The following is a 57671-nucleotide window of genomic DNA, read 5'->3' on the forward strand; positions in this document are numbered from 1 at the left end:
CAACCCGCCATGGGTCAGCCGCGGCGCTCCCACGCCCTCCAGGGCTCCTAGGGGGAGCGGAACGCACCATCTCCCACAGGCTGCACCCTGTCTGCTGGCCGCTGCCCGGCAGCAGCTGAAAACCCGGAAAAGGCGAGCCGGAAGCCGGCAGCGCTCCCGCTGCCGTGTGGAGCACATGCAGACTGCTCGGCTGCAGGTGCCGTTGCCGGGCGGGCTGCGGCTGAACCGATCCGCCACGTCGTTCGCCTGGCCGCCGGCGCTGCTGGCTGCGGTGTGCTTGCGGCTGTGGCTGTGTCTCGCGGCTGTGGCTGCGCTGTGTCGCGGCTTGTGGCCTGTGCCTGTCGGGAAGGCCGCCCTTGACTGGCTCCCCCTTTCCGCAAGCGCCCCGCCTCACGTCCATCCTGCTGCCCATCGGTCGACGCCCTTCGCCTCCCCCGCCCGGCGTCTACCGGCGGTACTGCAACCCGTCGCCTGCACCTGCAACCGAACCGAGCGCCAAGTGCCTTGCGGCTCCGCGCGCGAGCCTCGCGGCTCGATCGCTCGGCCGCCTGCTGGTCACGACAATCGGCCGCCCATGGTCCCAGCGCGCGGCAGTTTGCCGATCGCGCGTAGGCATGCGCTCGACCGCCGCCTGCGGATTGTTGGGATCGTCGTTTGTTGTTTGATCTGGTGATCCATAGGGTGACGTGACCGCACGGACATGTCTATGCGCTGGACCGTTAGGGCGTCATCTAGACTTTCGCGTGCGCGAGGGAAACCACCGACTGCTGGTTCGCGCGCCGACGCTGGTACCGAGACACTGGCGCCCGGTCGAGCCGACCCAGCGCCCAGCTCCGGTGCGTACACCGTTCGCGCCACACGCTTGCCGGGCACCCACCCCCAGGCCCCTCTGTGGATCCCCCCGCTGCCCGTAAGTGGAATGGCCAAACCCATTTCTCGTCACCGACCCCAGGTCCAGCCCCAGGGGGGCGACCCCCATCTTCAACCGTTTCCGATAATGCTCCCAATCGGCGGCAACCGCCTGCGAACCAGACCGCACCGGTACTCGGGGCTTTCGTGCCAGCGCCCTTGGCGTCAAGGGTCGGCAGCTCAGTCATTTCCAGGAGACACGTAGCGACCGTACGCTGCACTGGGCATCCCCTTCTCGCGCCCGGCACTCCGACCAGGACAACGCGTCCTCACAGGCCTGACACCTGTAGCGGATGCCGCCATCGTTTCCATAGTTGGGTACGCTGGCCGTCTCGCAGGTCGATCGCGCCGTCGCCGCCTGCGAATCGCCAGCTGCCGCCATGAACGGTGGCCACTGTGGAGGCAGGCTCGGCATCAAAACGGTAGCTGGCCCAGCCTCCGCAAAGGCTGAAAGCTGCATCGCGACTAAGGTGAGTTCGTAATTCACGTCCCGCTCCGGGATTCGGAGGCGAAGGATCACGCGACCGGTTAGCAGTGCACTCCCAGCGAACGCGCTGATCATCGACCTTACAAACTCCAGTCTGCCGAATCAACGCACCGAGGTCGCCCAGCTGGACTTCGCTGCGTGCCTCGGCGCGGTCGACAGAATATTCTCCACTTTAATCGGCCAGGTTGATGCAGGCATTGTCCGATTCTGCCACTGTCCGTCACGACTGCAGGTGACAGAGCCCGACAACCAAGCGATACGCCCAACACGGCCTGTCGGGCGCCGCAGCCGGCGCCGCCAACAGCAGCGCGAGTAGCAGCATGGAGGCAAGACGACGCACGGCGCATGGGCCGGAAGTCGCCGGTTGCACGACGGGCAAGCGACAAAACCATGGCTGCCGGTCCCTCGAAAAGCGCTGCGTGGCTAAGGCGAATGGGCACGGAGGTATCTTACGCGCGATCAGGTGCTTGGTTGGACCGTGGAACAGTTTGTACCCGATTCCTGGCGCTTGCTCGCGTGGTGACATTCTCGTCTGCACGCGCGCCGACCTTCCGCGCTCGCTTCGGCGCCCCGGCCTACTGCAGTTGAGCGGCGTGTTTCCACCGCACGTCGCCGTCCGCACCTTACCGAGCCCTAGCAGAGCGTTGCACTCATCGCACCGAAAGACTAGCTAGCGGATGTACAACTAGAGAAGTTAGTGGCCATGTCTATCTCCGCCCCGCAGATCTTCAAGCTGGCACTCCCCTGCCGTACCGGCTTCCGAATCTTTCCATGTTCGATGTGGACGAGGTTGGAGATCCTCCGCCGCGGCGACGAGGTCATCCTGCGCAAGCACGTCAGAACCTGTCGAGGCTTTCGATCTGCTGGCCAGCATGCCGGACGACTTCTTCGCCGAGGGCCGCGACGACGCGCCGCCGCAGGATCGGGAGCCCCTGGCATGACCGCCCGTTATCTGCTGCATACGGACATCTGTATTTACACGGCTAAAGCCCGGCCCCCGGAAGTCGCCCAACGCTTGCGGAACCTGACACCCGGCTCGGTGGCCATGTCGGTCGTGACCCTGGGCGAGTTGGTGTTCGGGGCCGAGCGCAGTCAGGCACGTGCGCAGGCCATTGGAAATTTGGCGCGACTGGTCGAGCTGATACCGGTCCTGGACCTGCCCGAATCGGCGGGCCGTCAATATGGACGCATACGTGCCGCCCTGACCGCGGCAGGGACGTCCCTCGGCAACAACGACCTGTGGATCGCTGCCCATGCCGCGGCCGACGCCCTGATCCTGGTCAGCACCAACAGTCGCGAGTTCGAGCGCGTGCAGGGGCTTCAGGTCGAGAACTGGGTCCGTGAGTTGTGAGCAGGAAACCGTGATCCGTCCCCGGTTTCAGTCGTCCCCGGTTTCACTCCCCGATCTGATTAGAGAACAGCCAAAAAATGCAATTCCGAAATAATATCAATGCTCTGCGGGCGGTTGCGGTGCTGGCGGTAGTCTTGTTCCACTTCAAGATTGATGGTTTCCAGGGCGGATTTACGGGAGTAGATATATTCTTCGTTATCTCCGGGTTTCTGATGACTGGCATCATCTTCAGCGGCTTACAGGAAAACCGCTTTTCACTGCTCGGTTTTTATGCGTCCAGAGCAAACAGAATCATCCCGGCGCTGTTCGTTTTGTGCATGGCACTGATGATCTTCGGATTCATCTACTTGCCCATTCAAGATTACCGAAGCCTGCTGAGAACTGTAAAAAGCAGCATGTTGTTCAGTTCCAACTTCTTGTTCGCTGGCGAAGGGAGCTACTTCGACTCCCCCGTGCATGAGAATTGGCTGCTGCACACATGGTCCCTTTCGCTGGAATGGCATTCTACATCCTTTACCCCGTCCTGCTGATGGCTATATTCAGAGCATTCGGAGAACAAAGGGTCAGAGGCACGCTGGTGCTGCTGGCGATAGCCTCGCTGGCGGCCTCGATATATTTCACAAAGACACATTCGGTGTTTTGCTTCTATATGCTTCCCACACGCGCATGGGAGTTGATTGCCGGCGGCCTGGCATACCTCTTCCCCCTGAGACCAACAAAACGCGCAGGATATGCACTCGAGTTTTTGGGTATGGCAGTGATCATGGCCAGCTTGTCTTTTTTTTCCGAGAAAAAACCATTGGCCGGGTTATCTGGCAACCTTGCCCGTTCTTGGTACTCTCCTTTTTATCTACGGAAACACCAACTCCGTTTTCAGCCGCAACAGCTTCCTTCAGTTCGTTGGCAAAACTTCATATTCTACATACCTCTGGCACTGGCCGATCGTTGTCCTCCTTACTTCTGTGGGCTCCTCGAAAATTGGGCATACGTAGCCCCCTCAATTCTTCTCGCTTTCGCCTTGGGAGCACTTTCTTTCCACCTCGTGGAGAAGCGCAGGAAGAAACCTCGCGAGACCACAAAAGTTGTCTTGCGGTACGCTGCTCTGACTGCCGCTACCGTATCAGCAGCTGCCATTACTGCAGCAGTAGCCAAGGATCACCCCGGCATCCGGTTTGCTTCCCTTGAGGAGGGTCAGCCCGAATACACCAGCACACTCTATACGCAAGACTGTTATCCGAACGATTTTGGCGCAGCCGATTGCAAGCTCGATTATGGCGAGATCTCTGTCATTCTGTTCGGCGATAGTCACGCACAGTCTACGGCAGCTGCCGTCCAGCTGGAAAACCGGAATGCCGCATTAGGCTGGGCTCTTGCCGGCTGCCCAACCCTGAGAAACTTTGCAATGGACGATAAAAAGCAGGAAAAGAAATGCCACGGCTTCATCAAGGAAAAACTGGATATATTGAAAAATCAATACCCTGGAGTACCAGTCATTCTATTTAGTCGTTCAGGAATCTATTTGGACCCCAGCAGGGGAATCGCTTTCGTGTCTACTTCAATGGAAAAACCAATGAAGATGGACAGTCCTTGGAAAGCGAGTTCTCAAGAGAGTACGTCAACACAGTTTGTGAAATATCTGAAAACCATCCGGTCTACATCGTCAGACCCATTCCGGAAATGCCTTTTAGCATATACAAGGGCCTAAGCCTGAAAGCTAGACTGTTTCAAGGCACTTCAGATATATCCAGCCCTCTCGAACACCATGAAAAACGCACCAAGGTCGCCAATCTTGCCATTGATGCCGCGGCCGAAAAGTGTAAGGCACAGATTATTGATCCGATACCCTACCTCTGTCCAAACGGTCAATGCATGGGCTCAAAAGACGGCGAATCGCTGTATTACGATGACAACCATTTGGTTGACCATGGTAACGTGCAGCTAAAAGGTTTGTTTAAAGGCATCCTTCGCCCCTTGTAAATCGGAAGTCTGGCACTGCTCAACAAGGCCCACCGTCACTCCGCCAACAAGCCGCTCGCACGCAGCACCTGTCTTTGCGCCGCTTCTTCCAGCAGCCGCACTGTTCCCGGCATGGCCACGGTGAGGAAAGCGCGCGCGCGAGTGATGCCGGTGTACAGCAACTCGCGGGTCAGGATCGGACTCAGCGTTGCGGGCAGGAGCAGCGCGGCGTGGGTGAATTCCGAGCCCTGCGCCTTGTGAACGGTGAGCGCGTACGCTGTTTCCACGGCCTGCAGTCGGCTCGGCAGGACCCATTTGATGCTCTGGCTGACATCTCCGGCAGGAAAGGCGACGCGCAGAATCCACTCATCATCGCTCGCGCCGGGCAGCGCCAGGGTGATGCCGATGTCGCCGTTCATCAGTCCCAGGCCGTAGTCGTTACGCGTGATCAGCACCGGGCGACCAGGGTACCAGCCGTCGCTGGCTGGAATCAGGCCGGCCGCACGCAATACGCGCGCGATGCGCTGGTTGAGCCCGGCGACGCCCCATGGTCCGCGCCGCAGCGCGCACAGCACCTGGAAGCGGCCGTGTGCGCGCAACACTGCGCGCGCCCAGTCGTCGAAGGCTTCCTGGCTGGCGGACGACGCGGGCTGCTGCCCGCGCAGGGTCTCGAGGTAGTGGCGATAGCCATTGCGCTGCGGCGGCGAGGCCACGACGGAGGGGGCGCAGCCAGCGTCGACGGCGTTTGTTGTTGCTGCACTCGCCAGGCCGCCATCGACGATCAAGGCGCCGAAGCCAGCCTCGTCGTCATCGTCGCCGCCAAGCGACAACAGGGCGAGATCGGCATGGGCCTGCTGCCAGAGCCGGCCGACCCTGGCGGTATTGCCGGCATTGACTGCCTCGGCCAGTTGTCCGATTCCGCTGCGCGCAGAAAAGCGGTGGCTGTGGCGCAGCATCACCACCGCCTGATTAAGGGCACTGCCCGCGGCATCGACCAGCTCCGGGCCGACCTGTTCGCCGGATGCCTGCTCCAGCCAGTCGCAAGTGGCCGGCGTGTAGTGGCCGTCGCACGCACGCTGGCACAGCTCGCCGAGCACCGCCCCGGCCTCGACCGAGGCCAGTTGGTCCTTGTCGCCGAGCAGGATCAAGCGCGCCGAAGGTGGCAGGGCGGCGAGTACGGCGGCCATCATTTCCAGATCGACCATCGACGCTTCGTCGATCACCAGCACGTCGAGCGCCAGCGGATTGCCGGCATGGTGGCGAAAGCGGCGGCTATCGGGCCGGCTGCCGAGCAGGCGATGCAGGGTGCTCACGCTCACCGGGATCGCCGCGCGCACCGCTTCTCCGTGCGCCAGCGCGGCCAGCGGCAGGCGGGCAACGGCGTTGGCGATCGACTCGTTGAGGCGGGCGGCAGCCTTGCCGGTCGGCGCCGCCAGGCGGATGCGCAAGGGTCGCGGCGGCTTCTCGGGTGATGGCGTGCCCGGTGCCGGTTTCAGCGCCACCGCCTGCAGCAGCGCCAGCAAGCTGACCACAGTCGTGGTCTTTCCGGTACCCGGGCCACCGGTGATGATGCTGAAGCCACTGCGCGCGGCGAGCGCGCAGGCGATCTTCTGCCAGTCAGTAGCGCCACCCGCAGCGACAGTCGCAGCTGCAGCCACACCCGCAGCCGGCGCGAAGAGCAGGTCGAGCGTCTGGCGCAGCGCGGCAATCGGCAGCGCTGCCTGCAGACTGCTTGCCATCGCCAGGCGACGCTCGAGCGCGCCGCGCACGTCCTGCTCGTATTGCCAGTAGCGGCGCAGATAGAGGCGCCCGCCGACACGCAGCAGCGGCGTATTGCCGGCGCCGGCACCGACCAGCAGCGGCTGTGCAAGCGCTTGCTGCCACTGGCTGAGGCTCAATCCGGCGAAGACTTCGCGAGGCAGCGGTGGCGGCTCGAGTGTGTCGCCCGGGCTGCTTCCTGCGCTTTCCCCTTCGGGTGGCAGCGACAAGGCGAATGCCGGCGCTTGCAGCGTCGCTTCGAGATCGAGGCAGGCATGGCCACGCCCAAGCTGGTGGCTGGCCAGGGCAGCGGCGAGGATCAGGAACGGCGGCGCGTCGGGAACTTCACGCCACAGGAAATCGGCAAAGGCGGTATCGAGCGGGCGCAGCCATTGCCGCGCTGCCCAGCTCGCCAACAGCGCCTGCATTGGCTCGCGGGCGTCGAAGCTGCGTGCATTCATGGCCGCTCTCCGGCCATTCTTGTCCTCGCGCCGCGACGCGCAAACAAGGCATCGAGCGCTTCGATCAATGCCCGCGGCGGTCGCTCGACGTGCAGCCCCTGACTGGGCGCGTACACCCCGCGCAGGAAGATGTAGACCGCCCCGCCGACGTGGCGGTCGTAGTCGTAATCGGGCAGGCGCGACTTGAGCAGGCGATGCAGGGCGAGCAGGTAGAGGACGTACTGCAACTCGTAGCGCGCGTGCAGAATCGCGGCGCGCATCGCCACCGGCGTGTAGGCGGCATCGTCGGGCCCCAGCCAGTTCGACTTGTAGTCGGCAACGAAATAGCGGCCCTGATGTTCGAAAACGAGGTCCATGAAGCCCTTGAGCATGCCGTTCAACTGCGCCGGCAGCAATGCCGGGCGTGCCGCGCCAGCGAGCGTGTGCGCGCAGACCAGGGCGTCGATGCGGGTGGTGGGAACGCTGTGCACCGCCAGCCAGAACTCCATCTCGGCCATGGCCGCCTTCAGTTCGGACAGGCGGATCGACGTTTCCGGCGCGCCAGGCATGGCGCTCAACTTCATCGGCGTGTTCAGGAAGTACTGTAACCAGGCCGTCAGCGGCTCGATCCAGTGCACCCAGCCGCGGGCCTGGCAGCGGCGCGCGATCATGTCGCGCTGCAGCGCCTGATCGCCGGCGCCAGTAGCGAAGCCCTGCCTGGCCACTGCTTCAAGCAGATCGTGCAGAAAAGTGCCCGCCTCGGCGCCGCGCGGGAAGCCGTGCAGCGAGCCGAGGCCGCTGGCTACCGCCAGCGCAGGAAGCGCCGTCCCGGCACCAGGCAGCGGCGACAGCCCGGATTCCGGCATGCCCGCCTGCGTCGCCAGAGCCACCAGAGGCGGCTGTGCCACCTGTGCCAGCTGTGCCAGCTGTGCCACCATGGCCTCCTGGAAAACCGCTTCGCTGGCTGTCTCGGCCGCGGGCGCAGGAGCGGGCGCGGCTGGCGCAGCGCCGCTCTCGCCCTCGCTTTTCAGCGCCGAATAACTGGCGATCCACCAGTGCTCACCAGCAACGCGCCGCGATGGTCTTGCCGCGCCCACAGTCGGTGTCACCCCGCGCAGCTCGAAGCGTTGCTTGCCGGCTTCCGGCGCCGGTTCGACGAGGATATCCGGACAGCCATCGCCCCAGTCCTGCAGCGCCTGCGGCAAGGCGCCAGCGGCGATCGCCTGCCCGCCGCCAAGCAGATAGGCCAGGGCGCTGCGCTCCAGATCCTGCAAAGGCGCGACTCCGACCCAGGTCGCGTAACGGGCGCGCGTCAGCGCCACATAGAGCTTGCGCAGATCTTCGCCCAGGCGCTCGCCGTCCGCGCGCTCGACGACGCCCGCAGCAGCGGCCAGCGAGAGACGCAGGCCGCCGTCTTCGTCGTGCCATTTCAGCGGCAGATCGCTGCCTTTGGTGAGCCGATAGTTGCTGGCAAAGGGCAGGAAAACGAGCGGATACTCCAGTCCCTTGGACTTGTGCACAGTCACCACCTGCACCAGGTCGGCATCACTTTCCAGGCGCAGCTGCCGGGCATCGCCGCCAGTGCTCGCGGCGTCCTGCTGTTGCTCGGCCAGATAGCGGATCAGCGCGTGCTCGCCGTCGAGCAACGTGCTCGCCTGTTGCAGCAATTCGGCGAGATGCAGCACATTGGTCAGGATGCGCTCGCCGTTGTTGGCGTTGATGGCCTTATTGGCCTCGCTCGCCCTGCCCTGGCCCAGCAGCCGCGCCGGCAGATGGAAATCGTTGAGCAGCCGGCGCAGCATCGGCAGCACGCCCTGGCGGCGCCAGCAGTCGCGGTAGGCGCGAAACTGCAGGACGCGCGCCTCCCAGGCGAGCTCGTCATGGTTCAGGCAATCGAGTTCCTGCCAGCTCAGGTCGAGCGTCGCCGTGGCCAGCGCGGCACGTAAGAGACGCACATCGTCGGGCTCGGCGCAGGCGGCGAGCCAGTGCAGCAACTCGACCGCTTCGGCGCTTTCGAAAACCGAATCCTTGTCCGACAGATAGACGCTGCGCACGCCACGCTGCGCCAGCGCGCCACGCATGGCATCGGCTTCGCTGCGGTTGTTGACCAACACCGCCATGTCCGCCGGGCGCAGCCATTGCGCCCCCAGTTCGCTGACAAAACCGGCCCGCCCGGCCTGGCCGAGATTGAGCAGGGTCACCATCTCGCTGGCGCAGGCGGCCGCCATTTGCTCGAGATAGTCGGTCTTGCTCAAGGGCTTGCCGTCCGCCTTCGCCGGCAAGCACCAGGCGATCAGCGCCGGCAGCGGCTGGCCGGCCAGCTGCCATTCATCCTGGCGGCCCTTGGCCGCGGCGGCGACGAAGGGCACCGGATTGTCGTCGTCGCGGCGGAAGAGGAAAGCCCCGCTTCCTGCCGCGCCGGCTTCAGCGACCGCAAAGCAGTGATTGGTCGCGGCCAGCAGGGCCTCGGTCGAGCGGTAGTTCTTCTGCAGCGTGTGCAGCCGGTCGGCACAGGCGCGTCGGGCGGCCAGATAGGTGTGGATGTCGGCGCCGCGGAAGGCATAGATCGCCTGCTTGGGATCGCCGATCAGGACCAGCACGGTGTCCGGGGCGTTCTGCGCGACACGATAGACGGCGTCGAAAATTCGGTACTGCACCGGGTCGGTGTCCTGGAACTCGTCGATCAGCGCGGCCGGGAACTGGCGACGAATGATCTCCGCGAGGCGCGCAGCATTGGCCCCGTGCAAAGCGGCGTCGAGGCGGGTCAGGAGGTCGTTGAAGCCCATCTGCGCGCGCCGCGCCTGCTCGACCGCAAAACGTTTGGCCACCCAACGCGCGGCATGGCAGAGCAGCTCTTCGCGCGCACTGGGGAGTGCTGACAACTCGGCAGCGAGCACCGCGATGGCCTCGAGAGCCGGGTGTTGCGGCGCCTCGCCAAGCTTCCAGGCTTCGCCCAGGCCAGCCGGAGTCAGGCGATTCCATCCGCTCTTCAGATCGGGCCGTACCATCGCCGGGTCGTCGCGCCAATCGCCCAGCGTCTGCAGCCACGGCTGGTAGTAGCGCGCCTGCAGTTTGCGCCCATCCACCTGCTTGCTGGCAACCGCCTTGTCGAGCAGCGTCTGCAAGTCCTCGACCCATTGCCCCCAGGGCGCCTTGAGCTCGGCCAGGCGCTGTCGCTTCTCGCCGAGGGCCTTCGCGACGGTAGCGGCGGGCGTCAGCGGCGGTTCGGCGAGCAAATCCGCGTAGTCGATTAGGCCGCGAAGACTGGCCCGCAACGCTTCCGGGCCAGACCACCATTGCCGAACTTCGGCAACCGCCTCGGCATCGAGAGCGACCATGAAGCTGCGCCAATAGTCACGCACGACTTCGGCGAGCAACTCGCGCTGGTCGGTCTCGAGGGTCTGGGTGAACAGGCTGTCGCTGTCGAAAGCGTGTTCGCGCAGCATGCGATTACACCAGCTGTGGATGGTCGACACCGCCGCTTCATCCATCGCTTCGGCGGCCAGTTGCAGTTTGCGGGCGCAGGCTGGCCATTGTTCCGGCGGATACTCGGCACGCAGCTCGTGCAGCAGATCCTGGCCCGCGGAGGGGCTGCCGATGCTGTCCGGCGCGACACGAAAACACGCGGCCGCTTCGGCCAGACGATGGCGAATACGGTCGCGCAGTTCCTGCGTCGCCGCCTCGGTGAAAGTAACGACGAGTATTTCGCCGGGCGTCAGCGCCCGTTCGAAGGCGTTCTCGCCGCCATGGCCCAACACCAGGCGAACATAGAGCGCGGCGATGGTGAAGGTCTTTCCGGTGCCGGCACTGGCCTCGATCAGGCGACTGCCGCGCAGCGGAAAACGCAGCGTGTCCAGTGCTGTGACCGCGTTGGTGGTCGTGGCCTGGCCATTGCCAGGAGCTGTGGCGGTGGCGGCGGCGCCCGTACACGCGGTCTGACTCATGCCGCTGCTCCCGCCGTCTTGTCGGCTTTGGCAGCCCGTTCACTATGCGCAGCCTCGCTTTTGGCCTTGGCGGGAATCGCCTCGAGCAGGGGCCGCAAGAGAAGCTCGGCGAGGACAAAAAACTCGCCGCTTGCAGTCAGCGCCGCATAGTCTCGATAGGCACGCCGCAGATAAACGTCGGTCTTGCCCTCGCCCGCTTGCCGGAAAGCGCCTTCGTAGGTCTTGCCGGCGGCATCGCCACCGCCCTTGAGGAAATCGAAAGCAGTGCGTGCCGCCAGCGGCAAGGGCTCACGCATGCCGCGGTGCCACGCCGCCAGCAGGACGCTCAGATGCGCCGCGGCCTGGGCACTTTCGAGAGCGGCCAACTCGACATCGCCGACCTTGCTCAGGACCAGCGTCGTCAGCGGCCCGCCGGCAAGCTGCAGCGCCAGGTGCCGCACCCAGTGGCGGATCAGCCGCTCGCTCCGGTAGTGACCGTCCTCGACCAGCACGCTGCTCTCCAGCACCACCCGGCCGCGCTGCCCGGCGCCGTCGCTACGAATGCCGCCCAGCCAATCTGCGAGTTCCAGCTCCTGCCCTTCGACGCGCGCCTGGAAGCGAATTTCCTCCTCGCCTTCAAGCACCAGCGGCCAGCGCGCCAGCGCCGCCCGATAACGCGTGAAGAGCTCGTCCATCGGCGCCAGCAGATCGTCGGCCAGGGCCTCGCCGAAGCCTCCTCCGGGCAAATCGCCGCGGCGCTGGATGCTTGCCAGTCGCGCCTCGCGGGCGACGACCAGGTCCTCGCCCTGCGCCAGCGCCGCCGCCTGCGCGCGGATCAACTCGTCCTGCAACTGCCAACGGCCGATGCCGTCGAGATCGAAAGGTTCCTGATCTTCGCTGAGCGGATCGTCGCGCTCGAAAGAGACTTTCAGGCGCTGGCGAAAAAAAGCGCGCACCGGTTGCTTCAGGAAGTCGCCGAGATCCTGCAGGCTGAGCGGCTCCTCGCGCAGCAGCGGCGAAAGCAAAGCATCGCTCGCAGGCAAGCGCTCGCTGGCGCGCGCGTCGGCAGCCGCATCCGGCCGCCACTCCCGCGCATAGGTGAACAGTGTCGAAACCTCTGGCTGCGGCGGGAAATAGTCCGCGCTGAAAGGCTGCAGCCGATGCTCGACGGTCAGCGCATCGAGCAGGGTCTCTTCTGCCGCCCCTGCGGCCAGCCTCCAGCCAGCGGCAAGATGATCGCGCAACTGCCCGACCAGCACCGACGGCGGTCGCTCGCTGTTGTCGTTGATGCTGCGGCCGACCCAGGAAATGTGCAGGCTTTCGCGCGCCGACAAGAGCGCTTCCAGGAACAGGTAGCGATCGTCCTCGCGCCGCGAACGGTCGCCCGGACGGTAGTCGTGCACCATCAGATCGAAATCCATCGGAATGCGGCTGCGCGGGTAGTCGCCGTCGTTCATGCCGAGCAGGCAGACGCGGCGGAAAGGGATGGCGCGCATCGGCATCAGCGTGGCGAAAGTGACGACACCGCCGAAGAAGCGCTGCGACAAGCTCCCCTCGTCGAGCCGGCTCAACCAGTATTCACCGACCACCGCCAGGGGCAGGGTTTCAACCAGCGCCGCCTCGTCGCAGGCTTCCTGCCAGCGCTCCAGGGCCATGTCGAGTTGCAGCAGCGTGTAGGCGTCGCCGCTATCGCCGCTTTTGCCACCGCTGTTGCCAACAATACCCCCCTCGTCGGTGGCGAAGAAATCCGCCATCAGCTGGCGCAGGCGCAGGCACCAGTCACTCACCGTCGCCGGCTCGCGCAGCACCCGCCAGCTCGCATCCAGCGCGTCGAACAATTGCAGCAGCGGGCCGAGCAAGACCGCATCGATACCGCCAATCTCGTCGTAAGGCTCGATCTCCTGCCAGGCCGCCGCATCGGCGCCGACCGCGTAGCCGAGCAGCATTCGCCGCAAGCCGAACAGCCAGGTATTCGCCGCCGCCGCATCCGCCTGCCTGGGCAGGTCGAGACTGGCGCGCTGCTCGGCGTGCAGGCCCCAGCGAATATTGGCGCCGTGAATCCAGCGCTGCAATTGCGGCAGATCGTCTTCGGCAATGGCGAAACGCTGGCGCAAGGCCGGTACGTCGAGGAGGTCGAGCAGATCGCTGACCGCCAGCCGCGACTGCGGCAGGTCAAGCAGCTTTTCCAGCGCGTTCACCAGCGGGTCGAAATGGCGCTGCCCCTGGTCTGCGACGCTGAACGGCAGGTAGCGCGGATCGCTGGCCTCGAGCAGACCGAACACCGCCTGGATGTGCGGCGCGTAGGTATCGATGTCCGGGACCATGACGATGATGTCGCGCGGGCGCAGGCTGGCGTCGGCGTTGCAGGCGGCGAGCAACTGATCGTGGAGGATCTCGACCTCGCGCTGCGCACTGTGCGCGACATGGAAGCGGATCGACGCATCGCGCCCCGGATCGACGGCCGGCCAGCGGTCGATCGTTTCGTGCACGGGGCGCAACTCGAGAATGTCGTCCTGCAGTTGCTGCAACAGCGTCTCGCCGCCAAAAGCCTTGAACAGGTCGATGCGCTGCTCGATGGCCAGGAACTGCGAGCGCGCACGCGCGCGCGCCTGCTCGTCATCATGCTCGTCGAGCAGGCCGATGAAATCCCGCCCCTGCTTCCCCCAGGCAGCAAGCAGCGGCTGCGCGTGCAGGTGCAGCAGTTCCTCGGAGATTTCCATCGGCGCGCCCTGCCGCCGCTGCTGGCGTGCCTGTACGCGACGCAGCAGATCCCGGTCGGCGACGATGTCGGCCCAGTAGTGCTCGCAGGGGTTGTGCACGCACATCAGCACCTGCGTCCACCGCCCGAGCACCGCCAGCACTTCCAGCGATTGGCGTGGCAGGCTGGAAATGCCGAAGACCATCACTCGGCGCGGCAGACCCGCCGGCGCCTCGCCCGGCGGCCAGTTTCCGGCGCGCGCGAGAAAAGCTTCATGTACGGCTGCCCGGCCGGCGTTGGAGCGCTCGTTCCGACCCTCACCCTGCCCGCCCGCGCCGCGGTCTAGGTGCGCCTCGACGTCGGCCAGCAGCGCCCGCCACAGCGCTGCCTGCCAGCGCTGCTCGTCGGCGAGCGGCGTCTGCTGCCCACGCGCGTCGATCAACACATCGTCTCCGGCCGCCCAGGCCGCCAGCCAGTCGGCGCGGTACACCTGATACTGATCGAAGAGATCGGCCAGGCGTTCGGCGAGCTGAAAACGCTTGCGGCGATCGCTGTCCGCGGCCAGAAAACCCCGCAGCGGCGCGTATTCGAGTGCGTCCATCACCTGCGGCAGCAGACGCATCAGCCGCCACAGCAGCCGCCCCTTGTCGAACGGCGAATTCTCCGGCACCGCCTGCCGCCCGAGCACGGCGCGATAGACCTGCCACAGGAAACGCGCCGGCAGAGATATTTCCAGCGCGGCGGCGATGCCGCAGCCGCCATGCTCGGCCGGCTCATCGTCATCCTCATTGCCTTCCCCGTCGCCGTCCTTCGCGTCGGCCGCCAGGGCCAGCTTCAGCCACTGCGCGATGCCATTGCTCTGCACGAGAATGATCTCGTTCTCCAGCGGCGCCAGCGGATAGCGCCGCATCCATTCAACCACCAGATCACGCAGCATCTCGGGTTGATTGCCGTGAACGAGCATCAGGCCAGGGGTCAGGGCGGGCAGGGTCAAATCGGGCTCCGGGAACGCGGATCAAGGAAGTTCAGGCAAGGCTCGAAAGATACCCTGGAACGGGAGTGGAGGCCATGCCGAGCTGACCTTCCCACGGTCGCTTGACCTGCACCAGCGCCCCCACCGTCACTGCGGAGGGAACGCGGCAATCCAGCGACGAGCTCTGCTTATGGCCGGCCACTTCCGTTAATGTGCTGCCAGCGCGCAGGCGCACAAGCGCAAAGCCTGAAGCCAAAGCAAGACAAGCGACGAACTGCGACTGCCTGTTAGGAGAGGACTCGTGCCTGTGGTCATTCGCCCAACCGGACCGGCCAGGCGAATGACTAGAGGCACTGAGCGGGGCGGGTTCGGATGACTCTCCAGGGCCCCCGAGGCCAACTTCGACATTGACAGCGCTTGATGGGCGCTCATCTACAGTGAGCGCCACCGTTGAATTTCCCATCCTTGATCCGTCGATCTCGGCAGCGATCACCTGTCGGCCGAGCTGTGGCGGGCACTCGGCAGTTTGCTATCGGTCACCCCTGCCTTCCGCGTTATCACGCGTTTGGCTATGGCGCCTCTATCCCGAATCACCTGCGGAACTCGCGATTCCCCCGCGCAGGAGGATGTTCCGCAATGCGCTTGAATAGAGGCTCGACGGCAGCATCGCGCGGGCGGAGAGTAAACAATTTCGCCGCCCCCTTCGGGACTGATTCAACTCGAACCATGAGGTTGATTCGCTCAGTATGTTTACGCTCTCTCGCAAGGTCCGATTCCTCTTGCGGTGAAATATCAAATATGGTTTTTAGAAGGCCTTCGTTACACACCAAGCTGGCAAACTCCTCACGGCGTGTCGCGTTCAGTTGACGAAACGCTTCTCCCAGCTTGTAGCTCCCGTCACAGACCACGGAACCATCGAATTTCAGCGATTCCGGCTGATAGTGGCTAGCTAGTGCCGTCCGGATCTTATCTTCAGCCTCTTCCGTATAAAGCCCGAATACAAAGTACACTTCATCGAAGCGTAACAGACCGGTCCTGAAATCCTTAAAGCTATCCGCAGCCACCAGATGGTACCGGTTCTCAGCAGCCCAATCTTCATCCATTCCGTCAAAGTCGTCTGCCAGGTAGTAGGATTTGAAGGCTCTTGCGATCTGGCTCCCGCTGATTCCTACATCGTGAAGAACGATCAGCCGTGGCTTGGCGCCCTCCTGCGCGGACCGCTTACCGAGATTGGCGATTTTCGGCACTGGGCGTGCCACCTCAAGCCTTCTCACTAAGTCGGGTGCCCTAGCGAGGATACGGTGAATACCGCCTAAGTCAGCGGGTTCCTTAATGGTAAACACCACGTCCCCGTCACGATAGATTTCATCGACTTTAGCGAGGAGGTACTGGACGTTCTGCTCCTTCACGCAATAATGAGCCGCAATTACTTCGAGAAGAAGAAATCGATCGGGAGGATCGAAGAGCAGCAGCCAGCGAATCAACTTTTTGGTGGCACCTCGCGAATCATTTAACCCGAGGTTTGCCATCACGACCTGCCGTGCGCGAGCGAAGAATGACGAACGCTCAATTTCCATCCAAGAAGAGTCTTCCGTAGCGATCAACTCGGCACTTAGCGTACCCTTGTCCCACAGCTGGTGGCGTTTTTCTACGGCCTGCCACGCGGCGAGGACCGGTCTGCTGGCAAGGGCTATCAAGACGAGTCCGGAAGCCCTGCCTAAGAATGTTCTTCCTTCTGCGTTCCCCAGTTCGGCAAAGTCGAAATCAGTCACGCAGGCAAATAAAGGCTCTTCGCGACTAACTCGAGCTACCCACACCTCGCCGCCAAGCTCTCGAACATCCTGTCCGTCAACCATCAACGTGCCCGTATCGACGTCAACCGCTATGGTGCACTTCTTGAAGTCAGCGGCTGTCAGCCCAGGGTACGTCTTCAGGTTAGAAGGGAGCGTACGGACGGCAGCCTCCACTGCGTACAAGCGGCCATGGAGTTCTTGGGAGATTTGGAAGTCACTCTGTGTGTTGGAGACCTGCGATTCAAACCTCTCGATACTCTCGGCGACTGAAATGTATAGGTCTCGCAGAGTGGCGCAACGCGGTTTTCTTTGAGGATCGAATAGGACGCGATCCTCGAATCTGCTGCGATCCCGCAGACTGAGATAGACTTCCAGAAACCGATCGCAACGAAGCGCGAGGCTGGGGCGACCATCTAAGCCCGCGGTCTCAGGATTTCCAAGAGCTGAAAAGAGCGTGGCGCACTTCACCAGCTCCATCTGTTCGGGGCGCCCTGGGTCGACGCCACCTCGCGGAACCCGCGACACCAGATCGCGTAGTGCTTCTAATCTGGTGCTAACCTTTTTGAACGGGACAAGCGACGTTTCCATGTCCTTCGATATCACCTCTACCGCGTGCTCTCGGTTGAGCAACCCTAGCCCAGAGTCTGCGACCCACCGCCAGATGTTCGCATCGAAGGATTCCGCAGTATTCGGTGCCGACTCGGTGCCGTTGAACACGAAAAAGTCGGCCAGTCCTGAGAAAGGTGTTTGCGGTGCCAAAGTGTCGCGTTGGAGTCGAGTTTCGGCACCAAATACATTGACGAACCGCTCGCAGTGCAGGAAATGCTCCGATGAAAAAGTCCGCACGCGGCTGCGCACTTCTAACGCCTGCCGTGCGAACTCGATTAAATCTTCTGACGGATCAAGGATCTTAGTGTGCAAGTCATCGAAATCGCCCCTCGCGATGTTGTAAAAAGCACAAATATAGTCACTGCCGATCCCGTCGGACTCGATGCGAAGAGCTGGCAAGTGGGCGAAGGTCACTTTAGGCCAAGCCTCGGGGAACCGGACCATAAGCTCGGGGCCACGATTGAGAATCATTAGATCGTTTCTGACGACGTTTTCCACGCACTCCTCCGTATTCGGCCAGAGGATCGTGTCCGCCCCGTTTGAAAGTATCCATTTTATAAACTGAGAGCTATCGCCGGCCTGCTTCAGCGCATCGTCGATTTGCTGTGGTTGCCAATCTTCTGGCAGTTGTGAACGCTGCCTCATCACGCAAATGACAAGCAGCTCGTAATAATTCCGGAAGATGCGCTCGTGGTCCGCGCGGCCGCCGAGCATATCTTGCCGAATCCCTCCGAGGATGAGGCTATTGACGCTCCCAAGGCTCGTCAGCTTGCTAGCTCTCCGTAGCCACAGTGCGTGCCAGCTCGGCCGTTCGTCGAGCGCGCGCCAAGATTCGATGGCGTTTGTCCAGAGAGTAGTGAGTTGTTCCCACCTCCACGGAGCAGTACCACCAACCAGGGGAGCGAAGCAGATTAATTGATGATGCATTTCTCGTAACTCGAACGTCTCGGCACTCCCAGGCCCCCGCTGGAATATATCGTGGCGGTACTCGGCGATCTTGCTGCCGATCGCGCTCAGATTGCGGTTAATGAAGAGGCGGCAGATGGCGACGTCCAGGTCCGCACCACATTCGCTGGTGAAAATCAATTCGTACGCTAGGCGTACGTGGTCGCTGAATTCTACATCTGCGAGATAGTTGAGCATTCGATCATTCCAAGCGGTGGGAACCTTCTTGGGTAAACTGGCCGAGATGGCCGAGATGCTATCCTCCCTTGTCGCCTCTTCGAGAAAGCATGCCTGCGCCACTCGGGGGTCGACCATCATGATGGAGAGAAGCAGCTGCCGTTCGAGTGAACTATTTCCAGTGGACGTGTACGCCACGAGTACAGGGTGTAGTTGCTCTACGGAATGCTCCGTGAGGCGTCTGGTTACGGCAGCGGCAAGTATGGCGTTGAGGAGCGCCTCCCTGCCAAGCCCTGTGAGCGATGAAAGCTCGTTTGGCAAAACCTTTGAATCGTCAGTGATGAGCCGGTCGATCATTTTGTTGAACAAGCGAGCAAAAACCGAGCCTCGTCCCACGGAAGTTGTCAGGAGCAGCCCTTCAAGCCGCTGCTGTAGTGCTGCAATCGCCGTGTTTTCCGTGAGGTGGCTATAGAAGAACGACAGTTCATCGATTTTCGGCGTGGTCGTCCCGTCTATTCCGACGAGGTCGAGCAGCCTCTTGGCGGCCGTTTCGATCGTCTCCCTCGGCGCCGAACGATAGCGACGGGAGGCTTGGTCGATTGTGTACTTTTCCTCTTGACGATAGACCTTGAAGGGCGCTCGGAAGTCGCTGACCTTCCCGAGAAAACCTTTGGCCAAATTGAGGTCGAGCGCCAGAGTTCTGAGGTAGGAATCGATCCGTGCTTTGGCCGAAACGGGCGCATCCATAGGTTCTGGCTCGAAGATCAAGACCATATCGTCTACGAAGCGCGAGTAGTGCACGCACCCCTTGTCGAAGAACTCGGCCGCTAGCGAATCGAGTTCCAGGAGGAACACTTCAGCTAGGTAGCGGGCAAATGCTGGGCCTTGGGGCAAGCCGCGGTCCCCACTGCCTAGTTGTCTGGCAGCATTGATGAGGTGTCGAACGGCGGCACGGTGGAGGGATGCTTCATCTGCGGAGAGCGCCGCAAGCTTTCGTCGTAGGTTCGCGGTCGCGCCATCAATCAGGACCGCCTGCAGGCGATGCAAGTCAACGCTATCGTAATAGCCCTTGATATCGAGCTTCACGACGATGTAGTCGTCGTAGGCATGATCGTCGACATAATCTGCAATCTCGGCGACAAATGCTTGCCATTGACGGAACCATGGCCGGAAGAGGTTATGGCCGCCACAACCAGGCTGGAGGCGATAGCCGAACGTCCGGTCTGAGAACTCGCTGTGGTAGAGATGATTAAGGCACAGCGTATGGGCTGCCGTCCAGATCTTGTCCTTTGCAGACAACGCAAAGAGCACCCTCGTCGCCCCCGCGCCCTCACTGCGCTTGAATTGCTGGAAACGGACATCGGAACGTGGCGGAGCCTCATCGATGCGAGTCCAGTTGGCCAATTCGGCTGAAGTAAGATTCTCGAGAGCATTGATTGTTGAATGGACGGGGATCTCGTCGTTATCAAGGCTGTAGCGCACCTGCGCTGCCTTGAGGTTGTCTGCTTCCCAAGGCAGTAGCGCGAAGACAGGCAGTGGTTTAATGGAGCAGTCACAAGATGAGAGGTGGAGTATGGGGGACGGGGGGAATACAGGCGTGCCGGCGCATTGACATTGAAAGCCGGGGTGCCGTCGCTGCAAATGAGCGCACGTGGGTGGCGGCAGCCGAAGACGGCTAAGCTTTTCGCGCGTGATGTCGACGTTGTAGCCAGGCAAAGTAGCAAAGTACTCGAGGAGGAGTTCTTGCCCATAGTGCTCGCCATGCGGCCCCTCAATTCGATTGAGCAAGCCAGCGACCGTGACTCGGTCGTCTTCCGTTGCGAGCTGGCTCTCCGTAATACGGGCGAACAGGCTGTCAACCACTGCGCACCGTCTAAGGGCCGAGATCACTTGGGAAAGGTCCGGCAAATCTGTACGATAAGTGACCCGACAGCGCAAGAATTGGTCAGCAGGCGTCTCCGCTGGACCGGGAGCCTCTGTCGGTAGGTTCAAGCTCGCGAGAAGGACGGCGGCCGAGATCGAGCTGTGCTGGTCGAGGATCGCCGCCTGACTACGCAACAATTCGTCGGACAGGCAACTGTGAAGTATCGGTATGCCGAGGTGCGCGCGGTCGACGACAGTCATTAGGTACGCAAAATGCTGAGACTTTTGGTGCCGGGCGAGCGGGAGTTTTACGGCCTTGCCGTACCGGGAAATGCTTTCGGCGTCCGGAGGGAAACGATCAATGTGAATGGCACCAAGATCGTGCGAAAGGCTTGCTCCGTCAACAAGCGCAGACAACACCCGATGCGCCGTGGTCCGTGGGATGGGGCGGTCAAAAGTAACCCAGACATGGACTCCCCGATTGCCTGAGAACTCTACGAGGTGAGGGATGGCGAGTGAGCGCAGATGCTGAAGCAGCTGGTCAACAAGAGGGAGAAGTTGATCGTTAAAAATGCCCGCCCATCCGGCATCACCGGCATCTTGCTGCGCCTGCTTTGTGATGTCGAAGTCGAAACAAATCCAGCTGACACGGCCGTTGGACACTTGGTATGCGCCGACACTGCCTCCGGTGATCAACATGTGTCTAACGACGTTGGTGGTCAACCGGCGGCGTATTGTGCGATATGAGCCATCCGGCTGCTGGTGTATGTAGGCGCGCGCCGTCCCAGCGAAAAGCCGGCGCAGTCGCGCCGCAACCTGATCCAGGAGGGGTACCTCTGGCCGCGCGAGCGGAACCGCTGATGATTCAATGAAGTTCATGGTGTATTCAGGCGCCAGTGGGCTTCCCGACCGCCTGCGATAGAGTACATCAACTACTCAACAGGCCCATGTCGCTCGGCCGCCAGGTCTTGTCGATCCATGCCCGCGGCGACCGATGAGCACGCAGGGGGGACGATAAACCAGATCTTGCAGGGAATGCTCTAGATCCAGCTAACCTCCATCCCCTCAGGCGCCTCGCCTTCGGGGCGAAGTAGTTGAGAACTGGAGTATCCGCGTCCTCTTGCAGACCCGCGGCACAGCTGTTGATGCCTGCGTACTGCCGGTCAGTCAGGAGTAGGCTGCGCGTCTCGGTGTCGTAGATGGTCACTTACCAGTTGTCCTTGGGCGGAAGATTGGGAACTAGGTGCAGCGGGTAGGCCTTGGCACCGTCCAGTGCTTGATGGTTCGCGTCCAAACCGACGATGGAGGAATCCGAAACCGCCCCAGGCTTGGTCGGTACCACGGCGGAAGTCATGGCGATGGCGTTGTGGTACATCTACAGACAGACGAAAATCCATGCGTCGGATGCCGTCGGTGAGGAAATCCGTCGACTTGTCGGCGAAAGCCTTGCCTCACTCGCTGTCATCTGAACACCTCATCGTGCAAAAGGACCAATTCCAAGCTGCAGATCGAACACGCCCCAGCCTATCGGCCTAGTGACGTTTGAGCCTCAGGCCATTGTAGACTGTTCTTCTGCCGGACCAGCGAAATAGAGCATGGACAATCGTCGGGGTACGAAAGCCCCACATTTTGCAAGCAGCAATCCGAAATCCTGATTTCCAGCCCGAGCCGTGTTGAGCAAGTGGCCACGAACGGAGGCGCCAGGATTCCCATTCCTCCGTGACCTCACCCCAAACTCTCCAGGTACGGACGCATCACGTTGGCCACACGGCAAATCTTCGCGTAGCGCCAGATCTCATCGCTGGTCACCCGTCTTCCTTGCCAAGCGTCACGTAGCGCTTCGAGGGCGACATCAAGACCGATCTTGTTACGAAACTTGAAACAGTCGGCGACGGTCTTGGCGACGCCAGTGACCCGGACAGTCACACCATCCACGATGTGCTCCTCGACACCCTCGGTAAAAGCTGCACCCGAAAAACGTACGATGCGTAGCGGCGGGTAGTCGAGCTTGGGGGCGATGGACTTGTTCTCGATGGCCAGCCACACCTCGAACGGGGCTTGCGTCGTCAGGTCATGAAAACGAAGGGCAGAGAGCAGGCAAACGACACCTCTAGGCACCCGCAGTGCCACCTCAGCCAGCGACCCCTGCATCGAAATCTCCCGCCCTGGCAGCCCATAGAGCCCGCGTCCGACGCGCTCCAGATCACCACGACGAACAGCGCGAGTGAGTAATACGCGCGCAATTCCGAGAGACAGCAAATCGCATGTGCGGATCAAGCCCCGCGACCGCGCGCGATCAAGCAATCTTTCAGCAGGCTCACTCATCCCGGAAGGGCGTTCCATAACATCTGTAGTTGTCAATATATACCGCAAGAAAGGAACATTCTCTCCAGCGGCGCCAGCGGATAGCGCTTCATCCATTCAAGCACCACATCGCGCAGCATCTCGGGTTGATTACCGTGCACGCGCATCAGGCCAGGGGTCAGGGCGGGCGAGGTCAAATCGGGCTCCGGGAACGCGGATCAGGGAAGTTCAGGCAAGGCTCGAAAGATACCCTGGAACGGGAGTGGAGGCCATGCCGATGGCCGCCCTCGAGCGCCTTGCCTTGCCCTGGATTGCTTCGCTTCGTGTTGTTCTTCGGCTTTGCGTTTGGCGTCGGCGCGGATCAGTTCGCGCATCCAGCTCTATTCGCTCACGCTGCTGTAGGGGCCTTGGGCAATCTGTCCATCCACGAACGGCTGCAAGGGGGCGGGGATTCGGATGCCGATGCAGCAGTCACCACGACGGCGACCGGCAACGCGAAGAGCAGACTACTTGGGCAGCCGCTTCTGCAGGAACTCGATCTGCGCCGAGGCTGATGCCGACGGCGTGAATCGCTGCGGGTGGTCGGCGAGGAAAAGGCCGCGCTCGGCGGCGCTGCGCTGGCGCAGGAACCATAGCCCGGATTGTCCGACCCGATAGTGGAGGTCACTACTCGAGAGCGGCCGGTCGGCCGCCGGCAGCACCAGGAAAGCGACCAATTGCCCGGCCGCTCCCTTGTACACGGTGTCGATCCTGATTACCGCCAGGACCATGTCCTCGCCGGCAGTGCGCACCGGGCTGTGGCCGATCAAGGTGCCGCTGACCACCAGGTCCGAGCGCTCGAGCAACTCGGATTCCGACATGCGCGCCCACATCGCGACGGCGTCAAGACAGACGACGAGCAGCAACAAGCAGCAGAGGATGGGGCGGACCCAGGCCAAGGATCGATGCGAGATCACGGCGATTCACCATGCCAGACTTCCTCCGGTCGCAGCAGCGCCGCCGGAGGAAGAGAAAGGCTCAGGCAGGCTCAGGCGACCGGCAGCGCCGCAGCGCGGCGGCGGCGGCCGAACACACCCAGAGCCGCGCAGGCCAGGCCCAGAAGTGCTGCCGTTGCCGGCTCGGGAACGTCCTGCACCTGCGCCGGACCATAGAGGTACTGCATGCCGGCGATGTCGTCGGCCTGGGGACCGGAGAAGGCCTCGCCATAGAACGGATTCATCAGCGAATCCGGCACGTCGGTGTGACCCAGGCCAAGCGCGTGGCCGATTTCGTGCGCGGCAACAGTGAAGATGTCGAAGGCGCTCGGGTCGCCGCCGAAACCGAGCTTCCACTGATCACCGGTGTCGAAGTGGATGTCGCCAGCGGCGCCCGCTCCGTTGACCGGCGGGAAGTAGCCGTGGGCGAGGGTTCCGAACGGGCCGTCGAAGGTGTGGCCACCGAAGCGCAATTGGCCCGAAGTCCCGTCGTTGAACGGCAAGCCGTCATCGACAACCAGGTTGAAGGTGAGGTTGGCGACCGACGACCAAGCGGCAAATGCCGAAGTTATCGCGCCGAGGTAGCCCACGGGCATGAAGTCGGCCAGGGCGCTGATCGTGCAGCCAGCGAATTCCTGTTCGCAACTGGTCCCGGTAGCCATAAAGCTGTAGCTGACCGTGGCACCGGTGCCAACTACTGGCGAACCCCACTTGCCGGGGCTCGTAGGCCCGAGGACGTAGGCTGAAGCCGGTACGGCGGTCAGCGCACCAGCGGCGAGAAGAGCCGCAGCAGCGATTTTTCTTAATGTCATGTTGATTATCCTGGTTGGGGGGGGTGGGGGGGTGGTGTAGCGCCTTCTGCAAAGCAATGTTCATGCCAACTATTTCAAGCCACTGATTCGCAGGCAATTTCAAGGCTTCTTGAGGGAACCGAAAATGGCAGCTGTAAAGAATGCCGACAGCTTGCCGCGCCCCCGCTGACGCCCCTCCGGTGGTTCGCCATGGTCAGGGAAAATAGCGGAAAATGGGGGGCGCGCCACGGTCATCCGGAACCAGGATCGCGTTCATAAACTGAAAAATAAGGGTCAAAACCGTGTTCTGTCCCGAATCGCACCAGCAAGCGGATGGCGATTGACACCCCTGCGGCGGAAGCATAAACATGGACGGTGCTAGCCTGGGGAGGCCTGCGCGGTGGCGTGTCGGTGGCGCTGTCCCTCTCCCTGCCGGCCGGACCGGAGCGCGACGCCGTCATTGCGAGGAGGCGCTGCATTCACCATTCACCGTTCACCATTCGTCTCAATCGCGCGTCCAGATCGTGTGGTCAATCTCGTCGGCGATCTCGGGATAGTCACGAGCATGGAAGCGCGGCTCAAGCCCGGCATTGCGCTGCTCGAAATAATCCCTGGTCAGCTTGACCACCGTCCCCGACAGCGCCAGGATGGCGATCAGGTTGATCGTTGCCATCAGCCCCATGGCGGCATCGGCGGTGTTGAACACCGTCGCCACGGCCTGCACGGCGCCCCAGACGACCATCAGCAACACGCCGCAGCGCAGGATCAGCAGCCCGGCCGGGTTGCCAACGCCGAGATAGACCAGCGCATTCTCGGAATAAGAGTAGTTGCCGATGATCGAGGTAAAGGCGAAGAAGAAGATCGCCACGGCGATGAAATAGCGCCCGGCCGCGCCGATATGCACCTCGAGCGCGTTCTGCGTCAGCTGTGTTCCGGTGACGCCCGACCCCGGCTCGAGCACCCCGGAGAGGAGGATCATGATCGCCGTCGCGGAGCAGATCAGGAGGGTGTCGATGAACACTCCCAAGGCCTGCACGAAGCCCTGGCTCGACGGATGGTGCGGCACCGGCGTTGCCATCGCGGCGATGTTCGGTGCCGATCCCATGCCGGCCTCGTTCGAGAACAGGCCGCGCTTGACGCCGTTCATCATCGCCGCCATCACTCCACCGGTCACGCCGCCGGCGGCTTCCTGGAGGCCGAAGGCCGAGCCGATGATCTGGCCGAGTACGCCGGGTACAGCGCCAAGGTTGGTGAGCACCACGTAAACCGCCAGCAGCAGATAAGTGATGGCCATGAACGGGACCAGGATTTCGGCCACCTTGGCGATCTGCTTGACGCCGCCGAAGATCACCAGTCCGGTGATTGCCGCCACGACCAGGCCGACCGTCAACTTGGGCACGCCGAACGCGCCCTGCATCGCGTCGGCAATCGAATTCGCCTGCACGGCGTTGAACACCAGCCCGAAAGAGAGGATCAGGCAGACCGAAAAGACCGCCCCCAGCCAGGGCATCTTGAGCCCCTTGCGGATATAGAACGCCGGCCCGCCGCGGTACAGCCCGGCCGGACCGTGGGTCTTGTAAAGCTGCGCCAGAGTCGACTCCGAATAGGCCGTTGCCATGCCCACCAGGGCCACCATCCACATCCAGAAAATCGCCCCCGGCCCGCCGAGATAGAGCGCCACCGCCACACCAGCGAGGTTGCCAGTACCCACCCGGCTGGCCAGCGAAACGGTCAGCGCCTGGAACGGCGAGATCCCGTCCTTATCGGTTTCCCGCGATCCGAGCACGGTCCGGAACATCTCGCCAAAATGCACGATCTGCGGAAATCCCAGCCGGACGGTGAAATACAGGCCCGCCGCCAACAGCCCGTAGATCAGAACGTATCCCCAGAAGATCGTGTTCAGAAAGTCGATGATGGCGTCCATGGCGGCCCCTCCGCAAAAGTATGACCGCAGCTTACACACGGCTTCGTTCGTTTGTCCAATGCGCTTTTCCTATACTCGCCCGTCGCCCGTCGCCAACGCTATCCGCGCGCCGACCGTGTCGCTAGAATGCCGGGATGTTGAAATCGATGCCGCCCGCCGCTGCCTGCCCGCGCCTGCGGGCAGCGACCAGGGAATAGCGACGAAAGATGAAGCCCGCCATGGATCAAGCCCGCAGGACCGCCCCCTCGGCACTGAAGGCAAACCCGTGCTGACCCGGGCAGCATTTGGCAAGACCTGGTGGGGCGAGCAATGGCTCGACGCGCTGACCCATATCGACTACGACAACCGCTTGCCACGCGGTCGCAGTTACGCCAACAAGGGTGCGGTCCGCAACCTGACGGTGAGCGGCGGCACGATTGCGGCGAGCGTCAAGGGCTCGCGCCTGCGGCCGTACCGGGTGAGCATTGCCGTGCCACCGATCGCCGCGGGTGACCTCGCCCGGCTGCTGGAGCGGATTGCCGCCGACCCGGCGCTGATTGCCGGCATGCTCAACGGCAAGCTCGATCCGGCGGTGCTGGCGCTGGCCAGCGAACTGGGCATCGCTGTTTTCCCGACGCGTTGGCAGGATCTGGCGATGGATTGCTCATGCCCGGACTGGGCGGTGCCGTGCAAGCATCTGGCGGCGGCGATCTACCTGCTCAGCCGGGAGATCGACGGCAACCCTTTCCTGGTCTTTTCGCTGCGCGGATTCGATCTCGCCACTGCCCTCAAGGCACGCGGCATTTACCTCGATGACGATGCCGGCGCCGCGCTGCCGACGCTGAGCGAGCTCCTGCCGACCGGCGACGACCGCGCAGGGGCCGACAGCGGGGCCGACACCCGGTCCGACAGCGGGCTGCTCGACAGCCTCGATTTCTCCGTGCTACCGGATCTCTCCGAAGCCCTGCTGCGCGTCCTGCCCGAGCAACCGCCGTTCTTCGCCAACGGCGATTTCCGCGCGACCCTGAGTCGCGCGCTGGCGCGCGTCGCGAAAACGGCGCGGCAGGCGCTCGACACCATCCCCGGCGACGAGACTGGCAACGGCGACCAAAGCGGCCACGGCGATGGCACCGGCACCGGCACCGCCGCCGCCCGGCTCTCGCCGGACGACCGACCGCTCCTGCTGCTCGACGCGACGCACAAGCTGACGCTGAGCGGCGTCGCCGGCATCGGCGACTGGCCGCATCTGGTCGCCGCCCTGGCCGAGCTTGCGCCGGCCCGTCTGCCCGATTTCCAGCCCGAACTGGCGGCCTTGCAGCCGCTGCGCCTGCTTGCCCTGCACCTGCTCGCCCGCGGCGCCGTGGTGCCGCAGTTGTTCACGCTCAGGGGCCAGGAAGTCGGGCTGCGCTGGCTGCCGGCAAACCTGGACCCGGCGGTGCGCGCGCTGATGCAGCGTGTCGAGGCGGCGCTGCCGCCCGGCCGGGTGATGCTGCGCCAGGGCCGCAAGACGCTGCCGCTGAGCGCCGCGGCGCAGGCCACGGTCCTCTGTTCGCTGTTTCTCGATCACTTCATCCGCGCGTGGAGCGCTGCCGACCGCGACAAGGCCGCCGGCGACAAGACGCTGGCGCTGTTCTTCGCCAGCGGTCGGGCGCTCTACGACGGTCCCGGCGAAGGCTCGATCGCTGCCGGCATCCACGCCTGGCTGGCGCGCTTCCACCTCGCCCGCCGCGAGCACGCGCCGGTGCTGTGCCTCGCCGCGGGAGAGGGTGGCGACGAGGAGTCCTCTCCGCAGCACGAGAAGGCCAATGACGGCGATCACTTCGCGCTGAGCCTGGCCGCGGAAAGCGGTACGGCCCTGCAGCCGCCGGTCGCCCTGGCGACCGTGCTCGACGATGCGGCCTGGGCGCAGGCACGCTTCGGCGTTCTGCAAACGGTTGCCCTGCTCGCCGAGTTCTACCCGCCGCTCAACGCCTACGTCAGTGCCGGCGCACGCACGCCGCTGCGCATTGCCGCCGATGCGCTGCCTGAATTCCTCTTCGCGACCCTGCCCGTCGTTCGCCTGCTCGGCATCCGCGCACTGCTGCCGAAAGCGCTCGAGCGCCTGCTGCGTCCACGCCTCTCGCTGCAGCTCAAGGGCCAGGCAGGCCAGGCTGCTGGCGGTGGCTTCCTCAACGCCGACGACGTTTTCGGTTTCGACTGGCGGGTGGCGGTCGGCGACCAGCTGCTCAGCCGAGAGGAGTTCGAGAACCTGGTTCGCGACGCCACTGGCGTCATCCGCTTCAAGGCCGGCTATGTCTATCTCGACCCGAACGAGATCGAGCGCCTGCGCGCCCAGCTGGCGCGGCCGCCGGCGCTATCGGGCAGCGAGCTGCTGCGCGCGGCGCTGGCCGGCGAATACGCCGCTGCGCCGATCGCCCTCGACGAGGGCGCACAGCGCCTGCTGCAACAGCTGCGGGAAGCCGGTGACGTCGAGCTGCCGGGCACCGTGCTGGCGACTCTGCGCCCCTACCAGCAGCGCGGCTACGCCTGGCTGTACCGCAACGCCCGTCTCGGCTTCGGCAGCGTCATCGCCGACGACATGGGCCTGGGCAAGACGCTACAGGTCATCGCCACGCTGCAGAAACTGCGCGACGACGGCGCGCTGGCGGAAGCCAAGGCGCTGGTCATCGTTCCCACCAGCCTGCTCACCAACTGGCAAAAGGAAATCGCGCGCTTCGCTCCGGCGCTGAGCGTCGCCGTTTTTCACGGCGCGCGGCGCGAACTGGCGACCCGCCAGGGAGAACAACGCCCGGACGTGCTGCTCACCACCTACGGCATCGCGCGCAGCGAGGCGGCGGCGCTCAAGGCCCTCGCCTGGCAGGTGCTGGTGGTCGACGAAGCGCAGAACATCAAGAACCCGGCGACCGCGCAGACGCGGGCGGTGAAGGCCATCCCGGCGAGCAGCTTCATCGCCATGAGCGGCACGCCGGTGGAGAACCGCCTCTCGGAGTACTGGAGCATCATGGACTTCGCCAACCGCGGCTACCTCGGCAAGCTGCCGCAGTTCGTCAAGGAGTATGCGCTGCCGATCCAGACGCATCGCGACCAGCAGGTCATCGAGCGCTTCCGGCGCGTCACCGCGCCCTTCCTGCTGCGCCGCCTGAAGTCCGACAAGACGATCATTGACGATTTGCCGGACAAGATCGAGCAGGACCAGTACTGCAGCCTGTCCGCCGCGCAGAGCGCGCTCTACGAATCGGTGGTCCAGGAAGGTTTGCGCGTCATCGCCGGCGAGTCGGATACTTTCCGGCGGCAGGGCCTGGTGCTGCAGATGATTCTGGCCCTGAAGCAGATCTGCAACCATCCCGCGCAATACCTCAAGCAGGGTCAGGAAGGGGGGCAGGAAAGGACTCAGGAAGCGGGCCAGGAGCGCACCGCCGCCGCGCTGTCCGGCAAGGCGGAGCGTTTCCTCGAACTGATCGACGCCATCCACGCCAGCCACGGCAAGGTGCTGGTATTCACCCAGTTTCGTGAAATGGGCGAACTGCTCGCCGGCTGGCTGCGCGAACGCTATGCACGCGAGCCGCTCTTCCTGCACGGTGGCCTGACGCGCAGCCGCCGCGATGCGCTCGTCGAGCGCTTCCAGAACGATCGCACCGAGCAGGTTTTCCTGCTCTCGCTGAAAGCTGGCGGCACCGGCCTCAACCTCACCGCCGCTTCGAGCGTCATTCACTACGACCTGTGGTGGAACCCGGCGGTGGAGGCGCAGGCCACCGACCGCGCCTACCGCATCGGCCAGCAGCAGAATGTGCAGGTCCATCGCCTGATCACCCGCGCCACTTTCGAGGAACGCATCAACGACATGATCCGCGCCAAGCGCGAGCTGGCCGAGTTGACCGTCGGCAGCGGCGAACAATGGATCGGCCAGCTCGGCGGTGACGAACTGGCGGCGCTGTTCACTCTGCATTGAGGGGCGGCGGCGAGCCAAGCCGAACGAAGGCCAGCAGTGCCGCACAGGCGCTAATATGAACGCAGCGCCCGAGCGCGCTGCGCTGACAAGGGGGAGACGGGAACGATGCTCATCTGGCTGCGCAACTATCGACGCGACTTGCTGGCCGGCGATATCGGCGCCGGCATCATCGTCACCCTGATGATGATTCCGCAGAGCATGGCCTACGCCCTGGTCGCCGGCCTGCCGCCGGTTACCGGGCTCTACGCCAGCATCCTGCCGCCCGTCGCCTACGCCTTGTTCGGCAGCAGCATGGTGCAGTCGGTGGGGCCGATGGCCATCACCTCGCTGATGATCGGCACCTCGCTGGCGACCCTGGCGCCACCCGGATCGGCGCTGAGCATGGTGCTCGCCGGCCAGATGGCGCTGATCGCCGGCGTGATCCTTTTTCTCAGCGGCGTTTTCCGCCTCGGTTTCGTCGCCGGCTTTCTCAGTCGCCCGGTGATGAGCGGCTTTACCAGCGGCGCCGCACTATTGATCGCCAGCGGTCAGCTCGGACCGCTGCTGGGCGGGCCGCTGGCGAATAGCCATCTGCCGAGCGCACTCATCGGACTGGCTTCGCTACTTGCCCTGTGGCTGGCGAAGACCTATCTGGCGCGCGCCTTGGCCGCTCTTGGCGCCTCCGGAAAAGCAGCGGAAATGCTCACCAAACTGGCGCCGGTGGTGGTCCTGGTCGCGGCCACAGCCGCCGTCGCCGGGCTCAACCTGGCAGCGGCCGGGGTCAAGGTCGTCGGCGAAATTCCGGCGGGCCTGCCAGCGCTCGCGCTGGCCGTGTCGGCAGAACATTGGCAGCCCTTGCTGATGCCCTCGCTGCTGATCGCCTTCATGATCTTTCTCTCCAGCCAGTCGGCCGCGCAATCGCTGGCTCACCGGCGCGGCGAACGCATCGTCAGCAACCGCGAGCTGCTCGGGCTCGGCGCCGCCAACCTGGCCAGCGCGGTGTCGGGCGGCTTCGCGGTCACCGGCAGCATTTCACGCTCGGCAGTGAATTACGCCGCCGGCGCCAACACGCCGCTGGCCAGCATCATCTCGGCCGCCCTGATCGTCCTGGCGCTGCTCGTGCCGACCACCTGGATATCCTGGCTGCCACTGCCGGCGCTGGCGGCGACGATCATTCTCGCCGTCCTCGGCATGATCGATGTCGCCACCTTGCGCGACGCCTGGCGCCATGACCGCAGCGACGCCGCCGCGCTGCTGGCAACGACCACCGGCGTCCTCCTTCTCGGCGTCGAAAAAGGCGTCATTCTCGGCGTCGTCCTGTCGCTGGCGACGGTCATCTGGCGCGCCAGCCGGCCGCACATCGCGGTCATCGGCCGCATTCCCGGCAGCGAACACTTCCGCAACGTAAAACGACATCAGGTCGAAACCCTGCCCGAAGTGCTGATGCTGCGCATCGACGCCGATCTCTTCTTCGGCAATGTCGATGCCATCGTCGACCACCTCGAACAACTGCTCAAGGAGCGGACGGCAAACGGGCAAGCGACGCGCGACGTGCTGCTGGTAATGTCGGCGGTGAGCAGCGTCGACACCACCGGCCTCTACCTGCTCAACGAGATCAATCGCAGCCTGCTCGGACAGTCCATCAAGCTGCATCTGAGCGAAGTCAAGGGGCCGGTCATGGACCGCCTGCAGCGCAGCGAGCTGCTCAAGCAGCAACTCGGTGGACGCGTGTTTCTAAGTACCGCCGCAGCCTTCAGCTACCTCACCGAGCAGGCTGCGCAGGAAACCTGGTCCATTTGAGGGTATTGAGCTGGCGGGCAGCGGGCGAGTCGAACGAGCGGGTCAAGCGTGGAGCCGTGAAAACGCCCCACCCGCCCCCGGGAAGCGAGAGCACCTGTCCGGCCGTGCACGGCCTGTAATCGCAGCCGCTCCAGCCGGAGCACTTTGGCGAGCCCCAACCCCTCTTTAACAACTCTTTGTCATATTGCGGCCTTTTCCGGGCTGCGGCGATTGTAAGTCATTGATTCTCAATAGGCCGCATTTCTGAGGCGCAATGTTGTGCCATAATAGTTTTTCAAGCCTAGTTTTTCCCCTTGCATTTCTTGTACGATCGTGGGCATGTATATCCGACAGACACGAACGAACAACAAGGTCACCGGCGAGGGCTACTTCACCTTTCGGCTGGTGCGGGGCGAACGCGTCGCAGGCAAGGTCCGTCAGATCACCCTGCTGAATCTCGGGCGTAATTTCGCCATCAAGCAGGAGGACTGGCCGGTGCTGTGTCGTCGCATCGAACAGCTTCTGCATCCCCAGGAAGCGCTCCTGCCACTGCCCTGCACGGGCCCTATCGAAAGCGCAGCCCAGCGCTACGCGGGGCAACTGATCGTGCGGTCGCCGATGAGCGACTCGCCGCCGGCGGCGGAGGCCAGTGAGCCCTGCGGAAAGCCGCGTCCGCCGGTGACGTTCGAGGAAGTCGATATTGACTCGCTGCAAGTGATGCAGCCGCGCTCGGTTGGCGTCGAGCACGTCGGTCTGCATGCGCTGACCGAACTGGGCATCATCGACCAATTGCGAGAGTTGGGCGTCAATGGCGTGCTGCGGGCGTCGATTATCGGCAACCTGATCGGGAGAATGGGCCGCCCGGGCTCCGAGCGGGCGACCTGGAGCTGGCTGCAGAAGCAGAGCGCCTTGGGCGAGCTGATCGACGTCGACTTCCTGTCGATGTCGCACATGAGTCTTTACCGTGCTTCGGACGTCCTGATGAAGCATCGGGAAGTGATTGAAGCGCGCTTGTTCGGCACCGTTCGCACGCTCTTTGGCCTGGAAGAGACGATCACGCTCTACGACCTGACCAACACGTATTTTGAAGGCGAAGTTCCGAGTAATCGCAAGGCCAAGCGTGCCCGTTCCAAGGAGAAGCGCAGCGACTGCCCGTTGGTGACGCTCGGCCTGGTGCTCGACGGCAGTGGCTTTGTGCGCCGCTCGCAGACCTTCGAAGGCAATGTCAGCGAAGCCGGCACGCTTGCTGGCATGCTGACCGGACTGGACGCCCCGGCAGGGGCGCTGGTGATCATGGACGCGGGCATCGCTACCGAAGCCAACATCGCCTGGCTGGTCGAACATGGCTATCGCTACCTGGTCGTTCGTCGCGGGGGGACCCGGCAGTTCGATGAAACACAGGCGGTCACGATCGAGACCGCCGACGAGCAACCGTTGCGGCTGCAAAAGGCGCTCAGTGAAGACGGGAAAGAGCTGCAGTTGTTTTGCCATTCACCGGGTCGGCAGCTCAAGGAGGAGGCCATGCTCGAATCCTTCAGCCAGCGCTTCGAAGCCGGACTGCAGCAAATGCAGGACGGCCTGGCCAAACCACGTGCCGAGAAGCGCCCCGACAAATTGCACGAACGACTCGGCCGGCTGAAGCAGAAGAGTCGCGGCACCAGCCAGCATTACACGGTGGACCTGGTGACGGACGAATCGGGCAAGCGGGTCACCGGGATCACCTGGCAGAAGGTGCCGCGCGAGGGGAGCCAAGCGACGCACCCGGGCGTCTATTGCTTGCGCACTAATGAACTCGACTGGGACGAGGAGCGGCTCTGGCGCACCTACACCCTGCTGACTGACCTGGAGAGTGTGTTTCGCAGCCTCAAGAGTGAGCTGGGCTTGCGGCCGGTCTTTCATCACAAGGAAGAGCGCGCCGACGGCCATCTGTTCATTACCGTGCTGGCTTACCAGTGTGTGCAGTTCCTTCGCCTAAAGCTGAAGGCGGCGGGCATTCCCGACAGTTGGGCGACCCTGCGCGAAACCCTCTCGATCCAGCGCCGGGTGACGACGACTTTCCGGCAACGCGATGGCCGCACGCTGCACGTCCGCAAGGCCACTGCCGCCGAGCCCGAGCTGATGGCGATCTATCGCGCCTTGGGCGTCAACTCAGACCCCGGAGGAACCCGAAAACTGGTCGCCTGACACGAAATTACGCGCTTGTTGTGCCATTAGAGATTCAAGTGCCTTGCAAGCAGTTGATTATGCAAGAGGTTTTTTTGAGAATGTTAAACACGGGCCAACGAAGGCCTGTACGATGCAGATACCCCCCTGTGGCTGGCCCGAGGCCCAGCGCCAAACCTTGTGCTCCCGACCGACGTGGCTCAGGCCTTTCTTCTTGCCAATGCTCTGGAATGGTAAGGCCAAAAGGAAAGACCTGCCCCCCGCGCAGCCCTGAAAATAATGACCGTTTCCCCGTCTCACCCCGTGCCCTTCTCCGGCCGGTGGCGAAGGGCGCTTGGCGAGTCGCGTCCGCGACCTTCCCATTACTTCAGCGCATCGGGAAGCTTGTCGTTCGCGCGCATCTCCTGCAGCGAGCGTTTTGCGACCTCATAGCCGAGGTGGCGATAGCTCTCGAACTGCGACTCATCGAAGAACTGGTCCACCGTCGGTTGGTGCGGAAAGTCCTTGTGCGTGCGCCGGTATTGAACAATGTCCGGCGGCAGATCGGCGGTGAGGGAAGTCTTCCAGTAGATGAGCGTACCGCGTGAGGCGGGCTCAGGATAATCGATCCTGGCGATCGCATAGTGCCGCCGGCCCAGCCACTCCTCCTCCGGCACCTGGTCCCTGGGCTGTGGACGGATGTCGTCCAGCGGGGTCTCGGTCTCGAAGCTGAACTCGACGCCGAAATCGGTGTAGCACTTGCGCATGGCCTCGGCGAGGTCGTCGAAGGCGTACTTCGCATCGGCTCCCGCGTCGCTGGCCAGAATCAGCGTGCAGCGGCGCCGCACCAGCTCGTAGCCCGGATGTTGCACAAACGCTGCCCTGTGCCTCCCCCGGGGCTTGACTACGCATTTTTCGATTTCCAGGCGATAGTTCCCCCGACCCCGCAAGCGGGGAGAAGCGTGAGAAGTGGTTGATGGTCAGGGTGGGTGGCTGCCTCTCGTGGGCCAGACGTGGCGTGTTCATGGCGAAGCCGGCATGGGGCGCATCCGCTTGGCGGGGTAAAGCCTCTTGCAGAGCTGTGCCAGCAGCCCCTTGAGCGGGCAACTGCTGGGTAGCTGCAGCAGCACCCGGTCCTTGTACTGTTTGACGCGGACGGCGATCTTGAACAGCGCGAGGATGACGGTCTTGGGCTGTGCCGTCGCCAACGGCGTGCCTTGCAGCCCCAGGTGGCGCAGTTGCTGATGCAGAACGTAGGCCGCGGCGCTCAGCAGCAGGCGAGCGAAGTTGGCGAGGAAGGACGAAGCGGATGTCCGATCCGATTTCAGATCGCTTTTCACTTGCTTGATCAAATTCTCAGCCTGGCCGCGGCCACAGTAGTCCTGTTGGTAAAGCGTCCGCGGCGAGGGGCCACGCAAGGAGGTGACCACGTAGCGCTGATTGTCCTTGGCAGGCGTGATCGCGCTACCGGTCAGGACTTCGGCCTTGAGCACCACCCGGAAGGCGCGCGGCCAGGAGCGCGCCTGGTAGTCGAATTCACCGAAATGGCGCACCGCCGCGGCGGCCGGGCGCAGGCCCCGGGCGGCCAGCGCCCGATTCAAGGCGGCGTGTGCGCGCACGTTCTTCATCAAGCCCTCGGCCTGGCGCGTGAGGACCGGGTTGCCGGCCAGGCCGAAGATGAAATCTGCATTGCCATCGGCCTGAATCAACGCCATCAACTCGGGATTGGAGAAATGGCCGTCGCCACGTAGCAGGATATGGGTCTGCGGCCAGTGGCGCCGCAACACGGTGAGCACCCGCTTCATGATCATGGCGTTCTCGGCGCCGGTCGGGCGTTTGCCGGGGCGCAGGACGGCGCTCACCAGAGCGCCGGAGTGGGCCTCGAACACCAACAAGGGCAGGTAACAGTGGTGGCCGTAGTGGTGATTGTAGAAAGACAGGGCCTGCTGGCCATAGGTGGCATCGTCGGTGTGATCCAGATCCAGCGTGATCGTGCGCGGCGCTTCGGCGTAGCCAGCGATGAATTGCTCGACCAGAGCCTGCGCCAGTCGGTAGATGTCGCTTCGTCGCACGGCGCCCTCCAGACGCGAGAAGGTGGCACCGCTGGCCAGCGCCTGCTCGGCATCGAGCGGTGCCCGCCCGGCTGCCAGCTTGAACAGCGGGTCATGACGCAGGGCGTTGGCGTCGTTGCCGTCCTCATAGCCGCAGGCAATCTGAAAGACGCGCTGCGTCAGCAAATCGCGCAGCGGGTGGGTGATGTAACGAGGATCGCGGGAATCGGCAATCGCCCCGGTCAGGCGATCGATCAGGCCGATGCGACGATCGACGGCGCTCAGCACCAAGGCGCCCAGGTCCGAGGACACCTCACCGGCGCTGAAATCGGCGCGAACCGTGAAGCCCGCAGCGGGCGGGAGGTGGAGTTGTTCCGGGGTAAAATCCAAGGCTGGGCGAGTAGTGGTAGGCATTTTTTACGAACTGGTTTCTATAGAACTCCAATTGTATCAAATGTTTACGTGCTTACTCGCCCTCTTTATGCAACATCCAGGGTAGATGCCGAGGTTCTCGAAGTGACCGCCGTCACTGAGGCTGACGAAGGGGTAATCGAGGTCGGCGCTGCCGGTGAGTTCGGCGATCCAGTAGCGCAGGCTGAGCAGAGGATCGCGTTCGCGCCACGCGCTCGGATCCGTCGGATCGCCACACCAGTAGCCCAGGCGCACGTTGAACACGGTCATCAGGAAGGCGACTGCGGGAGAGGTATGAAAGCCCATGTTCGGGCTTGCTGCAGCGCCCGATATTGCCACCGCGGTGCCGAGCTGCATGGGCATGCCTTGCACATCCTTGCCATACTCTGCGGCCGGACGAAATCCGCCGCTCACCTGGTGCGACGCCGGCTCGTAGCCGGCGTAGCGCGGCGTGAACGCGAAGGAGGCGGCGCGCCGGTTCTGCCACGCCAGCTGCCTTCCGCGGTTGAGATTGATCGCTGTGCCGACGATATGCAACGGTTTTTGATTGGCGAGCTCGGGCAGCGCCACGTCGTCTTTGGGATCGAAGCCGGTGAGCGGATGCGGGCGGCGTTCGCAATTGGTCGCGCCGAGATAGCAGCGCGTCAGGCGGTTGCGGTAGAAGTGATGCAGCGAGAACAGATTGATGTTCACCCGCCATGACACCAAGAGCGCCGCCAGGAATGCCACCCCCGCCATGGCGGTCAGCATCCACGGTGAAGTAAACCACGGCTTGATGATTTGCTGGTCTTTCGCAGCGAAGGCTAGGAATTGATCCCACCACCTCGGCGAGTCGATGTTGCGCACGGTGACCAGCGGCATGCCCGCGCCGGGGTCGGCGTGCAGGTAGATGCCCGGCGCTGGAGGCGGCGTGTTTCCGGCAACCGGCGCCTCCCCGACAGCTGCTGTCGCTCCAGCAGCCGGCGTCGTTCCAGCGGCCGGCGTCTCCCTGGCACACCAATCCTTCTTCTCATCCTGTGTGGCGCTGGGCATACCCGGGCGCCAGTCGTGGCCCCAGCTCAAGGCTTGATGCAGTCCCCAGGACAGCGGGAGCAGCAGGCCGAGGACGAACACGTAGGGAGCGAGGCGGACCAGGACCTCCATCCAGCCCTTGCTCCCCTCCCCCCCTTTCGTTTCTTTGCTCTTGCCGGCAAGTACCCCGAAGAGCGTGCTCGCAATCCACGCGAAGCCGCCCATGGCGACTACCCATTCGTTTGCCCACTCGAGCAAGGCCCAGCCGTAAAGCGCGATGGTGAAGATTCCGGTCCACATCACGGCCAGGGCAATCAATCGGGCCCCGTAGACGCTCCACAGCTCGCGGTCGCTCTCGACAAACTGGCGGCCCATCAGACCGACATGCACGACGACCATCAAAGCAATGGCAATGATTACCGTCGGCGGGCCAAAGGCTACCGCGGCCCAGCAGCGATGCTCACCGGGCAGGGCCAGGATCGCATTACCGATCCCCCACATGAAAGCCGCTCCCGCTGCGCCCGCAAGCACCGCGAAGGCGAGAAAAGCGGCCTGCCACTTCACCTTGTGAAAAGTGGTCTGCCGCCTCAGCTGGCGACAAGCAGCCTGCCACTTCGCCTTGTCCATTAGGGCGCCCAGCCGTTTAGACCAGCCCTTTTCCTCGGAATAATAGAGGGTCGCCATCACGAAGCCCACTCCCCACGGCACCACGTACAAGGCCACGGTGTCCCAGAATCGCGTCTCCGCGACACCGCCCACGGCAAGCTGAATGTAAGAGCAGGTGGCGAGGAATCCCGTGGCGACAACCGGCACGTCGATTAGCGCAATAAGCCAGCGGGAGCGCATGAACCACGGGCGGCGCACTTTTCGTTCGGGCGGGAAGAACAGGGCCATGGCAACCGCGAACGTTGGCGGGAGTAGCGCCACCATCATCATCGGGTAATACCAGGCTGAAAAACCTTCCCAGTTCACCAGGAACGTGGCGAGCTGCGCCGCAATGATCGGGAGGATGAGTATCCCCCCGATCAGCGCAATCAATATGACGAGATTAAGCAAGAGATTGCGCAGGTAGGTCGCGACGGCGACCAGGGAGTCCTTGCTCAACCCGGCGCGCGGCGTTAAGTAGTTGCTGTACGAGCGCAGGAAGCGGATCGCGGCGTGCTCGAGCTTGCCGTCACCGCTGCAGAGCTCGGTCTCGGCTTTCGCGACCTGACCGCCACCATAGCGCTTGATGAACAGAGACAGCCAGCCGCCGATATAGCCACCGCCCGAAATCGTCGACAGGTAGTCGAATTTCTGCAGCAGCTTTTGCTCGGCGAGCGCCTGAATGACGCCGAGGTTGAAGGTGGCGCTGCGAATGCCGCCGCCGGAAAGCGCGAGGCCACGCGCCTTGCCTTCCGGCGAAAAACCGGCACTGCGCTCGTCGTCCAGCACAGCGTCGAAATGCAGCGGCGCAGTGTTGTTGGCAAGGGTCGATTTCTTGTCTGTCATGGACATGGACTCCCCTACTTTTACCACATCAGGACTGGAAGCGAATGGCGGCCTTGCCACGCAGGCCCGCAAGCAGGCCGGTGGGAACGGCGACACCACGTCGCGCCGCACACAGGGCGTCCCCGTCATGGAGAGTAATCGCCCCCCCTCATCCAAGGCATCAGCCTAGGCCCCACGAGGAGCGAATACAAGCTCGTCGTACGCGCCTCACGAACCTCTCTTTTACCGCCGCCGGCGAAGGAGCGGGGTGAGGCGGGCCACCTCGTTCAGGAAATCGTCGCGCGCAGGGAAAGCAGCGCCCGCTCCCGGGGAGCGGCAGCACCTGCCCGGCCGAGCACGGCCGGTAATCGCAGCCGCTCCTGTCAGCGCACTTCGGCGATCCCCAACGACGGCCTCTACGGCGCCGCTACCCCGGGGGCTGGCCGGAGGCACTGCGCGCACGGCGTGCTCCCGACCGACCGCTGCAGTGCTGCATTCCTGATAAGCCGTTCGGCATCCGTTAATGTGAAAGTCGCGCAAGCGACTCACGAAACTCCCTTCTCCCCTCGCGGGAGAAGGGGCAGGGGAAGAGGGAAACGGTCATGACTTTCATGATTTGGGGTGTCTCCACGTGTCATGACCGTTAAAGCCGTGCGAAATCCTTGTGGCGGCTCGAATTCGGCCGCTCCATAGCGCTGCCCTCGTCGTGAAAACCGGGCCGCCATTCACCAATCATGGTCATGACGAGGAAGCGCAGCCGACACGGCAAACTTCGCCTTGCCAAGCCGCGCCTGGCCAGCACCTTGAAAATCCCGCGTTTCCTGCTATAACTTCCTGATTGGCGGGCGTCGATCGCACACCAGTTCGATCGTCTGGGGGGACGTCCACGTGGGCTTTTTCACCTTCATTGAGCAGCGCTGCTGGCGTCAATGGATCGGCTGTGCGCCGTGAAGGCGGCGACCGCCCTGCTCCTCGTCAAACTCGTGCATACGTTGGTCTGGGCGCTTTTTGCCGGCTTGATCGTCGCCATTCCACTGGCGTCTTTCCATGGCAGGCACGCCATTGCCGCCTGGAGCGCGGCGGCGGTCGCTGGCGAGGTGCTCGTCCTGGCGGTGAATGGCTGTCGCTGTCCCTTGACGGCAGTCGCCGCGCGCTACACCGACGAGCGGCACGACAGCTTCGACATCTACCTGCCGCCGTGGCTCGCGCGGTACAACACAGTGATTTTCGGCACGCTGTACTTTGCTGGTATTGCTTTTGCTCTCGCGCACTGGGCGCTGGCAGCCGACTAGTCGGCAAGCGATCGTGACATGCGCATACTTTTTGCATGTTTGTAAAGGAGTCTTGCGATGTTCAGAGCCCGCCCGTTCGTATGCAGCCTGGTATCGGCCGCCTTCTTCCCGCTCACCGCCGCCGCCGAAACGCCGGCAGTCGCCGAACTGCCGGCGCCCAAGGTCGGCGACGTATGGAAATTCAGGAAAATCGACCTGTGGAACAACAGTGAACTCGAGACGTACGAGCGGGAACTCGTCGAGATCCAGCCCGACCACCTGGTATATCGTGGCAAATCGGCGCCAAATGCCGAGGCGAAGACCTTTTATCACGGTCGCAGCCTGGCTAGCTGCCGGAAAATGCGCGACAGCGACGAAGAAAATTGTACCGGTGCGCTGGCCTTCCCGCTGCGCGTCGGCGACAGGAACAGCTATGCAAAGCGCCCCTGGAACAAGGGTGACGGTCACTTGACGGCCGACTGCGAAGTCAAGGGAATCGAATCGGTGACCGTCCCCGCGGGAACTTTCGACGCCTTTCGCGTCGATTGTGACGGCACATGGCAGCGCGTATTCGATATCACGTCGACCGCCGGCAAGACCGGTCGCTTCGAGGAAAGATTGTGGTACTCGCCCAAGGTCGGTCACTACGTGAAGTTCACTTACACCAGTTACAGACCGCGCGGCGGCGCTTTCACGCGGGAGCAGACCGAGCTGGTCGAATTCGTTCCGAAGTAAGCCATTCGCAGCGCCGCGCGTCGGCAACGGGATCAACTGCTCGTCGTGCCATATCACCTGCGGAACGCTCATCTGGGCAGCGCCTATTGTCGGTTGTTTTCACAAATCCGCCTCACCGGCGCTCGCTGAGGCACAGCCGAGGCCATTGTTGTTGGCTGGCATGCCGAGGAAGCAACCGGGCAACGTTGTGCGAAGCCTTTCGGGGCGATGGGCGTTCGGTTACGGGCGGCGTGGACTCTTGCGCTGGCGCCGAACCCACTGCCGTTTCGGCAGCCGCGAGCTATTGCCCGGGTTTTGATTCACCTGACCCTGCAACTCCTTCACGTCGTGCAGCAGTCGCTTCGACACTTCCAGCAATAGCTCCGCCGGCAGATTCTTCAGCCACTCGCCGCCCATCTGGAAAAGGTCATGCTTACTCAGGCGCATCCCGTCGTGGCTAGCGTGTGCTCGTCAATGAAAAAACTTATGCGCCAAAATCATGGCCGTGGCGGCTTTTCTCAAGAGGGAGTGAACGGTTACTTGTTACTTTCCTGCCGAGTGCGCGACTGCCGGGCGCAAAAATTCTCTACGATTAATTAATTTGATTTGGCATTTGGGCACTCTTTGCATAATCTCACCGTTCAGTTAATGGCCATTCGAACCAGCCAGGCGATAACAAGATGAACCTAGGGAAGCGCTGATCAATTAGCCGCCGATGCGTTACCTAGCCGCTCGGCAGCGGTTTTTTTTGAATCCCGTCGCGATTTTGGTCAAACTGCCAAAAATTTCGCGGTTTTCGACCTTTTTCGGCCCATTCCCGGGCCTTTCGTCCTACTCAGGACGCAACTTGGCTGTTGAGCGCCAATAGCTTTCGCTTCGCAATCATCAAATTGGCCAGAGCGAACAGCGTGTGCAGCTGAGCCGTGTTCTTTTCCAGCCCCTTGTAGCGCACCTTCTTGTAGTGGAAGAGGTTCTTCACGATGTGGAAAGGGTGCTCGACTTTGGATCGGATGCTGGCTTTCAGCGATTCCAGTTTGCGCAGCAACTGACCGAACCCGCTCTCTTCCGAGACGGCTTTGAGCTTGCCGCGCTTCATGGCAATCTCCCAGTTGACGTCCCGGTCCTTCAGTTCTTCCCGCTTGTCGGCGCCGACATAACCTGCATCCAGGAAGACGTCCTTCTCTTCTCCGTGCAGCAGATGCTCGGTTTGCGTGACGTCCGCCTCGTTCGCCGCCGTTCCGACGACGGTGTGCACCAGCCCGCTCTCGGCATCGACGCCAATGTGGGCCTTCATGCCGAAGTGCCACTGATTGCCTTTCTTGGTCTGGTGCATGTCCGGGTCACGGGCGTTGGCTTCGTTCTTGACCGACGGCGGGGCGGCGATGATCGTCGCGTCGGCGATGGTGCCTTCGCGCATCATGAGGCCCGCTGCGGACAGCCCGGCGTTGACCGCGTCGAACAGCTTCTTCGTCAAGTCATGTTGCTCCAGCAGGCGCCGGAACTGCAGCACGGTGGTCGCATCCGGTGCGGCCTCTCTGGACAGGTCGATTCCGACAAAGGCCCGTAGTGCTTGGCTGTCGGTAATGGCGTCTTCGACGCCTTCATCCGATAGACCATTCCACTGCTGTACGAAGTACACCCGCAGCATCCGCTCCAGTCCTATCGGCGGCCGGCCTCGCTTGCCCTTCGGGTAGTGCGGCTCGACCACCGCGAACAACTCCTCCCACGGCATGATCTGCTCCATCTCGGCAAGAAACACCTCGCGTCGCGTCCGTCGCTTCTTACGTTGAAACTCGGCCTGGGAAAAACTGATCTGCTTCATCGGGGGGTGGCTCGCGCAGGATTGATAGGTGAATTATACCATGGGTATATGTGGCGATTAAATCAGCGTTTCCCTAACGCCTTGACTGGTTGTTCCTGACGTCGATTTTCGTGCGCTCGTACGATCAATCGCATCTCGTGCTTGGACTGGTTCGTCACTTGCCCCCGGTTTGCGTGGGACACGTGCGATTGTATACGCGCTTGCCAGGAGCAGGTGCGTTGAGTTTTGCGTCTCCCCAGGCAGCGTTGCCTTCCGTTTCCCAGCATTCAGTCAATTTCAAGTGAGGAGGGTGCACATGTTATTCGTTACCAATCGAGTACCGTCAGGCGAAAACCCGCTGGTATCGGAAGCCAATCGCCAGCTCAAATTCGAGGACGAATTCGTTCACGCTACCAACAGCCTGTTCTATTGTCGTGCCGACGCGAATGGTGAGATCACGGAAGTGATGAGCGATGGTTTCTTCGCGAGTCTTGCCGAAAGAGGAAAAATGGGCAGAAAAAATGTTCTGCTCTATATCCATGGCTATAACACATCCATGTCAAAAGCTCTCGGCAAAGGCTTTTCGCTGCAGACGCTGCTCGACAGGATTGCCGACAAGAGGTTCGAGGTAGTGACCCTCATCTGGCCCTGCACCGCCGATCCACAAAATGCCGAACAACAAGTTCGCGCACTGAAATACTGGAACGATCAGGACGCCGCGGACATGTCGGGACCGGTGTTCGGTCGCTTGCTGTCCCGCTTCGTTTTCCGGCAAGCGCACTTGCCCGCGAACGCAGAAGCCTGTCAGATGCGAATTCATATGCTTGCCCACTCGATGGGCAACCGCGTGCTGATGAATGTCCTCAACGCTTGGGGAAACAGCATCGGCGGCGGCGGCGTTCCGCTGCTTTGCCGGAACATATTCCTGACCGGTGCGGATATTCCGAACACCGCTCTAGAACGTGGTCAGCCCGGCTATGCGATCACCCTCGCCGCTCGCAAGGTGATCGTCTACCACGCGTCCGACGACCGGAAGCTCGAAGAGAGTATCGTCGCGAATACCTTCCGCGATGGGTTCCGTGGTGCCATCGAAATGACCGCAAGGCTCGGCGATTACGGACCGGAAAGCCTGCGCAAGACGCGCGACAACGTTCACGCCATTGACTGCGACCAGTTCAATGAACAGTTCGACACCAAGACCGAGGGCGGCAAGTCGAGAAGCGTCGGCCACAGCTATTTTCTAACCGACAGCGAAGAGGCTGAAGAAAACCCATCCGTCGCCTGGAAAGCCTATTATCAGGTGAAGGGCGCCATCAGTCCCTCTCTCTACCACATGGCGGCAACCATGCTTACCGACCGGGTAGCCGAAATCGGTACGAAACGGAAGCTGAAGTTGTGGCCTGACTACGTTTTCCCACCTCGGCAACCCGTGCCACCTGTTGCCACCGCGCAGCCATCCGCCGCGGCAGGTGCCACAAACCCGGTAGCGCACGCAAGCCCCCCTGGGTGATGGCTCGCCTTCCAAAAACTCTTCTTGCGCCCAATACGCGTTGCCTGCTTCTCAAGGGGCCAAGCTTGTCAGAAATCACTTCATCGCGTTTGCGAAACGGAGATCAACATGGCGTTGTTTACAGATACCGACAGTTATTGGGCCGAGTCACCGTCGCACATCCTGAAGAAGCGACTATTGTGCGAAGGAGATTCGTGGTTCTCGATTCCGTCGATCGCCCATATCCCCCTGCAACTCGAAGCATTGCTAGACGCCTCCTTTCTGTGCCTCGCCGATCCCGGAGACACCCTCGAAGAACTGACTGCCGGACTGCAGTTCAAGAAAATAAAGACTCTCCTCGCGAGTGAGCGGTTTGGCCAGAAATGGGATGCGCTGCTGCTCAGTGTGGGCGGCAACGACGTGATCGGACCAGAGATCAGGGGATTGTTGAATGCGCCCGCTGATCCGGCAAGCACCAACCCCGATCATTACTTGAATCAGGAGGCCGTTGAACAGATGTTCGCGGTACTCGACGAGCGCCTACGACAGATCATCGGTCTGCGCGACCAATCACCGATCAACCGGGAAATGCCGATCTTCATTCACACCTACAGCTATCTGACGCCACGCGACGAGGGACACAAAGTTCTTGCCTGGAGGATTTCCGGACCATGGATACACCGTTACATGGTACCGCTCGGAATCACCGATTGCTCGCTTCAGCAGGCGATAGTCGCCAAGCTGCTTGATGGCTTCCATGGGCGGCTGGAGAGAATCGCCGATGAGACCAACGAATTTCACGTCATTGATACAAGGAAATCGCTGGAGCCGGTGCTGTGCAGGAATCGCAAAGGGTCGCAAAAGCTATGGCGGGACGAAATTCACCCCAGCAGGAAAGGCTTTGCCCGAATTGCGAAAAGCTTCTTTGTTCCCGCATTGCTGAAGGCTGGCGTGATCACAGACGCGGACCTGCGCCGCTGAGTCTGGGCGAACCCCTCCTGCGTCGCCCCGCTCAGCGCGGCGCATCAACCGTAAGGCCGCGCGCGCTGACCACTTTTCTTTGTCAAAGTCAGCGATCAGCGATGTCGCCGGATCCGCTCACGCCTCGCACCATGCGATCGACGATGGGCTGCAGGCGTGCGAAGCTGGCGTCGTCCGTACCGAGCGGATGTCGCCTACTTTCCGGCGGCGAGGCTTGCCTGCCGCGTTAGCTGTTCCCTGACAGGATTTCGCCTTCGATCACACTTAGAGCAAGCTGCGCCCGCGCGCGCCGACTTTCCAATTCACCAATAGATGTAGACTCGATCCGTCAAGCGGGTAAGCTTGCTCGCATTGGGAGCGCTGAAAACCCCGCTCGGAGCTTCGCGATGATGCTGCCGTTCATCGCTCGGTCGCTCCCCTGGCGCGAGAACAAATACATCCGTGGGAGGAAAACAGCATGCGCAGCAAGATCGTTACTGCCGACGAGGCGATTGCCCTGATCCGGGACGGCGATACCCTGGCCAGCACCGGCTTCGTGCAGACCGGCTTCGCCGAGGCACTGCTGTCGGCGCTGGAGCGACGCTTCGTCGCTACTGGCTCGCCAAACAACCTGACCTTGTTCGCTGCCGCCGGCCAGGGCGACGGCAAAACGCTGGGGCTCAACCACCTCGGCCACGAAGGCTTGCTGCGCCGGGTGGTGGCGGGTCACTGGGGGCGCATGCCGAAAGTCGCGCAGCTGGCTCTCGACAACCGCATCCAGGCCTACAACCTGCCGCAAGGCATCATCTGTCAGTTGTTCCGCGACCTCGCCGCCGGCAAGCCGGGGTCCTTTTCGAAGGTCGGACTGCACACCTTCGTCGATCCGCGCTACGGCGGCAGCCGCATCAATGCCGCGACCACCAAGGACATCGTCAGTCTGGTCGAAGTCGATGATGAAGAATGGCTGTTCTACAAGGTCGGCGAAGTCAATGTTGCTTTCATACGTGGCACCACCGCCGACACCTTCGGCAATATCACCATGGAACGTGAGGCGCTGACGCTCAACAACCTGGCCATGGCCATGGCCGCCAAGAACAGTAACGGCATCGTCATCGCCCAGGTCGAGCGAATCGCCGAACGCAGCGGTCTGCCGCCGCGGCAGGTCAAGATTCCGGGGATTCTGGTGGACTGCGTGGTCGTCGCCGAACCGGCCCAGCACATGCAGACGCTGGCGACGCAGTACAACGCCGCCTATGCCGGCGAATTTCGCGTTCCCGCGGCCAGCGTGGTGTCGACACCACTCACCGAGCGCAAGATCATCGCCCGCCGTGCGGCCTTCGAACTGCCGCCGAACGGAATCATCAACCTCGGCGTCGGCATGCCCGAAGGAGTGGCGGCGGTCGCCAACGAGGAGCGCATCTCGCACCTGCTGACGCTGACCGTGGAATCGGGCCTGATCGGTGGCATTCCCTCGAGCGGGGGAAACTTCGGGACCGGGGTCAACATGGACGCGGTGATCGACGAGAACCAGCAGTTCGATTTCTACGACGGTGGCGGCCTCGACATGGCCTGTCTCGGCATGGCCGAATGCGACGCCGCTGGCAACGTCAACGTCAGCCGCTTCGGCGGTCGTCTGACCGGCGCCGGCGGCTTCATCAACATCAGCCAGAACGCCCGCCTGGTGGTCTTCGTCGGCACCTTCACCGGCAAGGGTCTCGAAGTCGAGGTCAAGGACGGCAAACTGCACATCGTTCAGGAGGGTCAGCAGCGGAAGTTCCTCCAGCAGGTCGAGCAGATCACCTTCAATGGCCAGTACGCCTACGATCGTGGCAAGCCGGTCTACTACGTCACCGAACGCTGCGTCTTCCGGCGGGTGCGGGGCGGACTGGCGCTGATCGAGGTGGCGCCCGGCATCGACGTCGATCGGGATATTCTGGCAAACATGGATTTCGAACCGATCATCGGCGAATACGGGGTGATGGATGCGCGCATCTTCAATGCCAATCCGATGGGGCTGGAGGTCGAACTGCTCAATCTCTCCCTGCCGGAACGGGTCATCTACGATCCGGAGCGCAACATTCTATTCCTCAACTTCGAGGGTATGCATGTGCGCGTCGAGGAAGACGTGAAGGCTATCTGGGATATTTGCGAGCTGCGCTGCCGGGCAGCCGGGCAGCGGGTCGGCGTGATCATCAACTACGACCGCTTTCGCATCAACCAGGACATGTACGACGCCTACGCCGAAATGGACCGCTACTTCCTGGACAACTATTTCAGTCAGATCACGCGCTACGCCACCAGCGCCTTTCTACGCGCCAAACTCGGCGAGGCCTTCGCCGCGCGCAGCATCGCGCCGCACATCTTCGAGCGCCGCGAGGAAGCGCAGGCCTTCCTGGCCGGGCGCCACGGCGACACCAGCCCTGCGGACTAAGGCGATTTCTGTCAAAGAACATACCATCTTGCTTGTCTTTTCGCCCGTCTTCTGTGTTACGACAACAGTTACATGGTCCGACTATGCGCCTGTTGTCGCGCCTTGAAGCCGACCGAAAATCCGGCGCAATCTGGTACGTTCTTTTCCGGCAATCGCCTAAGGCGCATCAAGAGCAGCGTCCGGCAAGGATTGGCCGCGCGGCAGCAATACGCTGCTTTGCAGCGATGCATTTTTCCACAACCACATAACGGAGTCCGATCATGAGTGTACGCAACGCTTACCGCACCGCCGCCGCGATCCTGATCGCCGCTTTCCTGCCTTTCTCGGCAACGCAGGCGCAGCTTGGCGACCTGATCAAACAGGGGGGGAGTGCAGCATCCGGTGCATCCGGTAGCCTCGGGGGCCTCGGTGATCTGGGTGGAGCACTGTCGGTGCAGTCCGTCACCTCGGGCAGCGCCGGCAATGTCGCCGGCCTGCTGGAGTTCTGCATCAAGAACAATTATCTCAGTGGCGACAAGGCGGCGGAGGTCAAGAATTCCCTGACCAGCAAGCTCCCCGGCGGCTCATCCTCATCGGACAGTGATTACAAGAGCGGCAAGAAAGGCATTTTGAGCAGCAGCGACGGCAGCACGCTCGATCTCAGCGGCGGCGGCCTGAAGAAACAGGCCACCAAGCAGATCTGCGACATGGTTCTTGATCAGGGCAAATCGTTTTTGTGAGCGGGCGGCGGCGGGTATAGCCGAAGCCCCCGTCTGTCAGCGGCAAATAGCCTTGCCGTTGGCGAAGAGCGCCACCCGGTCCCGGCCAGCGTTCTTGGCGACGTAGAGGGCCTTGTCGGCAGCACTGAGCATCTCATCTTCCATTTGCATGCTGGCTTCGATGCTCGCCACTCCGATACTGACCGTGGCCTGGATGTCCACTCCGGAAACGTTGATGGTGAGCGCCTTGATCATCCGGCGCAGGCGCTCGGCGGCCAGTAGTGCAGTCCTGGCGTCGGCGTCGTGGCAGACCAGCAGGAACTCTTCGCCGCCGATCCGACTGACGCTGTCGTCCTTGCGGGCTGCGGCCTTGATAGCCGTGGCCACGCACTGCAAAACGCGATCACCGACGGCATGACCGTAACGGTCGTTGATCGGCTTGAAATGGTCGACGTCGATCATCAGCGCGGCCACTGAGCGACCCGTGCGCCGCGACGAGCTCCAGAAGCGGGCGAGCGCCTCCATGCCCGAGCGCCGGTTCGGCAACTCGGTGAGCATGTCGGTCATTGCGCTGTGTTCGAGGCGACGGTTGCTGATCGCCAACTCGGCGGCAAACTGTTTGAGTTGCGCTCTATCGCTCTCCCAGGCCTCGAGCAGTTTCACGTAGTGCAGGGCCGCCCGCATGCGCGCGCTCAGAGCCCGCACATGTATCGGCTTGGTCAGGTAATCGTCGACTCCCGCCTCGAAGGCCTCGATGATCTTCTCGTCGTCTTCCTCGCCGGTGAGCATCACCACATACATCGACTGGCCCCAGTCGGTCGCGCGCAGCGCCCGGCAGAACTCGAGCCCGTCCATGACCGGCATGCGCCAGTCAGTAATCACGATCTGGGGCATCACCTCCAGCGCCAAGGCCAGCGCCTCCTTGCCGTTCTCGGCGGTGTGAACCGTACAGCCGAGCAAGTGGTCCAGCAAACCCTGCGTCACCATGCGCCCGGTTGGATCGTCATCAACCAGCAGAACCACCTTGCCGGTGCGCGTCTTGGCGGGCTCCTCTTCCGGCCGGGGAACCGGAGCGCTACTCATGGCGCTGAACGACGGCAATTGGACCGCCGGCACCTTGAGAAGCTCGGCCCAGGCATGCCACTGCGTGACCACCCGGTCGAAGACGTCTCCCAAGGCCGTCGCATCGAGACCGATCTTGCCGCCCAGGAGCATGAGTTCCGAGATGCTGCGCTGGCGCTCGGCGACTGGCGAGCTGCCGAGATCTGCCATTCGCCGTGCGTGGAAGAGCAGATGAACCAGTTGGTAAGGCCGCGAGCCCTCGGCAAAGCCAGAGCTCTGCGGAATCTCGTGATAGCGGACCGGCTCGGCGAGTGCCTTGGGGATGCCGCAATCGGCCATTATGCCGGCGGTGAATTCCGTGTGATCGACGCCCAGGTGCTCGCGTTCCCGTTCCAGAAGTGCCAGGCCTTCGCTCGGCTCGGCGAGGACGGCGCCATAATCGCCGGGGTAGGCGGTGGCCAGAGCCAGGCGACCAATCTGCGCCATCAGGCCGCAGGCGAACAATTCCTCAAGTGGAGCGGTACGCACCAGTCGGCCCAACTCCTGGCTGGCGACGGCCATGAACAATGAATGCGACCAGAAGCCGGGATAGTCGAACGCCGGGCAGCTGCCACGCAGGTATTGATCGACCAGGGAAAAACCCATCGCCAGTTGGCGCACAGTGGACATGCCCAACTGCAACACTGCCTCCCTGATCGAGGCCACTGGCCGGCCGCCGGCGGCTGCGGCATTGGCCAGGCGCAGCAGGCGACTCGACAGGGCCGGATCGCTCTGCACGATCTTGGCCACCGCATCCAGCGTCGCATCGTCGCGCCGGCAAATATCCATGACCGCCAAGGCCACCCCTTTCGGGCTGGGAAGCTGTCCACTGAGACGTAGCTGCTCAATCTTGGTCATTTCTGCCTGCTTGTTTTCTGCTGACGGTCATGATGCGTACCACCGTCGCGGGGGATGAACGAAAAATGGACGGGAAGAGCGATGGCTGGGGTCCTGCTGCATGACAGCGACCTGGCACAAGCAAGTCATAAGCCGGCGCCCCAGCGATACTGCCAGGCGAGCCCGAGCAGATCGAAGTTGTTGCCGGTGCGGGCTGAAACGCCACTGCTACCGTAGAGCTTGATCGAGTGGTGAATAGTCACCGGAAATGCGAGGGTGGCGCCAAAGCGCCAGTTCTGCTGCAGATCGCTGCCCAGCGTGCCGTCGAGCGTCGTACGGCCGCCGGCGAAATAGGTGGCGTCGAGCGAGGCCCAGATACCCCCGCTAAAGCTGTGGATCAAGTGCCCCTCCAGCGAATAGAGCGCTTCCTGCGAACGCTTGTTGCCGTTGAAGAAGTCCTTGTTGTCGGTGAACAGGGTTGCCGCCGCCGTACCCTCCAGCGTCCACCGCCCGAGCGCTTTGGAGAGCCCCAGTTCGGGCTTGAATGACCAACGGTTGCTGCCGAGATTGACTGCTTTGCTGTTGTCGTACTGGCCCAGCGGCGGGCTCACGCGCAGGCTCGCACCGACGATCAGGTCCTGCTCGTAGGCGGCAAACTCGCGCAGCGAAAGTGCCGGTGCGCCGAAGACGTTGACCGACAACTTGAGCACCGGATCGGCGAAACCGGAGACGTCGCGGCGGAGCACCTCCCCTGCGAAATTGGCATTTCCGCTCAGTTCGGTGTAAGGGACGATGATGTTGAGCTTGGCCGACTGGCCGAAGAAGTCGAGCACCCGCCCATAGGCGAGGATTGCACTGGAAGTCGTCAGCTGCGGATCGGTCACCGCCAGGGAACTGTCGAAAGCCAGGCCGCCGCGGGTATACCCGTAGCCCGCGATCAGGAAATTCAGGCCGATCGGCGCGTTGGAGTAGGAGCGCGGCTCCATGTCCTGCGCCTGCGCAAAGGAGGATAGGAAGAGCGTGCCGACAATCTGCCCGGCAGCGGCAAGCAGCGCGCGGAGGGCGCGACCAGGCTGGGCAGAGAAGCGACGCCGGGATGCCGGTAAAAGGCGTGCGAGTATGCCCATCACTCTGAAGAAAGGGGGCTGCCGGCGCATCACGAACATCATGGCAGCGCACTCGCTGCCGGCGATGGCGGCCCTGCCGGTGGTGCAGTGGCAGCATCGCCCTGAGCCGGGACGCTGCCCTGGCCGCCGACGAGCGCAGGCCCCGAGCGAAGGTGCAGATCGCGCTGCGGGAACGGAATCTCGATACCATTCTCGCTCAGCACCGCGTCGATGGCGAAGTTGAGTTCGTGCGTTACGCGCAGCCGCTTGTCGAAGGAACCAACGAACGCGCGGACCTCGAAGTCGAGTGAGCTGTCGCCAAAGTCCATGAAATACACCGACGGCGACGGCTCCTGCAGCACGTCGGCGTTGCCCTGCACCACCTCCAGCAGCAGCCGCTGGACGAGCGCGATGTCACTCCCGTAGGCGACGCCGACCTTGAGCAGCAGCCGGGTGGTCTGGTTGGAGAGCGTCCAGTTGACGACGCTGCCCGTGATGAAGGCCTTGTTCGGGATGATCACTTCCTTGCCGTCGAAATCGAGCACCGCGGTGGCACGCGCGCGGATGCGTGCGACAGTGCCGGTGACATCACCAACGGTAACGATGTCACCGATGCGGATCGGACGCTCGGCGAGAACGATCAGCCCGGAGACGAAATTGGCGACAATCTCCTGCAGGCCGAAGCCCAGGCCAACGCCCATGGCGGCGATCAGCCAGTGCACGTCGTCCCAGGCGATGCCGAGGATGCTGAAGGCGCTGACCATGCCGACGGCGGCGAGCGCATAGCGGGTGATGACCTTGATGGCGTAGGTGGCGTCGGCCTGAACCTCGAAGCGCTGCAGCAGGACGATGTCGAGCAGAGCGCCGACATTGCGCACGGCGACCGCAGTGACCACGGCAACGACGATCGCCAGGAACAGCTTACCGACGGTCAGCGGCAGCGTCGTGCTCTGACCGTCTACCGTGGCATGGTAGGTCCACAAGGGATAGTCGATGATCACCGACAGCGCCGGCAGGCCACCTTTCCACACCCACCAGATGCCGCCAAGCAGCAACAGCGTGATGAACAGGTCGAGCAAGGATCGCGTCTGCTCGCTGATTGCGGCGATGTCGAGCCTGGTTATCGGCGGCTCGGCCACCTCGCTCCCATCCTCGTCGCCCTCCACCGCTGCCTCCCGGGCCAGTCGCAAGGCCTCCAGAGCCTGGCGACGGCGCAGGCGTCGGCGCTCGACCTGCACCCATAGCGCAATCAGACCGTAGAGCGCCACCGCGCCAAGGACCATGAACAACGACATCAGGGTATGGCCAAAGAAATAGGCCGCGGCGACCGAGTAACCGGCGGCACTGAGCCCGGCGATCGCCAATGGCACAGCCAGCGCAGCGCCGAACCAGAGGGCATAGAGCCGAACCGCCCAACTACGCGGTGCGCGCGCGTACAGGCGCTGGATCAGGGGGCTCCGGCGGCGCAGCAGGCGACCCAGGAAAAGCGCGAAAACGAGCATCGCCAGGGTGAAGCTCATCCGTCCAAGGCTTTCCCGGTTCGCAAACGGCGCATGGTCCAGTCCGTTCAGCGCGACGAGGAACAACAGCGGCACGAACATCAGGGTGAAGCGGCGTAGCGCCTGCCCGGAAAAGCTCAGCAATGACTCGTCCCAGCCAAAGTGACCACCGGCAACGCCACGGCGATCGAGCAGCCCGGCAAAGGCAGACAGCGCCAGCAGCAGCTTGGCACTCACCACCAGGGCAGCGGCAAGCGCCAGCGCGAAGCGCTGCGCATCGGGGGCCGCCCGCAGCAGATCCGCCGCTGTCCACAACAGCAGCGGGCCGGGCAAGGCCAGCGCCAGGGTGATGGCCAGCGCGGTAACCGTGTAGCCGATCCAGTAGCGCTCGGCATTCGCTGCACTCGGGGCGAGGGCGACGAGCTTGGCTTGCAGGCGCTGGCGGGCGAGAAATAGCGTGAGGGCAAGCACCAGGGCCAGCGTCGGCCAGAACGGTCGCCACGCCAGCTGCCCGCCGAGAGTAAGAACTGCCGCGCGCCAGTTGGCGGCTGAAGTCATCCATGCCCACGACGGAGCGAGCTCGCTGATGGTTTGCAGGCTTGGCCGCGCGGGCACCCAGAAGAGCAGCCGGGTCAGCTCCGTACGCACCGCCTGCGTTCGCTGCACCAGCGCGAGAGCGGCGGCATCATTGGCCTGCAAGGCTTGCGCCAATTCCTGCTGCAGCTCGTCGAGGCTGGTCAGCAGGACTTGCTGCTGGCGGAGTAGCGGCCGCGCGACGGCCGCGAACTGCGGCCATAGGGTATCCGGGAGCGCTGGCTGCGCCGTCCCGAAACGCAACACGACGGCTGTCTCCATGTCCGCGAGTTCGTCCAGCGCATGTTCCGCCTTAAGGCTGGTATCGCTCGCCGCTTCCAGCAGCTCTTTGCGCGCGTGCCGCGCGGCGTCGAAACCCTCGACACTGGGCAGCAAGCTCAGTTGCTCGATAACCGTCTGCGAAAAAATCTGGCCCAGCGCATGCACCTGCGCGTGCCGCTCGATGCGCTGCATGCGTTGCTCGAGTTGCTGCTGATTGTTGCGCTGCTGCACGAGATCGCTGCGCGCCCGCTCGAGTGCCGTCTTCGTTTCAGCAATCTGAGCTGACAGGCGGGAATTCTCGGCGGCGATGGCATGGGCCAGAGCAGCCGGCGCGGCCACTTCCGCGCGTACCGGGAGCGCCACGAGCAGCGCCATGCCGACCAGCACGATGATCGCCGGGTGGCGGATCAGCGCACTGCCGAAACGCCCGGCGTAGATGCCCAGGGCGCGCAGGAGTCCGTTCACGGCGTCCGAATCGCGACCGCAATTTCACCGCTGACGCGCGCCAGGGCGCGGCTGTGCGCGGCGACCAGGGCATCGAAATCGCCGCCGGCAGTTGCCTCACGTACCAGCGATCGTCCGCTCCTGGAAGTGTCGTCGGCGACACGGCGAACGGTCCATATGGCCTCGATCACCACCGCATCGCCCAGGGTCGATTCGAACTTCTGGATATCGATACGGACCTGGTAATCGGTCGTCGTTTGCGTGCTCTGGCCATAGGGCCAGACGCGCTCCGTCGCCAGCTCCTGCGCCAGGTTTGCCGCGATCACGCGCGTAATGTCTTCGGGGAGCGGCGACGCCCAGCGGTTGAATTCGTCGAGGCGCACCTCGTTTGCGCCCGCATGCACGACGATCTGCGGTCGATCGACCACCGTCGGCAGCGCCACCGGACCGACGGCGACCGACGGACCCGATGCCTTGCCGCCCGTTGGGCTCGGGCCGCTCAAAGTGTAGAAGCGTGACGTCGGCGAAGCACAAGCGCTAACGATGGCGAGCAGCAGGCAGGCGATGACAGTCCGATAACGCATCGGGGTTTCTCCTCAGTCTCAGTTCTTGCCGCGAAGCAGGGCTTCGGGATGGCGATCGAGATAGTCGGTCAGCACGCGCAGCGAACGTGCCGCACGGGCGACTTCACGCATCGCTTCGCGCAACTCCTGCTGGCCCGATGAATCCGGTGCCAGGAGCCCCTTGTCCGTATTCTTGATCATCCGGTCTGCGGACGCGGTGGCACGACGAATCTCGTCAAGCACCTTCTTGAGCTCCGGGGTGACGTCCGAATCGAAGCGCTTGACGGCCTGGTCAGCATCCTTCAGCGTCTGATTTAACGTTACCAGCATTTTCCGGGTGTCGGCGCCGATTGCCTCGTACGGCAGCTTGTCGAGCTTGGCGAGAATGCTGCCGATCTTCGCCTCGAAGTTCGGCAGGGTGCTCGGAATCGTCGGCACAAGCGCCTTTTCCGCGCTCCAGTCCACCTTCGCTTTCGGCGCATCGGGGTGGAAATCAAAAGAGATGTAACGCTGCCCGGTCAGCAGGTTGCCGCTCTGAATCTGGGCTCGCAAGCCGAAGTCTTCGACCATCCGCTCGAAGAAGGCCTCGCGTCTGGGACTGACGCGCGCCAGCATTTCGCCGCGGACTGGCTGCGCGTCGTGCATTTGTGCAATCAAGCGCTCGGGATAGACGACGAACTCGACGCGGCCGCGCAGGCGCTTGCTCTTCGGTTCGATGTCGAGGCCGACATTGGTGACTTCGCCGCCTGCCAGCCCGAGCAGAGTGACCGGTGCGCCGACCGACAGCCCCCGCAGCGACTCGTCGAAATGAAGGACGTAACGCCTCGCCATCGGCTCCGGCTGCTTCATCGCCGTTGCCTGATCGCCGTGCAGGATGAACTCGGCTTCGGCGGCGGCCGGTTCCGTTTGCGGTGAAAACGGTGGCGTCTCGAAGGCCAGCCCGCCAGCAATCAGCGCGATCATCGACTGCGTACGCACGTCCAGACCATCGGCGTCGATCGACAGATCGAAGCCGCTGGCGTTCCAGAAACGTGTTCCAGGATTGACGAACTTGTCGTAGGGCGCATTCACGAAGACCTTGATCTCGACCGCCTGGCCATCTTCCGTCAGCTCGTAGGCGACCACCTGGCCGGCTGGCAGGCGTCGGTAATAGACCGGCGAACCGATACCCAGGGAGCCCAGGTTGTCGGCCTTGAGCAGGAATTGCCGCCCGGGCTGATCGCCGGTGATGATCGGCGGCACTTCGAGTCCGCTGAAGCTGCGCTGGCTGCGGTCCGCCTTGCCGGCCTCGAAACCGATGTAGTTGCCGGAGAGCAGCGTGCCGAGACCGGAGACGCCACTCAGCGTGATACGTGGCTCGACAACCCAGAATTTCGCGTCCTCGACCATCAGGCCGGCCGCGCTCTTGGCGATCTTGGCGGTCACCGTGACGCTGCTGTAATCGTCGGACAGTTGTACGGCGGCCACCTGACCGATATTGACGTCCTTGTACTTGACGACGGTCTTGCCGGCTTCGATGCCCTGCGCATTCTTGAAGACGATGCTGATAAGCGGGCCTTCGCTGAGAACGCGTTGCACCGCGATGCCGACGGCGACCACCGCGGCAAGGATCGGAATGATCCACACCACCGAAATGCGGGTTCGTTTCTTGCGCACAACGGTGGCCTGCGGGAGTACATCATCACTAGTGCTGCGCTCAGTCATTCTCGTTCTCCACAGGGCCAGCGGCATCCCAGATCAGTCGGGGATCAAAGGTCTCGGCGGCAATCATCGTCAGCACCACAACCACCGCAAAGAACAGTACCGCAGGGCCAGGCCGGACCACCATCAGAGGCTCAAGTTGCACCAAAGCCACGGTGAAAGTGACGACAAAAACATCAAGCATCGACCAGCGGCCAATCAGTTCGACCATTCGATAGAGGCGCGCCCGCTGGTGACAACCGCCGCGCATGCCGCGGTGCACGCTGATTAGTAGATAAGCCAGGGCCACCAGCTTTCCCAGTGGCACCATGACGCTGGCGATCAGGACGATCAGGGCCAGCGGCCACGATCCGGAGGCGAAAAGGTACACCACGCCGCCCATGATGGTGTCGGCCTCCGACGAGGCGAAAGTACTCGTGGCCATCATCGGCAGCATGTTCGCCGGGATATAGCAAACCGCCGCCGCAATCACCAGCGCCCAGGTACGCTGCAGCGAATAGGCGCGGCGAAACTCGAGTTCGGCACCACAGCGAGGACAATGCCCCGGATCTTCCGGGTGCACAGGCCGCGACAGGAGCTTGCAGGTCTCGCAGGACACCAGCCCCATCTGCGCTGCAGTGCGCGCAGCTGTGCTCAGCGACAGGCTCATCGCCCTCCCCCGGCAAGGCTCGCCTGATCGACGGCCTGCGTCGAGGCCTCTTTACCCGTCTCCCAGTCGACCAGCTTCCAGATTTCTCGGGCATCGAAGCTGACCATGATCGCCGGCACCAGCACGGCCAGCAGACCCATCGCATACATGCCGATGCCGGGGTCCACGCTGGCCAGCTGGGCAATCTTGATCAAGGCCACGAGAACCCCCAGCGACATCACGTCGTACATCGACCAGGGCTGCATATGCAAACTCCAGCGCAAGATCTCACCGACCCAGTGCGGCAGGCGTGCGCGCTGCAAGCGCCTCGCGGTAATCAACACGGCCAGCATCAAGACCATAAAGAATGCCGGCGCAATGACCCCGCAGAACATGACGATGGCGGCTGCAATCTTCTCGCCCTCGTGCCACAGCTGCCAGGCGCCGCCGACGATTGTCGTGCTCGCGTGCCGGCCAACGGCCGACAAGCCGATCATCGGCGTGACGTTGGCAACGACGAAGACGATCGCCGCGGTAAGGCTCAGCGCCAGGGGTATCTGCAGGGGATCGGTCGGCCGCGCGGCCAGGGAGTAGCCGCAACGCGCACAGAGCGCCTTGCCGCCAATCGGCAGTGGCGGAATCCGCTGCAGCAGGTCGCATTCCTGGCAAGCCATCAGCGGCTGCGACGCAGGGGTACGGCAAGTGCTGGCGGAATCAGTCATCGCCAAGAGCCAGCAGCGCGACGCTCATCTGACATACACCGCCCCCCTACGGCCACTAGAAGAACTTCCAGTTGTAGTAAGCAGCAACATAGATAACGTCGGTATTGTTGTACGAGCCGACGACATTTCCGCGCCCGCCAAGCGCCACCGGTGCCGTCGTCTGCAGCTGGGTATCGAGCTTACCGCCGTACAGGTACTCGGCGGC

The 57671-nt window shown here is 62.9% G+C and carries 37 protein-coding genes and 1 pseudogene (1 of these 38 running past the window's edge); 16 read left to right on the forward strand and 22 right to left on the reverse strand.

The window, feature by feature from the left end:
• The first annotated feature begins 2333 nt into the window (after window positions 1-2333).
• The 5 genes from QZ648_RS23590 to QZ648_RS23605 all read left to right on the forward strand — a co-directional run bounded on the left by QZ648_RS23590 (window position 2334) and on the right by QZ648_RS23605 (window position 4724).
• Complete coding sequence (locus QZ648_RS23590; protein WP_169065974.1) at window positions 2334-2747, forward strand: type II toxin-antitoxin system VapC family toxin; 414 nt, start codon at window positions 2334-2336, stop codon at window positions 2745-2747.
• A gap of 77 nt (window positions 2748-2824) precedes the next feature.
• On the forward strand, window positions 2825-3277 hold the full coding sequence (locus QZ648_RS23595) for an acyltransferase (RefSeq protein ID WP_291998450.1): 453 nt from the start codon (window positions 2825-2827) through the stop codon (window positions 3275-3277).
• Window positions 3278-3568: 291 nt separating this feature from the next.
• Window positions 3569-3739, forward strand: a complete 171-nt coding sequence (locus QZ648_RS25210) for a hypothetical protein (protein ID WP_366144235.1) — start codon at window positions 3569-3571, stop codon at window positions 3737-3739.
• 50 nt (window positions 3740-3789) lie between these two features.
• Window positions 3790-4452, forward strand: coding sequence for an SGNH hydrolase domain-containing protein (locus QZ648_RS25215; RefSeq protein WP_366144238.1), 663 nt, complete (start codon window positions 3790-3792; stop codon window positions 4450-4452).
• Window positions 4335-4724 carry an SGNH hydrolase domain-containing protein gene (locus QZ648_RS23605; RefSeq protein WP_291998452.1) on the forward strand — a complete coding sequence of 130 codons (390 nt, stop codon included), beginning with the start codon at window positions 4335-4337 and terminating at the stop codon, window positions 4722-4724. The genes QZ648_RS25215 and QZ648_RS23605 overlap by 118 nt, the downstream gene beginning before the upstream one ends.
• Window positions 4725-4759: 35 nt before the next feature.
• Here the strand turns inward: QZ648_RS23605 and recD are convergent, their stop codons facing one another.
• From recD to QZ648_RS23625, 4 genes are all read right to left on the reverse strand, one after another.
• Window positions 4760-6922 carry an exodeoxyribonuclease V subunit alpha gene (recD, locus tag QZ648_RS23610; protein WP_291995812.1) on the reverse strand — a complete coding sequence of 721 codons (2163 nt, stop codon included), beginning with the start codon at window positions 6920-6922 and terminating at the stop codon, window positions 4760-4762.
• Complete coding sequence (gene recB / locus QZ648_RS23615) at window positions 6919-10845, reverse strand: exodeoxyribonuclease V subunit beta (RefSeq protein ID WP_291995811.1); 3927 nt, start codon at window positions 10843-10845, stop codon at window positions 6919-6921. The genes recD and recB overlap by 4 nt, the downstream gene beginning before the upstream one ends.
• A complete protein-coding gene (gene recC, locus QZ648_RS23620; RefSeq protein WP_291998514.1) occupies window positions 10842-14486 on the reverse strand; it encodes an exodeoxyribonuclease V subunit gamma in 3645 nt (1214 codons plus the stop codon). The genes recB and recC overlap by 4 nt, the downstream gene beginning before the upstream one ends.
• A 599-nt stretch (window positions 14487-15085) precedes the next feature.
• Window positions 15086-20761: a reverse transcriptase domain-containing protein gene (locus QZ648_RS23625; protein WP_291998453.1), complete on the reverse strand. Its 5676-nt coding sequence runs from the start codon at window positions 20759-20761 to the stop codon at window positions 15086-15088.
• A 422-nt stretch (window positions 20762-21183) separates the two neighbouring features.
• Between QZ648_RS23625 and QZ648_RS23630 the strand changes: the two genes are divergently transcribed.
• Window positions 21184-21351, forward strand: coding sequence for a hypothetical protein (locus tag QZ648_RS23630; protein ID WP_291998454.1), 168 nt, complete (start codon window positions 21184-21186; stop codon window positions 21349-21351).
• A 256-nt stretch (window positions 21352-21607) separates the two neighbouring features.
• Here QZ648_RS23630 and QZ648_RS23635 read toward each other — a convergent pair whose 3' ends face one another.
• From QZ648_RS23635 to QZ648_RS23650, 4 genes are all read right to left on the reverse strand, one after another.
• On the reverse strand, window positions 21608-22207 hold the full coding sequence (locus QZ648_RS23635; RefSeq protein ID WP_291998455.1) for an AbiEi antitoxin N-terminal domain-containing protein: 600 nt from the start codon (window positions 22205-22207) through the stop codon (window positions 21608-21610).
• A gap of 32 nt (window positions 22208-22239) precedes the next feature.
• Window positions 22240-22383, reverse strand: coding sequence for a hypothetical protein (locus QZ648_RS23640; RefSeq protein WP_291998456.1), 144 nt, complete (start codon window positions 22381-22383; stop codon window positions 22240-22242).
• Between the two features lie 309 nt (window positions 22384-22692).
• Window positions 22693-23142, reverse strand: coding sequence for a hypothetical protein (locus QZ648_RS23645; RefSeq protein WP_291998457.1), 450 nt, complete (start codon window positions 23140-23142; stop codon window positions 22693-22695).
• A gap of 71 nt (window positions 23143-23213) precedes the next feature.
• Window positions 23214-23972 (reverse strand): matrixin family metalloprotease, encoded by a 759-nt coding sequence (locus QZ648_RS23650; RefSeq protein WP_169065978.1) that lies wholly within the window; start codon window positions 23970-23972, stop codon window positions 23214-23216.
• Between the two features lie 354 nt (window positions 23973-24326).
• On the opposite strand from QZ648_RS23650, the pseudogene QZ648_RS23655 reads away from it, so the two are divergent.
• Window positions 24327-24416: pseudogene (locus QZ648_RS23655) on the forward strand (hypothetical protein); the annotation flags it as partial.
• Window positions 24417-24456: 40 nt separating this feature from the next.
• Here the strand turns inward: QZ648_RS23655 and QZ648_RS23660 are convergent.
• Window positions 24457-25875, reverse strand: a complete 1419-nt coding sequence (locus tag QZ648_RS23660) for an alanine/glycine:cation symporter family protein (RefSeq protein ID WP_169065979.1) — start codon at window positions 25873-25875, stop codon at window positions 24457-24459.
• Between the two features lie 58 nt (window positions 25876-25933).
• On the opposite strand from QZ648_RS23660, the gene QZ648_RS23665 reads away from it, so the two are divergent.
• The 3 genes from QZ648_RS23665 (at window position 25934) to QZ648_RS23675 (ending at window position 33745) form a co-directional block, all read left to right on the forward strand.
• Entirely contained in the window at window positions 25934-29803 is a 3870-nt protein-coding gene (locus tag QZ648_RS23665; RefSeq protein ID WP_291998458.1) for an SNF2-related protein, read from the forward strand.
• Window positions 29804-29908: 105 nt separating this feature from the next.
• Window positions 29909-31582 carry a sulfate permease gene (sulP, locus tag QZ648_RS23670; RefSeq protein ID WP_291998459.1) on the forward strand — a complete coding sequence of 558 codons (1674 nt, stop codon included), beginning with the start codon at window positions 29909-29911 and terminating at the stop codon, window positions 31580-31582.
• A gap of 318 nt (window positions 31583-31900) precedes the next feature.
• A complete protein-coding gene (locus QZ648_RS23675; RefSeq protein WP_291995907.1) occupies window positions 31901-33745 on the forward strand; it encodes an IS1634 family transposase in 1845 nt (614 codons plus the stop codon).
• A 341-nt stretch (window positions 33746-34086) separates the two neighbouring features.
• On the opposite strand, the gene QZ648_RS23680 is transcribed toward QZ648_RS23675, so the two are convergent.
• From QZ648_RS23680 to QZ648_RS23690, 3 genes are all read right to left on the reverse strand, one after another.
• Entirely contained in the window at window positions 34087-34575 is a 489-nt protein-coding gene (locus QZ648_RS23680; protein ID WP_291998460.1) for a hypothetical protein, read from the reverse strand.
• A 150-nt stretch (window positions 34576-34725) separates the two neighbouring features.
• Window positions 34726-36168: an IS1380 family transposase gene (locus QZ648_RS23685; RefSeq protein WP_169068687.1), complete on the reverse strand. Its 1443-nt coding sequence runs from the start codon at window positions 36166-36168 to the stop codon at window positions 34726-34728.
• A 36-nt stretch (window positions 36169-36204) separates the two neighbouring features.
• Entirely contained in the window at window positions 36205-38667 is a 2463-nt protein-coding gene (locus tag QZ648_RS23690) for a patatin-like phospholipase family protein (protein WP_291998461.1), read from the reverse strand.
• A gap of 908 nt (window positions 38668-39575) precedes the next feature.
• Here QZ648_RS23690 and QZ648_RS23695 point away from each other — a divergent pair.
• Together QZ648_RS23695 and QZ648_RS23700 are read left to right on the forward strand one after the other, a co-directional pair.
• Window positions 39576-39938 carry a hypothetical protein gene (locus QZ648_RS23695; protein WP_291998462.1) on the forward strand — a complete coding sequence of 121 codons (363 nt, stop codon included), beginning with the start codon at window positions 39576-39578 and terminating at the stop codon, window positions 39936-39938.
• 57 nt (window positions 39939-39995) lie between these two features.
• Window positions 39996-40652, forward strand: coding sequence for a hypothetical protein (locus tag QZ648_RS23700; protein ID WP_291998463.1), 657 nt, complete (start codon window positions 39996-39998; stop codon window positions 40650-40652).
• A gap of 219 nt (window positions 40653-40871) precedes the next feature.
• On the opposite strand, the gene QZ648_RS23705 is transcribed toward QZ648_RS23700, so the two are convergent.
• Together QZ648_RS23705 and QZ648_RS23710 are read right to left on the reverse strand one after the other, a co-directional pair.
• On the reverse strand, window positions 40872-41078 hold the full coding sequence (locus tag QZ648_RS23705; protein WP_248595289.1) for a hypothetical protein: 207 nt from the start codon (window positions 41076-41078) through the stop codon (window positions 40872-40874).
• Window positions 41079-41466: 388 nt separating this feature from the next.
• Window positions 41467-42453: an IS5 family transposase gene (locus QZ648_RS23710; RefSeq protein ID WP_291996762.1), complete on the reverse strand. Its 987-nt coding sequence runs from the start codon at window positions 42451-42453 to the stop codon at window positions 41467-41469.
• 295 nt (window positions 42454-42748) lie between these two features.
• On the opposite strand from QZ648_RS23710, the gene QZ648_RS23715 reads away from it, so the two are divergent.
• From QZ648_RS23715 to QZ648_RS23730, 4 genes are all read left to right on the forward strand, one after another.
• Window positions 42749-43942 carry an alpha/beta hydrolase gene (locus QZ648_RS23715; protein ID WP_291998464.1) on the forward strand — a complete coding sequence of 398 codons (1194 nt, stop codon included), beginning with the start codon at window positions 42749-42751 and terminating at the stop codon, window positions 43940-43942.
• A 108-nt stretch (window positions 43943-44050) separates the two neighbouring features.
• A complete protein-coding gene (locus QZ648_RS23720; protein WP_291998465.1) occupies window positions 44051-44902 on the forward strand; it encodes a hypothetical protein in 852 nt (283 codons plus the stop codon).
• Window positions 44903-45359: 457 nt separating this feature from the next.
• Window positions 45360-47312, forward strand: coding sequence for a malonate decarboxylase subunit alpha (locus QZ648_RS23725; protein WP_169065987.1), 1953 nt, complete (start codon window positions 45360-45362; stop codon window positions 47310-47312).
• Window positions 47313-47572: 260 nt separating this feature from the next.
• Complete coding sequence (locus tag QZ648_RS23730) at window positions 47573-48031, forward strand: DUF2501 domain-containing protein (protein WP_291998466.1); 459 nt, start codon at window positions 47573-47575, stop codon at window positions 48029-48031.
• Between the two features lie 36 nt (window positions 48032-48067).
• On the opposite strand, the gene QZ648_RS23735 is transcribed toward QZ648_RS23730, so the two are convergent.
• The 8 genes from QZ648_RS23735 to QZ648_RS23770 form a co-directional block, all read right to left on the reverse strand.
• Window positions 48068-49969 (reverse strand): diguanylate cyclase, encoded by a 1902-nt coding sequence (locus QZ648_RS23735; RefSeq protein WP_291998467.1) that lies wholly within the window; start codon window positions 49967-49969, stop codon window positions 48068-48070.
• A gap of 125 nt (window positions 49970-50094) precedes the next feature.
• On the reverse strand, window positions 50095-51117 hold the full coding sequence (locus QZ648_RS23740) for a transporter (RefSeq protein ID WP_291998468.1): 1023 nt from the start codon (window positions 51115-51117) through the stop codon (window positions 50095-50097).
• Entirely contained in the window at window positions 51114-53873 is a 2760-nt protein-coding gene (locus tag QZ648_RS23745; RefSeq protein ID WP_291998469.1) for a mechanosensitive ion channel domain-containing protein, read from the reverse strand. Before QZ648_RS23745 ends, QZ648_RS23740 begins: the two co-directional genes overlap by 4 nt.
• Window positions 53870-54436 (reverse strand): PqiC family protein, encoded by a 567-nt coding sequence (locus QZ648_RS23750; protein WP_291998470.1) that lies wholly within the window; start codon window positions 54434-54436, stop codon window positions 53870-53872. The genes QZ648_RS23745 and QZ648_RS23750 overlap by 4 nt, the downstream gene beginning before the upstream one ends.
• A gap of 18 nt (window positions 54437-54454) precedes the next feature.
• Window positions 54455-56119: an MlaD family protein gene (locus QZ648_RS23755; RefSeq protein WP_291998471.1), complete on the reverse strand. Its 1665-nt coding sequence runs from the start codon at window positions 56117-56119 to the stop codon at window positions 54455-54457.
• Complete coding sequence (locus QZ648_RS23760) at window positions 56112-56765, reverse strand: paraquat-inducible protein A (RefSeq protein WP_291998472.1); 654 nt, start codon at window positions 56763-56765, stop codon at window positions 56112-56114. Before QZ648_RS23760 ends, QZ648_RS23755 begins: the two co-directional genes overlap by 8 nt.
• A complete protein-coding gene (locus QZ648_RS23765; protein ID WP_291998473.1) occupies window positions 56762-57466 on the reverse strand; it encodes a paraquat-inducible protein A in 705 nt (234 codons plus the stop codon). Before QZ648_RS23765 ends, QZ648_RS23760 begins: the two co-directional genes overlap by 4 nt.
• A gap of 55 nt (window positions 57467-57521) precedes the next feature.
• Window positions 57522-57671, reverse strand: partial view of an outer membrane protein transport protein gene (locus QZ648_RS23770; RefSeq protein WP_291998474.1) — the 3' end only. The gene runs 1182 nt beyond the window's last position; the window shows 150 of its 1332 coding nt (coding positions 1183-1332); its start codon lies beyond the right edge, outside the window; the stop codon is at window positions 57522-57524.

The sequence above is a fragment of the Candidatus Accumulibacter sp. ACC012 genome, from assembly GCF_907163155.1.
GTDB lineage: Bacteria > Pseudomonadota > Gammaproteobacteria > Burkholderiales > Rhodocyclaceae > Accumulibacter > Accumulibacter delftensis.

Coding starts and splice junctions, on each gene's coding strand:
- QZ648_RS23590 (WP_169065974.1), top strand. CDS start 2,334: ATGACCGCCCGTTATCTGCTGCATACGGACATCTGTATTTACACGGCT.
- QZ648_RS23595 (WP_291998450.1), top strand. CDS start 2,825: ATGCAATTCCGAAATAATATCAATGCTCTGCGGGCGGTTGCGGTGCTG.
- recD (WP_291995812.1), bottom strand. CDS start 6,922: ATGAATGCACGCAGCTTCGACGCCCGCGAGCCAATGCAGGCGCTGTTG.
- recB (WP_291995811.1), bottom strand. CDS start 10,845: ATGAGTCAGACCGCGTGTACGGGCGCCGCCGCCACCGCCACAGCTCCT.
- recC (WP_291998514.1), bottom strand. CDS start 14,486: ATGCTCGTTCACGGCAATCAACCCGAGATGCTGCGTGATCTGGTGGTT.
- QZ648_RS23625 (WP_291998453.1), bottom strand. CDS start 20,761: ATGAACTTCATTGAATCATCAGCGGTTCCGCTCGCGCGGCCAGAGGTA.
- QZ648_RS23630 (WP_291998454.1), top strand. CDS start 21,184: ATGGAGGAATCCGAAACCGCCCCAGGCTTGGTCGGTACCACGGCGGAA.
- QZ648_RS23635 (WP_291998455.1), bottom strand. CDS start 22,207: ATGAGTGAGCCTGCTGAAAGATTGCTTGATCGCGCGCGGTCGCGGGGC.
- QZ648_RS23650 (WP_169065978.1), bottom strand. CDS start 23,972: ATGACATTAAGAAAAATCGCTGCTGCGGCTCTTCTCGCCGCTGGTGCG.
- QZ648_RS23660 (WP_169065979.1), bottom strand. CDS start 25,875: ATGGACGCCATCATCGACTTTCTGAACACGATCTTCTGGGGATACGTT.
- QZ648_RS23665 (WP_291998458.1), top strand. CDS start 25,934: ATGCGCTTTTCCTATACTCGCCCGTCGCCCGTCGCCAACGCTATCCGC.
- sulP (WP_291998459.1), top strand. CDS start 29,909: ATGCTCATCTGGCTGCGCAACTATCGACGCGACTTGCTGGCCGGCGAT.
- QZ648_RS23675 (WP_291995907.1), top strand. CDS start 31,901: ATGTATATCCGACAGACACGAACGAACAACAAGGTCACCGGCGAGGGC.
- QZ648_RS23685 (WP_169068687.1), bottom strand. CDS start 36,168: ATGCCTACCACTACTCGCCCAGCCTTGGATTTTACCCCGGAACAACTC.
- QZ648_RS23690 (WP_291998461.1), bottom strand. CDS start 38,667: ATGACAGACAAGAAATCGACCCTTGCCAACAACACTGCGCCGCTGCAT.
- QZ648_RS23695 (WP_291998462.1), top strand. CDS start 39,576: ATGGATCGGCTGTGCGCCGTGAAGGCGGCGACCGCCCTGCTCCTCGTC.
- QZ648_RS23700 (WP_291998463.1), top strand. CDS start 39,996: ATGTTCAGAGCCCGCCCGTTCGTATGCAGCCTGGTATCGGCCGCCTTC.
- QZ648_RS23705 (WP_248595289.1), bottom strand. CDS start 41,078: ATGCGCCTGAGTAAGCATGACCTTTTCCAGATGGGCGGCGAGTGGCTG.
- QZ648_RS23710 (WP_291996762.1), bottom strand. CDS start 42,453: ATGAAGCAGATCAGTTTTTCCCAGGCCGAGTTTCAACGTAAGAAGCGA.
- QZ648_RS23715 (WP_291998464.1), top strand. CDS start 42,749: ATGTTATTCGTTACCAATCGAGTACCGTCAGGCGAAAACCCGCTGGTA.
- QZ648_RS23720 (WP_291998465.1), top strand. CDS start 44,051: ATGGCGTTGTTTACAGATACCGACAGTTATTGGGCCGAGTCACCGTCG.
- QZ648_RS23725 (WP_169065987.1), top strand. CDS start 45,360: ATGCGCAGCAAGATCGTTACTGCCGACGAGGCGATTGCCCTGATCCGG.
- QZ648_RS23730 (WP_291998466.1), top strand. CDS start 47,573: ATGAGTGTACGCAACGCTTACCGCACCGCCGCCGCGATCCTGATCGCC.
- QZ648_RS23735 (WP_291998467.1), bottom strand. CDS start 49,969: ATGACCAAGATTGAGCAGCTACGTCTCAGTGGACAGCTTCCCAGCCCG.
- QZ648_RS23740 (WP_291998468.1), bottom strand. CDS start 51,117: ATGATGTTCGTGATGCGCCGGCAGCCCCCTTTCTTCAGAGTGATGGGC.
- QZ648_RS23750 (WP_291998470.1), bottom strand. CDS start 54,436: ATGCGTTATCGGACTGTCATCGCCTGCCTGCTGCTCGCCATCGTTAGC.
- QZ648_RS23755 (WP_291998471.1), bottom strand. CDS start 56,119: ATGACTGAGCGCAGCACTAGTGATGATGTACTCCCGCAGGCCACCGTT.
- QZ648_RS23760 (WP_291998472.1), bottom strand. CDS start 56,765: ATGAGCCTGTCGCTGAGCACAGCTGCGCGCACTGCAGCGCAGATGGGG.
- QZ648_RS23765 (WP_291998473.1), bottom strand. CDS start 57,466: ATGACTGATTCCGCCAGCACTTGCCGTACCCCTGCGTCGCAGCCGCTG.